Annotated in this window: 48 protein-coding genes, 1 tRNA gene and 4 pseudogenes; 30 read left to right on the top strand and 23 right to left on the bottom strand. The window is 58.3% G+C overall.

The window, feature by feature from the left end; genetic code table 11:
- Positions 1-176: 176 nt before the first annotated feature.
- Complete coding sequence (locus HACJB3_RS15535; protein WP_008413823.1) at positions 177-992, bottom strand: aldo/keto reductase; 816 nt, start codon at positions 990-992, stop codon at positions 177-179.
- On the opposite strand from HACJB3_RS15535, the gene HACJB3_RS21345 reads away from it, so the two are divergent.
- From HACJB3_RS21345 to HACJB3_RS15525, 3 genes are all read left to right on the top strand, one after another.
- Positions 982-1,233 carry a DUF7471 family protein gene (locus tag HACJB3_RS21345; RefSeq protein WP_449267224.1) on the top strand — a complete coding sequence of 84 codons (252 nt, stop codon included), beginning with the start codon at positions 982-984 and terminating at the stop codon, positions 1,231-1,233. The genes HACJB3_RS15535 and HACJB3_RS21345 overlap by 11 nt on opposite strands.
- A gap of 107 nt (positions 1,234-1,340) precedes the next feature.
- Positions 1,341-1,871: a hypothetical protein gene (locus HACJB3_RS20480; protein ID WP_174264867.1), complete on the top strand. Its 531-nt coding sequence runs from the start codon at positions 1,341-1,343 to the stop codon at positions 1,869-1,871.
- Between the two features lie 527 nt (positions 1,872-2,398).
- Positions 2,399-2,611, top strand: coding sequence for a hypothetical protein (locus HACJB3_RS15525; RefSeq protein WP_008413826.1), 213 nt, complete (start codon positions 2,399-2,401; stop codon positions 2,609-2,611).
- 360 nt (positions 2,612-2,971) lie between these two features.
- Here the strand turns inward: HACJB3_RS15525 and HACJB3_RS15520 are convergent.
- A tRNA-Thr gene (locus HACJB3_RS15520) sits at positions 2,972-3,045 on the bottom strand.
- Positions 3,046-3,200: 155 nt separating this feature from the next.
- On the opposite strand from HACJB3_RS15520, the gene HACJB3_RS15515 reads away from it, so the two are divergent.
- The 3 genes from HACJB3_RS15515 (at position 3,201) to HACJB3_RS15505 (ending at position 6,058) form a co-directional block, all read left to right on the top strand.
- Positions 3,201-4,055, top strand: a complete 855-nt coding sequence (locus HACJB3_RS15515) for a polysaccharide deacetylase family protein (RefSeq protein ID WP_049934637.1) — start codon at positions 3,201-3,203, stop codon at positions 4,053-4,055.
- A 397-nt stretch (positions 4,056-4,452) separates the two neighbouring features.
- Positions 4,453-5,292: a YihY/virulence factor BrkB family protein gene (locus tag HACJB3_RS15510; protein ID WP_008413830.1), complete on the top strand. Its 840-nt coding sequence runs from the start codon at positions 4,453-4,455 to the stop codon at positions 5,290-5,292.
- Positions 5,293-5,767: 475 nt separating this feature from the next.
- Complete coding sequence (locus HACJB3_RS15505) at positions 5,768-6,058, top strand: PadR family transcriptional regulator (RefSeq protein WP_008413832.1); 291 nt, start codon at positions 5,768-5,770, stop codon at positions 6,056-6,058.
- A gap of 355 nt (positions 6,059-6,413) precedes the next feature.
- Here the strand turns inward: HACJB3_RS15505 and HACJB3_RS15500 are convergent, their stop codons facing one another.
- The gene (locus HACJB3_RS15500) at positions 6,414-6,986 is read right to left on the bottom strand and encodes a hypothetical protein (RefSeq protein ID WP_008413833.1); all 573 of its coding nucleotides are present in this window, start codon (positions 6,984-6,986) and stop codon (positions 6,414-6,416) included.
- Between the two features lie 671 nt (positions 6,987-7,657).
- Here HACJB3_RS15500 and HACJB3_RS15495 point away from each other — a divergent pair.
- From HACJB3_RS15495 to HACJB3_RS15470, 6 genes are all read left to right on the top strand, one after another.
- The gene (locus HACJB3_RS15495; protein ID WP_238532909.1) at positions 7,658-8,299 is read left to right on the top strand and encodes an RraA family protein; all 642 of its coding nucleotides are present in this window, start codon (positions 7,658-7,660) and stop codon (positions 8,297-8,299) included.
- A 104-nt stretch (positions 8,300-8,403) separates the two neighbouring features.
- Complete coding sequence (locus tag HACJB3_RS15490) at positions 8,404-9,780, top strand: ethanolamine ammonia-lyase subunit EutB (RefSeq protein WP_008413837.1); 1,377 nt, start codon at positions 8,404-8,406, stop codon at positions 9,778-9,780.
- Positions 9,773-10,507 carry an ethanolamine ammonia-lyase subunit EutC gene (eutC, locus tag HACJB3_RS15485; protein WP_008413839.1) on the top strand — a complete coding sequence of 245 codons (735 nt, stop codon included), beginning with the start codon at positions 9,773-9,775 and terminating at the stop codon, positions 10,505-10,507. The genes HACJB3_RS15490 and eutC overlap by 8 nt, the downstream gene beginning before the upstream one ends.
- Positions 10,508-10,521: 14 nt before the next feature.
- Entirely contained in the window at positions 10,522-11,979 is a 1,458-nt protein-coding gene (locus HACJB3_RS15480) for an ethanolamine ammonia-lyase reactivating factor EutA (protein WP_008413840.1), read from the top strand.
- Between the two features lie 550 nt (positions 11,980-12,529).
- A complete protein-coding gene (locus HACJB3_RS15475) occupies positions 12,530-14,038 on the top strand; it encodes a methyl-accepting chemotaxis protein (RefSeq protein WP_008413843.1) in 1,509 nt (502 codons plus the stop codon).
- A 282-nt stretch (positions 14,039-14,320) separates the two neighbouring features.
- Positions 14,321-15,190 carry a hypothetical protein gene (locus HACJB3_RS15470; RefSeq protein ID WP_008413845.1) on the top strand — a complete coding sequence of 290 codons (870 nt, stop codon included), beginning with the start codon at positions 14,321-14,323 and terminating at the stop codon, positions 15,188-15,190.
- 547 nt (positions 15,191-15,737) lie between these two features.
- Here HACJB3_RS15470 and HACJB3_RS15465 read toward each other — a convergent pair.
- Together HACJB3_RS15465 and HACJB3_RS15460 are read right to left on the bottom strand one after the other, a co-directional pair.
- A complete protein-coding gene (locus tag HACJB3_RS15465) occupies positions 15,738-16,088 on the bottom strand; it encodes a hypothetical protein (protein ID WP_008413849.1) in 351 nt (116 codons plus the stop codon).
- A gap of 251 nt (positions 16,089-16,339) precedes the next feature.
- The gene (locus HACJB3_RS15460) at positions 16,340-17,575 is read right to left on the bottom strand and encodes a mandelate racemase/muconate lactonizing enzyme family protein (protein WP_008413851.1); all 1,236 of its coding nucleotides are present in this window, start codon (positions 17,573-17,575) and stop codon (positions 16,340-16,342) included.
- A 378-nt stretch (positions 17,576-17,953) separates the two neighbouring features.
- On the opposite strand from HACJB3_RS15460, the gene HACJB3_RS15455 reads away from it, so the two are divergent.
- The 4 genes and pseudogenes from HACJB3_RS15455 to HACJB3_RS15445 all read left to right on the top strand — a co-directional run bounded on the left by HACJB3_RS15455 (position 17,954) and on the right by HACJB3_RS15445 (position 21,680).
- Complete coding sequence (locus HACJB3_RS15455; protein WP_049934634.1) at positions 17,954-19,237, top strand: TIGR00341 family protein; 1,284 nt, start codon at positions 17,954-17,956, stop codon at positions 19,235-19,237.
- A gap of 603 nt (positions 19,238-19,840) precedes the next feature.
- Positions 19,841-19,978 (top strand): annotated as a pseudogene (locus HACJB3_RS21115) (TspO/MBR family protein); the annotation flags it as partial.
- 46 nt (positions 19,979-20,024) lie between these two features.
- Complete coding sequence (locus tag HACJB3_RS19975; protein ID WP_008413854.1) at positions 20,025-20,309, top strand: TspO/MBR family protein; 285 nt, start codon at positions 20,025-20,027, stop codon at positions 20,307-20,309.
- 384 nt (positions 20,310-20,693) lie between these two features.
- The gene (locus HACJB3_RS15445; RefSeq protein WP_049934688.1) at positions 20,694-21,680 is read left to right on the top strand and encodes an LLM class flavin-dependent oxidoreductase; all 987 of its coding nucleotides are present in this window, start codon (positions 20,694-20,696) and stop codon (positions 21,678-21,680) included.
- Between the two features lie 301 nt (positions 21,681-21,981).
- Here HACJB3_RS15445 and HACJB3_RS15440 read toward each other — a convergent pair whose 3' ends face one another.
- Positions 21,982-22,269 carry an amphi-Trp domain-containing protein gene (locus HACJB3_RS15440; RefSeq protein WP_008413856.1) on the bottom strand — a complete coding sequence of 96 codons (288 nt, stop codon included), beginning with the start codon at positions 22,267-22,269 and terminating at the stop codon, positions 21,982-21,984.
- A 745-nt stretch (positions 22,270-23,014) separates the two neighbouring features.
- On the opposite strand from HACJB3_RS15440, the gene HACJB3_RS15435 reads away from it, so the two are divergent.
- From HACJB3_RS15435 to HACJB3_RS15425, 3 genes are read left to right on the top strand one after another with little or no spacing between them, the layout of a single operon-like run.
- Positions 23,015-23,563, top strand: coding sequence for a (2Fe-2S)-binding protein (locus tag HACJB3_RS15435; protein WP_008413857.1), 549 nt, complete (start codon positions 23,015-23,017; stop codon positions 23,561-23,563).
- Positions 23,560-26,001: a xanthine dehydrogenase family protein molybdopterin-binding subunit gene (locus tag HACJB3_RS15430; protein ID WP_008413858.1), complete on the top strand. Its 2,442-nt coding sequence runs from the start codon at positions 23,560-23,562 to the stop codon at positions 25,999-26,001. Before HACJB3_RS15435 ends, HACJB3_RS15430 begins: the two co-directional genes overlap by 4 nt.
- Before the next feature lie 39 nt (positions 26,002-26,040).
- On the top strand, positions 26,041-27,477 hold the full coding sequence (locus HACJB3_RS15425; RefSeq protein WP_008413859.1) for an amidohydrolase family protein: 1,437 nt from the start codon (positions 26,041-26,043) through the stop codon (positions 27,475-27,477).
- 59 nt (positions 27,478-27,536) lie between these two features.
- Here HACJB3_RS15425 and HACJB3_RS15420 read toward each other — a convergent pair whose 3' ends face one another.
- On the bottom strand, positions 27,537-28,907 hold the full coding sequence (locus HACJB3_RS15420; RefSeq protein ID WP_049934632.1) for a uracil-xanthine permease family protein: 1,371 nt from the start codon (positions 28,905-28,907) through the stop codon (positions 27,537-27,539).
- A gap of 437 nt (positions 28,908-29,344) precedes the next feature.
- Positions 29,345-30,163: an IclR family transcriptional regulator gene (locus HACJB3_RS15415; protein WP_008413863.1), complete on the bottom strand. Its 819-nt coding sequence runs from the start codon at positions 30,161-30,163 to the stop codon at positions 29,345-29,347.
- Positions 30,164-30,434: 271 nt separating this feature from the next.
- Between HACJB3_RS15415 and HACJB3_RS15410 the strand changes: the two genes are divergently transcribed.
- Together HACJB3_RS15410 and HACJB3_RS15405 are read left to right on the top strand one after the other, a co-directional pair.
- A complete protein-coding gene (locus HACJB3_RS15410; protein WP_174264866.1) occupies positions 30,435-31,817 on the top strand; it encodes a dihydroorotase in 1,383 nt (460 codons plus the stop codon).
- A 99-nt stretch (positions 31,818-31,916) separates the two neighbouring features.
- Positions 31,917-32,336, top strand: coding sequence for a DUF3830 family protein (locus tag HACJB3_RS15405; protein WP_008413866.1), 420 nt, complete (start codon positions 31,917-31,919; stop codon positions 32,334-32,336).
- Between the two features lie 50 nt (positions 32,337-32,386).
- Here HACJB3_RS15405 and HACJB3_RS15400 read toward each other — a convergent pair.
- Positions 32,387-33,654, bottom strand: a pseudogene (locus HACJB3_RS15400) (hydantoinase/carbamoylase family amidase).
- A gap of 262 nt (positions 33,655-33,916) precedes the next feature.
- On the opposite strand from HACJB3_RS15400, the gene uraD reads away from it, so the two are divergent.
- The 4 genes from uraD (at position 33,917) to HACJB3_RS15380 (ending at position 38,625) form a co-directional block, all read left to right on the top strand.
- The gene (uraD, locus tag HACJB3_RS15395) at positions 33,917-34,447 is read left to right on the top strand and encodes a 2-oxo-4-hydroxy-4-carboxy-5-ureidoimidazoline decarboxylase (RefSeq protein ID WP_008413871.1); all 531 of its coding nucleotides are present in this window, start codon (positions 33,917-33,919) and stop codon (positions 34,445-34,447) included.
- A 67-nt stretch (positions 34,448-34,514) separates the two neighbouring features.
- A complete protein-coding gene (gene pucL / locus HACJB3_RS15390; protein ID WP_008413873.1) occupies positions 34,515-35,489 on the top strand; it encodes a factor-independent urate hydroxylase in 975 nt (324 codons plus the stop codon).
- Entirely contained in the window at positions 35,486-35,836 is a 351-nt protein-coding gene (uraH, locus tag HACJB3_RS15385) for a hydroxyisourate hydrolase (protein WP_008413875.1), read from the top strand. Before pucL ends, uraH begins: the two co-directional genes overlap by 4 nt.
- A 1,163-nt stretch (positions 35,837-36,999) precedes the next feature.
- Positions 37,000-38,625 (top strand): bacterio-opsin activator domain-containing protein, encoded by a 1,626-nt coding sequence (locus tag HACJB3_RS15380; RefSeq protein ID WP_008413877.1) that lies wholly within the window; start codon positions 37,000-37,002, stop codon positions 38,623-38,625.
- Positions 38,626-39,023: 398 nt separating this feature from the next.
- Here the strand turns inward: HACJB3_RS15380 and HACJB3_RS15375 are convergent, their stop codons facing one another.
- The 8 genes and pseudogenes from HACJB3_RS15375 to HACJB3_RS15340 all read right to left on the bottom strand — a co-directional run bounded on the left by HACJB3_RS15375 (position 39,024) and on the right by HACJB3_RS15340 (position 47,557).
- Entirely contained in the window at positions 39,024-40,133 is a 1,110-nt protein-coding gene (locus HACJB3_RS15375) for a guanosine monophosphate reductase (RefSeq protein WP_008413878.1), read from the bottom strand.
- Positions 40,134-40,192: 59 nt separating this feature from the next.
- Positions 40,193-40,465, bottom strand: coding sequence for a hypothetical protein (locus HACJB3_RS15370; protein ID WP_008413880.1), 273 nt, complete (start codon positions 40,463-40,465; stop codon positions 40,193-40,195).
- 573 nt (positions 40,466-41,038) lie between these two features.
- The gene (locus HACJB3_RS15365) at positions 41,039-42,175 is read right to left on the bottom strand and encodes an XdhC family protein (RefSeq protein WP_008413882.1); all 1,137 of its coding nucleotides are present in this window, start codon (positions 42,173-42,175) and stop codon (positions 41,039-41,041) included.
- Between the two features lie 14 nt (positions 42,176-42,189).
- The gene (locus HACJB3_RS15360; protein ID WP_008413884.1) at positions 42,190-43,485 is read right to left on the bottom strand and encodes a VWA domain-containing protein; all 1,296 of its coding nucleotides are present in this window, start codon (positions 43,483-43,485) and stop codon (positions 42,190-42,192) included.
- Entirely contained in the window at positions 43,482-44,396 is a 915-nt protein-coding gene (locus tag HACJB3_RS15355; RefSeq protein WP_008413886.1) for an AAA family ATPase, read from the bottom strand. The genes HACJB3_RS15360 and HACJB3_RS15355 overlap by 4 nt, the downstream gene beginning before the upstream one ends.
- Before the next feature lie 141 nt (positions 44,397-44,537).
- Positions 44,538-45,428 (bottom strand): annotated as a pseudogene (locus HACJB3_RS15350) (FAD binding domain-containing protein).
- Positions 45,428-46,870 (bottom strand): annotated as a pseudogene (locus HACJB3_RS15345) (xanthine dehydrogenase family protein molybdopterin-binding subunit); the annotation flags it as partial. The pseudogenes HACJB3_RS15345 and HACJB3_RS15350, both read right to left, overlap by 1 nt.
- Before the next feature lie 30 nt (positions 46,871-46,900).
- Positions 46,901-47,557, bottom strand: coding sequence for a CoxG family protein (locus tag HACJB3_RS15340; RefSeq protein ID WP_008413894.1), 657 nt, complete (start codon positions 47,555-47,557; stop codon positions 46,901-46,903).
- A gap of 158 nt (positions 47,558-47,715) precedes the next feature.
- On the opposite strand from HACJB3_RS15340, the gene HACJB3_RS15335 reads away from it, so the two are divergent.
- Both HACJB3_RS15335 and HACJB3_RS15330 read left to right on the top strand, forming a co-directional pair.
- The gene (locus tag HACJB3_RS15335) at positions 47,716-48,936 is read left to right on the top strand and encodes a molybdopterin molybdotransferase MoeA (protein ID WP_008413896.1); all 1,221 of its coding nucleotides are present in this window, start codon (positions 47,716-47,718) and stop codon (positions 48,934-48,936) included.
- Complete coding sequence (locus tag HACJB3_RS15330; protein ID WP_008413897.1) at positions 48,933-49,574, top strand: nucleotidyltransferase family protein; 642 nt, start codon at positions 48,933-48,935, stop codon at positions 49,572-49,574. The genes HACJB3_RS15335 and HACJB3_RS15330 overlap by 4 nt, the downstream gene beginning before the upstream one ends.
- 37 nt (positions 49,575-49,611) lie before the next feature.
- Here HACJB3_RS15330 and HACJB3_RS15325 read toward each other — a convergent pair whose 3' ends face one another.
- Entirely contained in the window at positions 49,612-50,046 is a 435-nt protein-coding gene (locus HACJB3_RS15325) for a Tfx family DNA-binding protein (protein ID WP_008413899.1), read from the bottom strand.
- Positions 50,047-50,118: 72 nt separating this feature from the next.
- Here HACJB3_RS15325 and HACJB3_RS15320 point away from each other — a divergent pair, with 72 nt between their 5' ends.
- The 3 genes from HACJB3_RS15320 to HACJB3_RS15310 are packed head-to-tail and all read left to right on the top strand — an operon-like array spanning position 50,119 to position 52,867.
- The gene (locus tag HACJB3_RS15320; RefSeq protein ID WP_008413901.1) at positions 50,119-51,030 is read left to right on the top strand and encodes an extracellular solute-binding protein; all 912 of its coding nucleotides are present in this window, start codon (positions 50,119-50,121) and stop codon (positions 51,028-51,030) included.
- Complete coding sequence (locus tag HACJB3_RS15315; protein WP_008413903.1) at positions 51,005-51,814, top strand: ABC transporter permease; 810 nt, start codon at positions 51,005-51,007, stop codon at positions 51,812-51,814. Before HACJB3_RS15320 ends, HACJB3_RS15315 begins: the two co-directional genes overlap by 26 nt.
- 3 nt (positions 51,815-51,817) lie before the next feature.
- Positions 51,818-52,867 carry an ABC transporter ATP-binding protein gene (locus tag HACJB3_RS15310; protein ID WP_008413905.1) on the top strand — a complete coding sequence of 350 codons (1,050 nt, stop codon included), beginning with the start codon at positions 51,818-51,820 and terminating at the stop codon, positions 52,865-52,867.
- A 33-nt stretch (positions 52,868-52,900) separates the two neighbouring features.
- Here HACJB3_RS15310 and HACJB3_RS15305 read toward each other — a convergent pair whose 3' ends face one another.
- The 5 genes from HACJB3_RS15305 to HACJB3_RS15285 all read right to left on the bottom strand — a co-directional run bounded on the left by HACJB3_RS15305 (position 52,901) and on the right by HACJB3_RS15285 (position 57,311).
- Positions 52,901-53,467, bottom strand: coding sequence for a phosphatase PAP2 family protein (locus tag HACJB3_RS15305; RefSeq protein WP_008413906.1), 567 nt, complete (start codon positions 53,465-53,467; stop codon positions 52,901-52,903).
- A 105-nt stretch (positions 53,468-53,572) separates the two neighbouring features.
- Positions 53,573-54,736: an NAD(P)/FAD-dependent oxidoreductase gene (locus tag HACJB3_RS15300; RefSeq protein WP_008413908.1), complete on the bottom strand. Its 1,164-nt coding sequence runs from the start codon at positions 54,734-54,736 to the stop codon at positions 53,573-53,575.
- A gap of 248 nt (positions 54,737-54,984) precedes the next feature.
- The gene (locus HACJB3_RS15295; RefSeq protein WP_241430818.1) at positions 54,985-55,356 is read right to left on the bottom strand and encodes a DoxX family protein; all 372 of its coding nucleotides are present in this window, start codon (positions 55,354-55,356) and stop codon (positions 54,985-54,987) included.
- Positions 55,357-55,614: 258 nt separating this feature from the next.
- Positions 55,615-56,484: a hypothetical protein gene (locus HACJB3_RS15290; protein ID WP_008413911.1), complete on the bottom strand. Its 870-nt coding sequence runs from the start codon at positions 56,482-56,484 to the stop codon at positions 55,615-55,617.
- Positions 56,485-56,537: 53 nt separating this feature from the next.
- Positions 56,538-57,311, bottom strand: a complete 774-nt coding sequence (locus HACJB3_RS15285) for an SDR family NAD(P)-dependent oxidoreductase (protein ID WP_008413912.1) — start codon at positions 57,309-57,311, stop codon at positions 56,538-56,540.
- Positions 57,312-57,671 lie beyond the last annotated feature (360 nt).

The following is a 57,671-nucleotide window of genomic DNA, read 5'->3' as shown; positions in this document are numbered from 1 at the left end:
AAAAGCCCTACATATTGACTGGTCAACAATTAGCGTGAAGCAGCACATCAAGCATCGAGAGTAGTGATTCGTCCTTACTGTCGAAATAGTAGTGTAGCATGGATAGATTTTGACCGAGATACTCACCGATATCTTTGAGTAACCCTCAGAAGTGCTCGCGATCGATCAGCGAGCCGTTATATATCAAGCCGGTCTGCAAGATCATCTGGAAGTCCGTCCTGAAGGTCGAATATGGCACGGACGTCCTCGTCGTTGAGTTCGAAGTCGAACACGTCGAAGTTCTCCCGGATATGTTCAGCCGAGGAGGACATCGGGATCGCCGAAACCATCGGCTGTTGAACCAGCCATCGGAGTGCGACCTGTGCTGCGCTTTTGTTGTACCGTTGCCCGATTGCTGTCAGCGTTTCGTCGTCACTGACGTCCCCAACTGCAAGCGGGCTGTAGGCGGTCAGCATAACGTTCTCATCGATACAGAACGCCAGAAGGTCAGCCTGGGACTTGTAGGGGTGGTACTTGACTTGGTTCGTCACGATCGGCGTCTCCGAGTACTTCATCGCCTCCGCGGTCTGTTGGACTGAAAAGTTGCTGACGCCGATGTGTCGGACACTGCCCTCCTCCTGGAGGTCGTTCATCGCCCGGATCGTCTCCTCGTGGTCGATCCCGTCGTTGGGCGAATGGATCAACAGTAGATCGACGTACTCCATCCCTAACCGTTCGAGGCTCGCTGCTGTGGAGTCGTGGACGGCCTCAGTATCGCGGTTCCCGGGCGCGAGTTTGGTGGTGACGAAGAGTTCCTCTCGGTCGAGATCAGTGTCCGCGATCGCGCTGCCAACCGCCTCCTCGCTCCCATACATCTGTGCGGTGTCGAGGTGTCGATACCCGATTTCCAAGGCCGTGGAGACGGCACGGTACTGCTCGTCATACCCGTTCATTCGGGCCGTTCCGAATCCAAGTGCCGGAACTTCGATTCCATCGACAGTGATGTACTCCATGTTCGAATGTAGCTCCGTCCAAGGGCAAAAGCAGCGGGCAAACGGCAATGGTGCCAGTACGGTCTGTAGTGCTCTGGCAGTGCAGTCGGTTGTTAATGCAGGAACCGTCTTCGGCTTTGTCCCGATGATCGCCCATCATCTAATCAAGCATACCCTCGATCTTCTCATTGCTGCTCTTGCCTTATATGCTGTCTACCGGAGCGGTCCTACTCAACCGCAGCAGGTATCCCGTTCCGAGTGATGAATGGGATACAGCAGCCCCGATAGGTAATCGTTCGTTTCTCACTGGTGTTTCGATATATGAACCAGAACCTATAGACTAGCGTGGGAGCGACCTTTCATTGCGATATGGAGCCACACTCACAACGGTCAGGCGAGCAGACTACTAGGACGACACCGACGAGACGCCGCGTCCTCAAAACCGGACTGGGAGCGATCGCAGCGGCTGGTACCGTGCCACTTATCAGTGGTACAGCGGCTGCCCACTTTCCCGATCAACTCGAAATCGATATCAGGCCGAATTGCGACATCAATAGACTCAACACGAAGAGTAATAGTGTTGTCCCGGTCGCTGTCCTACCGACAGAATTCACCAACGAAGATGGAGAGACCGAGCAGTTCGACCCGACGGAGAACGATGTACGCTATCGATTTGGTGCGCCCAGTGTAGTTGACGAGGGTGATGGCGCTCGGCCCGCCCACGACGGACATACACAGGACAACGACGAACACGAAGACACAGCGCTTGTACTCCATTTCCCGTTGGAAGAGACGGGCTTTGACAGCGATACAACCGAGGGAAAGCTCGTCTGGGAGCGTGATGAGTCCGGTGAGCACGGCTATTCCGGAACGGATACGGTAACGGTTACGAACGGGTAACGACTCCAAAGGGGAGTAAAATTGGACTAGACTGATCTAGTCGGTGAATAGTAAACGTCAAGGGCGGATTTCGTACCACCCGATCGCTCTCCTGTGATGAGAGGGGGACCCTCCCGACGTTGAATCGCCGAGCCGACGAGTTCGCCTGACAGTATATTTCTCGCGTCGATTGTATCAAAACTCATTTTTATCATATCCGAGGGTCTATCCTGACAAAACGATACCTCGGTAGTCGCTACTGACCGTTTGCTAGTCGTGAATAAGGTCCCTCGCGGCTAACCGCTTATCCACGCAGTGCTTTAGGGAACGGGGATCGTTCCGACACCGCGGATCGCCTGTGACTACGCCCGAAACAGTCCGAGGAGGTGGCGGGAATGCTGCTTACCGTAATCGGCTCCCATCGAAGCAGGGATAACAGCCCGTACGTCGTCCAGTTGACGACACTCGTAGGGGGAGTAGCGTCATCACACGCGTCAGGTCAAAAGACACACGAAATGATTGATCTGCCTTGAGGGACTAGCCCCTCTATGATCGAGGTCACATTTGAAGACGAAAACGACGAGATAACGACGGTTCATGCCGATGAGGCGAACATAACTCCTCGAGAGCGCTATCTCCAGATACGGATTGCAGCGGATGAACACCAGATCGATATTCCGACACGGAGGGTGATTACCGTCGAGCGTGATCTCGATGGGGTAGGTGAGGACGAACGGACAGCAAGCGCCCAGTATCTCTAAGTTATACCCCTTACGACGGTAGCTATCGAACCGACCGCTGAACACTGGCCACTTCGGACCCAGTGGCCGAGTATAGACACTGTAGAGACGCCCCGAGGACGACGCGAACTGCCCGCTACCCATCTCTAGAACGGTTCTGTTCATCCTCAGCGTTCCAGAACTATCGGTAGTTACGTTAGACGCCCTTGCTATGAGCGTTGCACAGTAACTCGCGTATCCAATCGCTTGCAGATCAGTTGTCTCATCGGCTCGATCCCGTTTCAACTCGATACCAAGAAGATCCCGCCCATAGCGAACTGCCTGTCCCCGAGCATCCTTCGTTTGCGTTTAGCCCTTGTCCTGACAAGCTTTGATCCGCAAAGCCGGGGAAGAGATTTGAACTCTTGACCAACTCCTTACAAAGGAGTTGCTCTGCCAAGCTGAGCTACTCCGGCGCTATGGTAGCGTTTCGATTAGTGCCGTAAAAAACGTTCTATTGGCTCTACGAACACCATTTGAGTAACAAGAACAGTGTGCTGCATAGAGAGCATTTACTTGTCAGACCATACCATGTCAACTTCTATCTCGGGGGGCGTCGTAGCACTCTGCTATGACAAAATCAACCGTGTGTCTCTCGATCCACTTCGACGCCGTATCAACGTGGCTCTGGTCGTACGATTCGTGGAACAGCCCAACGAGACACTCCCGTGGCGTGTACGGTGCGGAGGTGGGGGCTCCCCGGTTGCTTGAACTCTTCGAGCAGTACACTCTCCCATCCACGTGGTGCATCCCAGGTCATACAATCGAGAGCTTTCCAGAGATCTGTGAGGAAGTCTATGCACAAGGACACGGCGTTCAGCACCATGGATGGACACACAAGGGGCCCTCGACATACGAGAGCAAGGACGCAGAACGGTCGGACATCGAACGAGGTATCGAGTCCATTCGTGACCTCACCGGCGTGAAACCGGTCGGGTACGCCTCACCAGCTTGGGATTTCTCCGAGCACACGCTCGACATCCTACAGGAGCTGGGTTTCGAGTGGGATTCGAGTGTCATGGCAGCAGATTTTCGACCGCACTATCTTTACGGAAGGTGGGCCGCCCCCGAAGACGGCCCGTACCAGCGTGGTGAGCCGACGGACATCGTCGAACTACCAGTGTCGTGGGAACGTGACGATTTCCCCCCGTTCACTTATACGTGGTCCCGGCCCCACCGAATGGGGTACGTATCAGAGGACACCATCTTCCAGAAGTGGTACGATCAATTCGATTGGATGTACGACCACGTCGAGGACGGCGTGTTCGTATTGACGTTGCATCCGCAGGTAATCGGTCAATCGCATCGACTGATGCGACTCGAAGCGTTCATTCAACATGTTCGTTCGAAGCCCGGAACGAGGTTCGAGAAGATGTCTCACGTCGCAACCGAATTTCGCAACGCGAACCCTCGGAAAACCGGTTGAGTGCCTCTCCGGCAACCATGCATAGAGACAGGAACAACGACAAAAAGTCTCTGTGGCGGTTTTTCGAGGGCGCTGGATTCAGCACGTCACTTCTCTCACCCGCCAAGAGTTCCACCAAGACCAACCGTCACACTACCTCTGATCTATGTCACTTTCTTGTGCAACACTGGAACATGGGTGAAAGGCGGGTGTTGCACAAGGTGAGAGAACTCAGACGTTTTTGGCGACTACGTCCATGTTGCCTCTGACCGCCCACGTTACGTTAAAGTGATTGTGAGGCCATAGCCGAAGTAGCCAGCCATAAATGACGATTTTTCAATATAATCAACACCGTGAGACCGCGAAGATGAACCGCGTCAAGCCTACTGATTAACTATGTGGACCGAGACACCGACTCATGGATAGTCAGTCGATTGTCTCGCAAGCGAAGTTAATAAAAGCCATATTCAGCGAAAAGAACATCACTTTCTTGGCCGGGAGCATCGCCTATAGTGCGTTCGTTTCGCTCGTTCCACTTCTCATGTTCGTCCTCCTTGCAGTCTCGTTCGTTGATCCCCAACTGCAGCAGCAAGTCATCGACGTCGCGACTAACAACATCTCTCCGTCAGTTGGTGGCGTCATCGAGGTTATGATCGAACAGCAGTCAGGCGCCGGCGCCGGTTCGACGATTACCGCGTCGATAATCGGGATACTCACTCTCGTTTGGGGTTCACTCAAAGTGTTTCGTGGGATAGACACTGCTTTCTCAGAGATCTACGAGACGACCGCTCGGGAGTCGTTTACCGGCCAAATCAAAAACGGTCTGCTAATGCTCGTTACACTCACGCTGGGGATCGTTGCGGTGGTCGTTGCCACCAATATTGTCGCGTTTTTTTCGTTCGTTCCGTTCATCGAGTTCGTGGTGCCACTCGTACTTGTCGTAGGCCTCGTTATCGCGTTCTTCCCGATGTACTACCTCTTCCCGGAAATCGACGTCGAACCCCGAGATGTGCTTCCAGGGACACTCTTTGGGGCCATCGGGTGGGCGATTTTGCAGGTCCTGTTTCAGGTATACGCCTCTCTGGGTGGGGGCGACAGCAATCTCATCGCGAGCATCCTCTTGTTAGTCACCTGGCTGTACTTCAGCGCCGTCATTCTGCTGTTGGGTGCAGTGATTAACGCAGTCCTCATCGGTCGCGCGAGCGGGATCGTCGAGACAGAGACTGACCCCTCGACGCGCGAGGTAGATCGAACGTGATCGAGAGACTGCAAGCCATGAGTTGAGACGACTCTCCGTGAGCCCCTCCCGATCACATCCGATGAACGAGCCGCCGACCTCGAAACCCCAACTCGAGGCCAGCGGCGGCGGTCGTGGCCGTCCCCCTTTCAGATGAACCCTATGTGGGGTCGAAGCATAGCGAGGGTCCGAGTGGTATCAACGACGAAGTGTACCGACGTCTGTACGGAGTTGGCTGCCAACTCGAAGACCGAGACGAGCCGTTAGTCATTGATAACGTTGAAGACGGTCCCATCACCGAACGCTAGAACTCCCCGAGGGTGTCCGCCTATCGCTGCTGGAGAGCCAAACCCTGTTCGGGGACGGTCAACGCCATCGCCAAGAGGTCGCCCGTCGCCAATTATGAGTCGACCTGAGCCAGTCTGGTGTTATATCAGACACACTCACCGCGTATACCATGCAATAAGTTGACAAGCCTACTGACCAATATAACACTATGCATGACCTCACTGGCTTCCAGCGGGATCTGCTCTACGTCATCAACGGGTTAGACGATCCGCATGGCCTCGCACTCAAAGCCGAGCTCGAAAGCTACTACGAGACAGAGGTTCATCACGGGCGACTCTATCCAAACCTCGATACGCTCGTCGACAAAGGGCTCGTCGAGAAATCGTCGATGGATCGCCGAACGAACCTCTACAAGCTTTCGGCACGTGGCCATCGAGAACTCGACGCTCGTCGGGAATGGGAACAGCAGTACCTCCGTGAGACCATCAGTGCTGCCTGACAGCGCTGCTCACCCGATCACACGGCGGCTGATCGGCACGCATCTCTTGTCTCGGCTGTAACGACGGCTACGAGGTGTTGCATACGAGCCGGATCGTACGCCGTACGGTCGTATCGATTCCGGTTGCTTCGATGAGTATGCACTCGAAGTACATTCGTCGTGATCGTCTCGGATGCCACGCCGAACGATGAGGTAAGGGCCGAGATCAATGCTGTTCGATCGGACATCACTTTTGCGAGGATCCTCAAGCGAGAGGAATAGACGCGATAGAATTCAACCGACACAAGCACACAGGATCGCCAGACAGCCAGCGCGGACTACTCAGCACTGAAGGCGATATTTGTTGTTCTGATCCCTATCGGTAGAGGATAGCTTCCCGGAACCGCACGAGATGGCTATCGCGACTCGCCGCTGGAACAGCATCACTGTCGACGAATCCATACTGGTCGTCCGATAGCGCGTTCAGACAACTCGCAAGTGCGTCGATGTTCTGTTGTGCAATGAGACCGCTTTTCCCGGGATCGTGCTCAGCAATCCGAATATTCTCTTCAATACGGGCCGCGTTGAGAACGACGACGTTTGTGTTATATCGTCGAAAGACGTGTGCAAACCGGTCGAGAACGGACAGAATATCCTGCAGGCGGCTCGTAGAACCATCCGTATCGAAGAGACTCGCGCCTGGTGGGAAGAGCGACGGATACCCCTCGGAGTCTGTCAGTTCCGTGGTGAGCCCGTTTCGATGTGTTTCCGTCAGCAGTGTCGTTACAGCTCCCTCAGCAGCCGAGGACAGATCTTCAGGGATCTCGATCAGGAGGTACTCCGCAGTCAGGTCATCGGGTGAGATCGGAGTAGTGTACTGTTTCGACCGCTGGTGGGAAATCGGAAGGCGCCGCAAAGCGTCTATAAAGACTGACTTGAGGGCAGGCATACGTACAAGACTCTACACCGGATTCATCGGTAAATGCTTCTATCGAATGATACAAACAAAATAACACCGAAAATAAGAGTGCTCCAATCGATTACGCGACCGACAGCAGACTAGCACACATCGGTCGGTTGTTGACCAGTTCGGGAGCCCTCTCATCGGTGAGTAGGCGCTTGTCACTGAAACGGTCACACACTACGTATTCCGGTTGCTCGGCCTATCACCACCGGGATTCACACTATCTCTATGGAGTAGTGAACGCAACGACTAGAACGAGCAAAACGAACGAAACGATTAAAATGAATTCGATGATACCGTCTCGGAAGTCGATGGGTCCCGTCTCTGCGAGCGATCGGTCGAAGGAAGCGGTGCTTGTACTCCCGACGAACTCACGATGGTCCTGCCCTGTTCCGTTGTCCGTCCCGTTGCCAGTGGTTATGATTCGTCGACCTCGTGTAACGTACCCTTTACTGGAGAGTTGCTATGGAACAAAACAAATCCCCGACATGAGACAGGGAGTGTTACCAAGGACTACTACGCCGAATACGAAAGTGGGCAGTAAGGATAGACGATCAATACAGATCCGAAGTCAACAGCCGAGACGGTCCCCGGTTCCATAGAACCGGCCAGGATCCTGCACTGGTGTTTTATGCGATGCACGCATCCGAGAGGGTATGTCAATGGATAGCGATCCAGTCGAGCGTTCGATACTCGATCGATTAGCGCAGTGCTCTACGTCCGCAGTAGCGGACACGAAACACGAGAGCGTGGAAACGCTGGCCTCCGACATCGAGCCGGTCCATTCCGACTGCACGTTCGCCGGGACGGTCCGGACAGTCGTGCTTGATCCGTCGGCGCTCTGGGCGCCCGTCCAGACCCTCGATACTGCTCACGAAGACGAGGTTCTCGTGGTCGATACGAACGACAACGTTGAGGAGGCCGTCTGGGGCGAATTGCTCTCGACGTACGCAACGGCCATCGGCGTGAGAGGGATGGTCACAAACGGAGCCGTCCGGGATATCGCCGGGGTTCGAGACCTCGGCTTTCCCGTCTTTGCACGGGCAGTCACGCCTCATGGGCCGAGCGGACGTGACGAAGTCGAGCGGAACGTTCCGGTCACGGTCGGTGGTACCTCGATCGACTCGGGAGACGTGCTTGTCGGTGACGAATCCGGAGTGGTCGCAATCAACCGCGATGCCGTCGAGGAGGTCACCACGGCCGCCGAGACGGTCGCTCGGACGGAACGGGAGGTAGACCGGTTGATCGACGAGGGCCAATCGCTCGAAGGGGCATTTGACGACGCTGGGATGGACTAGTTCGTACCTCGACACCGGATCGTCATAAGACCTCATATAGTTCCACAACCGACAGTACCGTGCATACCTTTACCAAACACTCCGACCAATTATGACGATAGCATATGAGTTACACATCGACCATCACGGGAGGATCACAGGCTTTCGAGTCGATTCCGGAAGTCCTCGCGAAGGCCAACGAGGAGAAAACCGGCGACCAGCTCGCAGGGATCGCCGCGGACTCCGAGGCCGAGCGGGTTGCCGCAAAGGATGCGCTCAGCCGACTCTCGCTCGAAATCCTTCGGGAGTCCCCCGCGGTACCGTACGAAGACGACGAAGTGACTCGAGTGATCCAGGACGCGGTCGACGAGGCAGTGTACGACCGGATCAAGGACTGGACGGTCGCCGACCTCAGGGAGTTCCTCCTCGACGATCGGACCCGCGAGGACGATATCGATCAAATTCGCCCAGGGCTGACCAGCGAGATGATCGCCGCCGCCGCGAAGGTCATGTCCAACCTCGATCTGATCCAGGCGACGTCGAAGATGCGGGTCACCGCTCGCTGCAACAACACCATCGGAATGGACGGAACGCTCTCGTTTCGCCTTCAGCCGAACGACCCCGCCGACGACGTCGAGAACATCCGCCACTCGATCCGAGAGGGGCTCTCTTATGGGGTCGGCGACGCCGTCATCGGACTGAATCCGGTCGAAGACACCGCCGAGCAGACAAAACGGCTGCTCGAGGTAACTAAAGAGTTCATCGAGGCGTGGGAGGTTCCGACACAGAACTGTGTCCTCTCACATCTCACAACCCAACTCACAGCCGTCGAGAACGGCGCGCCCGCGGACCTCCTGTTCCAGAGCCTTGCGGGCACCGAAGCGGGCAACGAGAGCTTCGGCATCGACGTCGACCTCCTCGAGGAGGCATACGAGTTCGGACAGGACCACTGTACGGCCTCGGGTCCAAACGTCATGTACTTTGAGACCGGGCAGGGGTCCGAACTGTCGGCCGACGCGCACGCCGGCATCGACCAAGTCACGCTTGAAGCGCGTTGTTATGGCCTCGCGAAGCAGTACGACCCGTTCATCGTGAATACGGTGGTGGGGTTCATCGGGCCCGAGTACCTCTACGACGGGAAGCAAGTCATCAGAGCCGGACTCGAGGACGTCTTCATGGGCCAACTTACCGGCCTCTCGATGGGGATCGACGCCTGCTACACGAACCACATCCAAGCCGACCAGAACGACATCGAGAACCTGGCCGTCCTGCTGACGGCGGCCGGGTCGAACTATTTCATCACCGTTCCGATGGGCGACGACACGATGCTCAACTACCAGTCGAACAGCTACCACGACGCCGCGGCGCTCTGGGACGTCTTCGATCTCCGACCGGCCCCCGAGTTCGAAACGTGGCTCGAAGAGATGGGGATCATGGAGGACGGGCGGCTGACGGCGAACGCCGGCGACCCGACGCGCTTCTTGGAGCACACAGATGAGTGACCCCCATCCCCACCACGTCGACGACCCCGCCGACGAAACGGCGCTCGAGCGTATCGTCGGTCGGAGTCCCTCCCGTCTCGGCGTGGGGCGGCGCGGAACGCGCCCTCGAACCTCGTCCGTGCTCTCGTTTCGGGCGGACCACGCCCGGGCTCGTGATGCGGTCCTCACGAAGGTCCCGAACGAGGTCATCGAGGAGAACGGTCTGTTGGCGATTCGGAGCCGGATCTCAGACCAAGACGAGTATCTCGCACGACCCGATCTGGGGCGACAACTGAGCGAGGGGACGCGGTCGACTATCCGCGAGGAGTGCACGCTCGATCCCGACGTACAGGTCGTCGTCTGTGACGGGTTGAGCTCGACGGCGGTCGAGGCGAACGTGCCCGATCTGCTGCCGACGCTCGTTCAGGGTCTCGAAGACCGGGGATTCGAGGTCGGAACGCCCCTCTTCGTGCGGTTCGGACGTGTCGACGTGATGGACGTGATCGGAGAGACCCTCGGCGCGAATGTCGTCGTGAACCTCATCGGCGAACGACCGGGGTTGAACACCGCAGAGAGCCTGAGTGCGTACCTCGTCTACGATCCACAACCGGGCGAGCCGACGGCGAAGAAATCGGTGATCTCGAACATCCACGCCGACGGGATCCCGGCGGTCGAAGCAGGGGCACAGATCGTCGACCTCGTCGAGACGATCTACGAGACACAGGCGAGCGGGGTCGACCTCGCGTGATCGCCGGAGGGTCCATGGCCGACGGTGATGCGCCGACCCTGACAAGCGTCGGCATCGACATTGGTACCACGACGACGCAAGTCGTCGTGAGCGAACTGACGATCGGGGGAGCGGCCCTCGGCGATCTCGGCGTCGAAATCGTCGACACTCGGATCGTCTACCGTGGCGAAATCCACGAAACCCCGCTCCTGGATCAACGCACGCTCGACGTCGAGGCGATCAGTGAACTGGTCGCCTCGGAGCTGGCGTGTGCAGACTGTCCCATAGAATCGATCGACAGCGGTGCCGTCATCGTCACGGGCGAGTCTTCCTACAAGGAGAACGCCGAGGAACTGGTGACGCGGATCGCCGACGACACGGGCGATTTCGTCGTCGCGGCGGCGGGTCCCGAACTGGAGGCGATTCTGGCGGGCAGGGGATCCGGTGCCGCGGCGCGCGCCGTGGCGACGGGCCGGGCACTACTCAACGTCGATATCGGTGGCGGGACCACCAACATGTGTCTGTTCGACGGCGAGGACGCCGTCGAAACGCGGTGTCTGGATATCGGCGGCCGCCTCCTCCGGTTCGACGATGACGGTCTCCTAACGCACATCTCGGAACCAGCAGCGCGGTTGCTCGCCGACGCGAACCTCACGATATCAATCGGGACTCGACCCGCGGATGACCAACTGTCCGAGATCGCGACAACGATGGCGGAGGCGATCGTTGATACCATCGACGGCAATCCCATTAGCCCGATGACGGAGTCGGTGACGATCGGTTCCTCGGACTACATGGACCATGACGTCGACGAGATCACGTTCAGCGGCGGGGTCGGCCGGTTGCTCGCCGATCCCGCCGATCGAGTCGGCGAGTCGCCGTTCGAGTTCGGTGATCTCGGGGTCATCCTCGCGACCACGCTCAAAGAGCGGATCGAGAGACGGTCGTTTCGGGTCATAGTCCCGGACGAGGATATCAGGGCGACCGTCATCGGTGCTGGTACGAAGGCGACGTCGTTCAGCGGGACGACAACCGATATCGACGCATCGCTTCTACCGGTGAAGAACCTCCCCGTCATCGAGGGACCCGTCGTCGACGCTGAACAGACTTTAGATGCTATCACGGACCGGCTGGCAGCATGTGTAACCCACGGAACGCAGGTATACGAGATCGCTGACGGAGCGCCGTTCGTGCTCTACTTGCCATCGATCTCTCCGTTGAGTTACGAGCGCATAGCAACCCTTGCCGAGGCGCTTGCTCAAGTGTATTCGCGACCGCTCAATGGCCAGCCGTGCATCATCTTGGCTCGACAGAACTGTGCCAAAGCTCTTGGGCAGCGACTCGAAACCGCCATCGAGACATCGATACCCCACGTTCTCATCGACGAGGTCGTCGTCACCGAAGGGGAGTATCTCGATATTGGTGAACCGGTCAGTGCTGGTGGACCCGTTCCCGTGATTATCAAATCTCTCGCATTCAACCAGCGTTCTTAGACGTGACCACTACTAGGAGTTCGTTCGGGTTTTCGTGAGGTGTGAAGGCGCGTAGTGAAGACCCCATGGACTGCGCTGAATTCGCTTCCAAGTCCGAGCGGTGGGTCTCCATCCCATCGGTCTCTCGCTATCGGGAGAAATATATTAGCTCTTTGATATATTTTACACTGAGTGCTCGGACCTCATTTATTCGTTTATCGATCCCCTGTTGTTTATTTTGGATACTGGAAGACTGTTCCCTTAAAGATCGTAGGCCTGAACGGTCCTTTGATCCTCGTTCGTATCTGTAGTGAGTCGTCAGTTCACCGTTTGAGCGGAGCGTTCACTATCCCCGTCGGGGACGCAGATAACGAACTCGGTCGCGTATGTACCTGCGTAAACATCGGCAACCGGGTAGTCCGGTCCAAATGAAACGAATCTGGGTATTAAATTTCGGATGTGGAGGTGCATCAATCGAGTCGCCAGTACTTTCATCACTCTCATTTTTCCTAATATTATTTATGGATATTTCAAATAAAACTATTTATTTGAAATAAGTATAATATAAATAATGGATTCCGATAGCACATCGGACGCGGTCGAGTCGGTGCCAGAGGGAACGAATATCGAAGAGTTAGGCGTGTCCGACCAGGTCTTGCTCAGCGGGATACCACAAGCCGTCTTCATGATCGACGTCGAAGGGAAGGTCAGAGCGTGGAATCACGGGATGGAAGAGCTCACTGGCATCCCCGCCGATCGTGCACTCGACCGTGCAGACATCGGTATGATGCTCTACGACATCCCTGAAGACACGATGATCGAGCAGGTACTCGCCGCACCCAAGCGTGCCGACGAAGTCTACGGACTGCGGCTCGAAGATCGGTCACGTCACCTGTACGTCAAGGAAGACCGTGTCAGCGATCATAGCGGTGACGTTGCGCGGTACGCCCGCATTACCGTGATGCCGCTCTACGAGGACGACGAACTGGTCGGTGCTATCGAAATGGCACAAGACCTGACCGAGGAGCGCCAGCGCCAGGAAGCGACCGAGGCGCTGGTCGATGAAGTATCGACGACGCTCCAAGCGCTGACAGCCGGTCACCTCGACGCGCGTGCGTCGTTTACTGACAGCGACACTATCGACTCCCATCTGCTCGGTGTCGTCGACGAGGTGAACAAGATGGCCGACAACCTCCAGGACGTCGTGGTCCGCGTTGACCAGCAGGCAGCCGTCCTTGATGAGTCCGTTAAGCGAGCAGTCGCTGCCTCGAGCAATATTGCCAGTAACGTCGATAACCAGAACGACCTACTGATCGAGAGTGTCAACGATATGCAGTCGTTCTCGGCGAGTATGGAGGAAGTCGCCGCTACCGCCGAACAGGTCGACACCGCCGCCGAGACTGCTCGTAAGGCAGCCAACGAGGGGCTCGACGCCTCCGAAGACGCTCGAACCGCAACCGAGGAGGTCACCGACCTCGGTGAGGAACTCGTCGAGAGCGTCACCGACCTCGGCGAACGGATGGACGACATCGAGAACGTAGTCGAGGTCATCTCCGACGTGGCCGAACAGACCAATCTGCTGGCCCTGAACGCCAACATCGAGGCGGCCCGTGCAGGCAAGGAGGGAGAGGGGTTCACCGTCGTTGCAAACGAGGTAAAGTCGCTGGCCAACGAGACGCGCCAGCACACGGAGCAGATCACGACGAACATCAACGAATTACAAGCACAGACCGATTCTACCGTCGGCGCGGCCAAGCAGTCTCACCACCAGATAGAGGCCGCAAGCGACCAAATATCGGATGTATTGGCGGCGCTCGGAGATATTGCGACGGCCATCGACCAGTCCGCGGACGGTATTGCAGGGGTTTCGCAGGCGACCGAAGACCAAGCGGCGACAGTCGAGGAGCTGACCGCGACGTTAGAAGAGGCGCGCGAACACGCATCAGAGACGGAGGGGGCTGCGGACAACATCGTAGCGGCGACGGACGACCAGACCGAGGCCATCGCCGAATTGAAAGCCCGCGTTCGGCGCCTCCGTGACGACCAGTCGGACACCGAGGGAGGGACCGAAGCGGTCTGACGGCAGCACCGACGCCAGTTCGAGTCCGAACCATGATCCCACCCACAGCGTCAGTTCGTTGCGCTCTGTGTTCTCTCCGCCGTTCGTTTCTCGGCCATAGTCGATACGAACGTTCGGGCTGTAGTGATGCGGGCTATGACGGTGGAAGAAGCCGTGATGATGGACGGAGCAGCTACCAGTGGTGTCGTTCTACAGAAAGAATATGTCCTAGCTGAACGTTAAGACCTTCCATCCCCTCGGAGGGTGACAGGCATGAGAGGAGGAATATTTAACAGACGATACGTGCTGGGAAGGGTCGGAGCGCTACTCGGCAGCAGCGTCTTCGCTGGAGCCGTCACCGGTGACGAACACGGGACTGAAAGGACCAAGAGTGCCGATAGAACGGGGACGAAGACGACATACGAGGGGATCCTCGAAGGGGATACGCAACGCGATACGTACACCGTTGAGGTGACTGCAGGGGAGGGAATCGAGATCGAGATGACGGTTCAAAACCTCCAACCGGGTCAGGATGCAAGGATGACACTCGTTGCTCCCGACGGGACTGAGGTCGGCGAACTCCCCACCGACAACCCGAACCGAGGTGCATACGCAACCAACGCAGAGGAGTTCCCCGATCTCGATTCGGTCGTGGGCGGCGATGTCGCCGAACAGACGGGCCACTACTGCGTTCGCGTGACTGGCATCGATGCTTCAGCTACTGAATCTATCGAGTACACACTGTCGATCGAGACGGTCGCACTCGATCGATTTGATCCGAACGAGCGCCGAGAGGACGCCACTCCGTTCGAAGCAAGCGAAACTGTCGAGGGCGTTATCACCGGCTACGACCACGATTGGTTCGCCGTCGAGGTGGACGAGAACGACGAACTCACGATCGATTACGAGATCGTTCAAGAGGCAGACTTGTTCGATCAGGCGCTCGTCCTGTATACGCCCGACGATGAAACCGTCGAGGTCGATGGTTCACAGGCAACCGTGAGGACAACAACTGGAACGTATTACTTGCATATCGGTCCTGACGACGAGACGACTGCCGCGGATCTGCTCGCGAAGGAAACCTATCGACTGACGATTAATACCGGTGGCGAGGAATCCGAACCCTCGGAAAGCACACAGACGACGAACGAGGACTGCAAAACCGATAGCTAATCCAAGCGCCTCGTCCGTGTCCATAACCAACGCTTCTAGTCGAAAAGCGTTTGTCACTGGCTTCAACGAGACGTAGTTGCGCTGGTCCGCTGTACCGAGTACGCTATCCGCTGGCTCAGAGGTGCTACAGTCCTCGTCTCCGATTGGCACTTTCCGTTGATCGGACTGCAAGAGGATGACCTGGATCGTTTACTAGACCATGACAGCGCCACGCTCCTCTCACGCAACCACTACTCTCTCAAATCGCCATAGAGGGATCCATGGGTTTTCGATCCAGACACTTCATCGTCGGTTTCGTCGCCCTTACCGCGTTCATCTTCGCCGTCGTCGTCGTACCGATCGGCTTCGAGCGGTTCATGCTGTGGGCAGACCCCCTCGATACCCCCGAATCGCTAACGGAACGTCCCGATACGGAAACGAATTTTTGTACGACGGTAACAGAGACCGTGACAACTGGAATCCAGTTACTCGTTCAGGCACCTTCTCGGCGTAATCGACCACGGATAGTTCCTAAAACTACGTCAGGAGTCCACGACCTGGATGGGGCTCACGTAGTAGTATCCGAGTCGGTATCTTGGTCTACGCTCTCGGCTTCGTCTTCGGCATCGGACTGGACGTCATCCATATCGAGATCGGTCCCGAGTTGGTCTTCGTCAACGGCGGATTCCAGCGTCTCCTTGTCGGTCACTGCACCGACTCCTTTCTCATCAACAGCTGATTTGATCTGATCAGTATCGATTGCCGTATCGACGTTACTTCCGTTCGTATTCGACTTGAGGGCGCGTTTGATGACGACATAACCGACGGCGGCAGCGCTGCCAGTTGCAATCGCACCGGGGATACCAGCACGTTTGTACCCGAACGTTAGCGCTTTCTTACCGAGCGTCAGTCCAATCATTGTATCTAGGCTCTCTAGCTGAAGGGACTAAAGAGCAAGGCAATCAGTCGCAAGTCGACTACCTCACGGAGAAACGGGCACGGAGTACGATCCCGTCGCAAACGAGTGCCTCCTCGTAGAGAACTGATCCCGTAATCGGCCATGCCGTTCTTAATAAACGGCGTCGGACGGATCGAAGAGGCGCCATATTCCAGTATGAGTTACGCTTCGCCGATCGGCGCAAACCAACGATATACCGACTCGACGAGGTCTCAGGCCTCGTCGAACAACTCCTCGCCTGAAACCATATGCTCCTCGACGGCATCCAGGTCGAGCGTCAGCCCGAGACCCGGCTTCTCGGGGACCGCCATCCGGCCGTCCTCGATGAGGTCGTCTTCCTCGACGAGGTCTTCCCACCAGCCCAGCTCGTAGGAGTGGTACTCCAGTGCCAGCGAGTTGGGGATGGCGGCAGCGACCTGCGCGCTCGCCATCGTTCCGATCGGTGAGGAAACGTTGTGCATCGCAATTGGTACGTAGTAGAGATCGGCAAGGATCGCGATCTTCATCGTTTCGCGCATCCCCCCGACCCGCGGCAGGTCGGGTGCGAGGATGTCGACCGCTTGCTCCTCGAGCAGTCGGCGCTGGCCGTGGGTTCGGTAGACGTTTTCCCCGACCGTGATCGGCGTCGCAGTGAACTGGGTGATCTCACGCTGGACGTCGTGGTTCTCCGGCGGAACGGGGTCTTCGAGCCACCAGACGTCGTAGTCCTCGAGCGCGGTCACGAGACGTTTGGCCGAACCAGCCGAAAAGGACCAGTGACAGTCGAAGGCGACGTCGGCCCGATCGCCGACACGTTCGGTGACTGCCTCGACGATCTCGACCTTGTGGTCGACCTCCGGACCGCGCAGGTGGCGGTTCGCGCGGTCCTTTTCGTGGCCAGAGGGGACGTCGAGGTCGAACTTGATCGCGTCGTACCCGAGTTCCTCGACGACGCGCTCGCCCTCGTCGGCACAGGCCTGCGGGTCGGCCTCGTTTTCGGTGTGAAGGTCACAGTAGACGCGCACCTCATCGCGGTACTTCCCGCCGACGAGCTGGTAGGCGGGGACGTCGAGGAGCTTGCCCGTAATGTCGTGGAGCGCGATCTCGATCCCGGAGATCGCCGAGATGGTCTTACCTGAGATCGAGCCCTCGCCGGACATCTTCTGAATGAGGTGTTCGTACAGGCGGTCGATGTCCATCGGGTTCTCACCGATGATGAAGGGAGCCATCCGCTCGATAATCTCGGCGTCGCCGCCACCCCAATAGCACTCGCCGTTACCGATGATGCCCGCGTCAGTGTAGACGCGCACGAGGATCCACGGGTAGTTCCCGTCGACCATCGTCGTCTGGACGTCGGTGATCTCGACGTCCCGCTGGCCGCGGTCGGCAGTTAACCCCATCGTCTCGCCTGAAAGGTCCCGCATCGTATACTCTGCGTTGGGATCGTGGAGGTCCCGATAGTTAGGCATGCACTCGTGACATCTACAGTGGGATATTTCAGGGTTGTTATCGAAGGCTTCCCTATTGGGTTCCGTCGATACGTTGTCTGCACCCTGCGACCGGTTCCTCGAGTCTCCCTCTTACCCCACTATTGTTCGTCGCTATCGGCTTTGTGAATGAATCAGCCTGCCATATATTCATAAAGATAAATGTATTTCTTTCATGGGAATCACCGTAGCTAGCAATCCGTGACGAGAACAACCAGACGAGTCCTCAGAATTTATGTAAGAATTCACTCAAATAAAACCGGATTGTATCAAGTGTTTTGAATAGCATCGATACTGATCCAGGAAAAGGTAACGGAAAGTAAAAACATTCTTTATATTCTATTGACACTTACTGAGTCTATGCGTCTCGTACAAGTGCTTATCCCCGACGGAGATCGAATGAACGTTCTTGCGGCACTTGATGACGAACGGATCGATTATGCGATCTATGAAGAGACTGGCCGCGGGGAGTTCGAAGCGTTGGTTTCCTTCCCACTCCCCGATGCCGGAGTTGAACCCGTACTTGAAAAGCTGTATGCTGCAGGCATCAAGGAACAGTCCTATACGATTGTTCTGCCGACGGAAACAGTCGTCTCCGAGCGAATAGACTCCCTCAAAGACCGCTATCAGGGCCATCGTATTGCACGCGACGAACTCATCGCACATACCGAAGACCTTGCCCCTGCAGCCTCGACGTTCTTCATTTTCCTCATCGTGAGTACGCTCATCGCTACGACAGGGCTGCTTCTCGACTCGGCGGCAACTATCATCGGCGCAATGGTCATCGCCCCGTTGATGGGGCCCGCTATCTCGGCCAGTGTCGGAGCAGTGTTGGCCGACTCCGATATAACATCTCGTGGTGTGACACTGCAGATAACCGGTTTGCTCACTGCAGTCCTAACGGCTGCCGGCCTTGGAATACTGTTGAAAGAGACTGCCCTGTTACCGCCGGTAGACATCCGAACGATTCCACAGGTGCTTGAACGGACTTCCCCGAACTTTCTCTCGCTGTTTCTCGCACTCGGATCCGGAGTTGCCGGCGCTGTAAGCATTATCCGAGGGTCGGGATCGGCACTCGTGGGAGTCGCCATCGCGGTGGCACTGATCCCGCCTGCTGCCACGGCAGGTCTCGGTCTCGCATGGGGCAATCCAGGGGTCGTCCTCACTGCTGGCGTTCTTGTCCTAGTGAACCTGCTTGCGATCAATCTCTCGGCACTCATTCTCTTATGGGTCGCCGGCTACCGTCCTGAAAAGGCCGAGCAGACGATTCAGGCACGTCACGATGTCCGTGTTCGGATCGGAACTATCGTTCTTAGCCTGCTTCTCCTCTCCGCTGTCCTCGGTGCGGTCACTTGGGCATCCTTCGAAGTTGGAACTGTCGAGACTAGCGCCAATATCGAAGCCGAAGCGATGTTCGATAGCAGCCAGTTTGGTGACTTGCAGTTCGAGTCAACGACGGTCGACTATGATATCGACGATGTCCTCCTCGGAAATCCAGCTGAAGTGACCGTTGTCGTCTCACACGGTCCGAACACACAACTACCACCTGACGTAGCTCAGCGTCTCGACGACCGCCTAACGAATGAGACAGGAGAGGAAGTCGCTGTTGACGTTGAATTCGTTCGGGGTCAGAGTTCAACCTAATCAGGTATCTGTTTCTATCCCTCGAAAGTAGCTTGATTGATTTTGACTATACGGACAGACCCCAGTACAGAATCCTCTATCACACATCACCGTCCCACGGCTGACTCGTCGCATATGGATGCTTTTCAAACGGACTATCTAATGGATCACCGTCGAGATCGGTCTATACTGTACTACTTGAACGCCTGCATCCGGATATTCTTAGTCGCCGCAGCGTCGCTGCCATGTTCAATTCAGGGTCGGGATCGGAGAGGAGCTCACACGTGATTGGTTGAGCGACCGTTGGAAGAATCGTGGTGGGCCATCCTCAAACGAAGGAACAGATCGGAAACGGTTGACCACAACGTATCGATTCAGGATGCTGGGTGCTCCCATCCGCGGGTGGTCAAAACAGCGTACTAATCGGGCGGGCGCTGGCTCGACCGACCGTGCAAGCCCATACTGATGTGGAACTGAGGCTATGCGGAGAGCAAAGCAAATAGCGTCAGCGAACCAATGAACGCCATGTTTTCGAACAAGAATAAAGACGATACGCAAATAGAGCACTCTCACTGTGGCGTTCGGGAGGGATCCCTCTCGCGTGACGACTAGCCGGGACTCGCTTTGGCTATCGGATTCTGCGAGTTGGCGGGAATCGTTCCAGGAGCTCTCACTGCGGAAGACATCGCTGTCCTCACTGAGAGTGATGCTGTTGAGCCGTCGCTTTCTCCCCCCGGATGGGTTGTTCCGTTGGTATGGAACGTTCTCTATGCACTGATGGGTGTTGCGCTCTATCTCGTGTGGCGGGATGCCCGCAGGACACCTGCTGGTAAAATCGGACGCCGGGTTTTTCGTCGCTCAGCTCGGCCTCAACAGCGCGTGGTCGTTCGTCGTCTTCGGCTCTCGGGCAACCGGTGGACGAGGGTATCTCGTTGGTTTCGTGATGTTCGTTCCCTTGGTGATCGCGGTCGTTATGACACTACTCGCGTTCGCCCGCGTCAGTCTCCGCGCAGCAGTCCTCCTCGTGCCCTACCTCGCGTGGATCTCGTTCGCTACTGTTCTTAACTACCAAGGCTGGCGGCTTAACTCCTGAGTGTCGATGCGTGTCCGTACAGACTCGTCACGGATCGACTCCGCTCGCGATAATCCACTCGGTAAGACGAGTATCACACCTAGTGTGTCGTCGACGGGATCTACGCATACCCCCGAAGCCGATCCTGAATCGCTCGGTCGTCTGTGCCCGACACCGATCGACTCACTTCTCTGTCAACGAAGTCCTCACCGGTGATGCTCGCTACTTCCAGTGATGGATACTGCGAGCGCATACTCGCGTCTTCAGGCGCGAAAGGAGGTCGATTCGTATGTGAACTGCCGAACGGACATCGATCGAACGTCGGCAGTGAGCGAGTTAGACGTGTGCTACTGTGACGGACGCACAGTTATCACGATCGCCTTCATCAACCACGGTAGGATTATCGTGACCACGTTCGGATATTTACTACCGACACGAGGAATCGTCTTTTCAAGCACGTCGACAACGGAACTCACTGCCCGCGCCGACGCCGACATCGTCGGGCTCGCCCAGCGTGCCGAATCGCTCGGCTACGATTCGGCGTGGGTCGGCGACAGCGTCCTCGCGAAACCACGCCTCGAGCCACTTGTTACGCTCGGCGCGATTTCGGCGGCGACCGAGTCGATCGGGGTAGGAACTGCGGTGTACCTGCCGGTGCTCCGCCATCCGGTCCACGTCGCTCACATGACGGCAACGCTTGACCAGTTGAGCGGTGGTCGCCTGTCGTTGGGCGTCAGACCACCCGAACGTGAAGAGATGCGACAACTCGGTATCGACGACGAGCGCCGCGGGGCGACCCTCAACGAAGCGCTTGCCGTCGTGTCCGAGCTCTGGAAGGGGGCTACAATCGATTACGACGGCGATCACTACTCCCTTGAGGACGCGGCAATCGGATTCGAACCGGCACGAAAGCCACCAATCTACGTTGCATCGGCGGCCTTCGATCCGAGTAGCGGGTTTCCAGGGACGATACGGCGTCGCCTCACAAATCATGGAGACGGGTGGCTTCCGATCGCGATGGCGCCCGAGACGTATGCTGGAGGCTTAGATCACATTCGAGAGTTGCTCGTCGAGGCCGGCCGACCTGCCGAGGCGATAACGCCGGGGTATTATCTCGACGTAATCGTCGCTGACTCCGAGTCGGAGGCTCTCGATGACGCACGTGAGTTCTACCACAATTACTACGGAGAGCAGATCACCTATCAGTCCGACCGGTCACTCTCCGATGCGAAGATCCGGAAACGCGGTGCGTTCGGGACGCCAGCGGCGGTCGAATCGCTATTGGCCGACTACATAGAGGCAGGTGTCGAACAGTTCGTCGTCAGGTTCCCCACCACCGATCAGCGTCGTCAGCTGGGAGTATTCTCGTCGATCGCCAGTACAATACAATAACAGGACCGGTAATATCTCCCAGTAAACGCCGATCAAACACGGTCGAAACGATCTATCTAGAGTGATCTGGTCACTGTTTCCCTTCGAGTATCCTAACGTGATTTAGCGCACCAAGAGCAACCTCACTACCGTCGATGGAGGCGACAATGACTCTATAGGGGTCCACCATTGTTCAGTAGTGGTATACCGTTGGTTCCGTTGAAGCTCTACTTCACATCTATTCCCGAAGGATAGCTGCTCACGGCAGGCATGGGCCGTCAACTACGTTCAGGAGTTGTCATATATTAACAGCGGTCGCTGCTCATTCGATTTCTAAGGTTCCGGTACTTTCCCCATCGTCGTCACTAGTCTCGTCCCATTCGAGTTCAAATTCGATGCTTAACTCTCCGGGACCGTTCGTTGGGCCTTCGCGTTCGGCTTTGACTTCGAACGTCGGTTGGGCGGGTGGCTCCATCGTGACGGATTCGGATCCCGCTTTCAACGTAATGGCGCTCCCCTCTTCGAGTTTCTCAGCAACGCTTCGGAAGTATGAGGCGATCTCATCTCGGCTTTGAGTACTCTCGGACTTGAACAGGACTTCTTCGGGCATACGCTCTTCTTTACACGCCCATTGGGATAAGTGTGTTCGCTGTAGTGATCACTAGGTGTACGAAGTATTTATCTACGATTATTTATAGAACGGATGAGAAAGCATACGGTGCCTCAATCAGCAGCAGAATGGATCCCTCACAGATCTTTCGCCACGAGTGTAGGTGGTTCTCTACTCACGAACTCTCTCGATCGCCTCCCGTGTCGATTATCGGGTGTGTCCACCACCGAAACCGATCTCTAAAGCGCAAGGTGTTCTGATACGCATCTCGTTCGTTGCATTCGTTTTGGTCGTTTGTATCGTTTAGTTCGTTGCAGGCGTTTCTATTAGTAGTACCTTGAGAGTGTTAGTGTTCTGATGGGGTCGGCTGACGTTGATGAATAGGATCTGCTTGGTCTATAAGCCGGCCACCGTTGTGACGGGTATTGATCACAGCGATTACCGGGACAATGCTCGATGCGACTGTGGCCGGCGTATCGGCACCCGGATAGAGTCCAACCGGGGTCACAATCCGTTCCCGATCACGTCGGGAACGGTCGATTCCCGCTTTTCCGACCGTACACGCTTTGTGGTTCGACGTTGACGACCGTCGTGACCCCGAGAGAGGATTGTATTCGAGGGACTGTCTGATACGCTCTCCAATCCTGGATGTGGTGATACTCCACGAATCCACCGCCGTATACATGGATTGGCTATTCGACCGGCACATATATGTGTTACCGTCACACATGAACGATCCATACCCATGGAAATAGACATTACCTTGAATGGGGCTAAACGAACGTTCGAAGCCGAACGCTCGGACTCGCTCCTCGATGTCCTCCGATGCAATGGCTATACCGGCGCGAAACGCGGCTGTGATACGGGTAACTGTGGATTCTGTACCGTAGTCGTCGACGGCGAACCCGAACGTTCCTGTATCAAACCGGTTGCTACCATCGACGGGGCAACAGTCGAGACGATCGAGAGTCTGGGCACCCAGGACGACCTCCATCCCATCCAAGCCGCATTCGTGGACAACGCTGCCCTCCAGTGTGGGTTCTGTATTCCCGGGATGATCATGCAGACACGGAGCTTACTCGCAGACACTCCCGATCCCACCGAAGCGGAGATCCGTGATGGACTCTCGGGCAACCTCTGTCGGTGTACCGGCTACGAGAAGATCATCGATGCCGTACAGGACGCCGCCGGACGGATGAACGACGAGCAAACCGTCGCTACCGACGGTGGCGACACAGTCGTAGCTCCGAACGCGTGTTCGAACGACGGGTGTCCCCGCGGTGAACGCAGATGAGCAGAACCGACGAGCCAACCGAAAGCGACGACCAACAACAGTCCTCGTCGGCCGAAACCGACCATCCACTCGAATGGGACGAGAGCCCGAACAACCGAAAGACGGCGGGCGAGCGACAGGCCGTCTCCAAACGGGAGGAGAAAACCGATGCTCGAAAGATCGTCACGGGTGAATCGAAGTACACCGCCGACTACGCGCGGAACTTCCCTACTCTCGCCGAGGCGGCCGTTTTGCGGTCGGATATCGCACACGGATACGCAACCGAGATCGATACGAGCGCCGCCGAGGGGATGGACGGCGTTTATGCGGTTATCACACCGGACTCCGAGGAGGTGCCTGATACGACGTACACCTCCGCAGGACAGTCCTATCCCGAGCCGAGCCCGTGGGATCTGACCGTCCTCCGACGAAAGGTGCGCTTCGTCGGCGATCCGATCGCCGCGGTAGCGGCCACGGACGCCAGCACTGCGGATAAGGCTATCAGAGCGATCGACGTCACGTACGAGAAACTGGACGCCGTCTTCGACACGGAAGCGGCGATGGAGCCCGACGCGCCGCAGATACACGACGCCGACCGGGTGGAGAACAGCCAGCCGGGCGCGGACTACGAACGGAACATTGAGGCCCACACCGATGGCGAGATCGGTGACGTGGATGGCGCGTTCGAGGAGGCGGCGACTAGGGACGACTGGATCGTCACCGAAACCGAGTGGGAGACGCCGTATCAGTCCCACTGTGTCCCCGAGCCGCATACGACGATCGCCCATCGCGACGAGGACAACCGGTTTCACCTCATTACGAGCACGCAGGTCCCGTACCATACGCGCCGACAACTCGCACATCTGTTCGACGTTCCGATCCGGGATATTCGGGTGAGCAAACCGCGGATCGGTGCCGGGTTCGGCTCCAAGCAGTCGATGCTGATCGAGCCCATCACGATGGCGTTGATGCTGGCCGCCGACCGGCCGGTGAAACTGGAGGCCACGCGCCGCGAGGAGTTCTACGCGATGCGATCGCGACGTCCCGCCCGCGTTCGGCTCCGAAGCGTCGTCACCAAGGAGGGCGATATCGAGGCACTCGACATGTCGGCGATCACAAACTCGGGTGCGTACGGCCCACACGGGCTGACGGTCACCGGCTCCATCGCGACCAAGCCCCTGCCCTTGTACACGCATACGCCGAACATCCGCTTCGAGATGAAGGCCGTCCACACGAACCTCCCGATCGGCGGTGCGATACGCGGCTACGGAGCGCCACAAGGCCACTTCGCGCTCGAGGGCCACATGGACGAGGTCGCCGACGAACTGGGAATCGACTCCCTCGAACTCCGCTCGCGGAACCTCATCGGACATGGCGATCTCGACACCGCGTCGGGCGTCACGACGAACGGCGAGCACGTCCGTCGGATCCGCTCGTGCGGTATCGACGACTGTATCGCCGCGGGGAAGGCGGCCATCGGCTGGGACGACATCGAACAGCCCGACGAGGACCATCTCCACCGCGCCTGTGGCGTCGCCCTCACCGCACAGAAAAGCGGCGTCGCTGGCGACGAACTCGGCGCCGCACACATCAAGATGAACGAGGATGGCTCGTTCATCCTGCAGACCGGGGCCGTCGATATCGGTCCCGGAGCCGACACCGCGATGGCCCAGATCGCCGCTGAAGTGCTCGGCGTCGAGCCGGCGGACGTCCTCGTCCAGCCCTCGGATACGGACGTTTCGCCGTTCGACTACGGTGCGTACGCCTCCTCGACGACGTACGTCACCGGGAGTGCGGTAAAAGAGGCCGCCGAGGACGCGAGAACACAGCTCTTCGAGTTCGCCTCGCGAATGCTTGCGGAGCCGGCCGAGGTCCTCGAAGCTCGCGACGGAGCGGTGTACTCCGAGCAGACGGGCGAGTCGGTGCTAATAGAAGAGATCGGCTACGAGTCGATCTACGGCGACGAACTGCGCGCACAGGTGATGGGACAAGCGAGTTTCTCGACCGACGAGTCGCCGCCACCCTTCGGCGCGCAGTTCGCCGACGTGACCGTAAACGAGGAGACCGGCGAGTTCGAAGTCCACAAACTCGTCTTCGCGGTCGACTGTGGCGTCGCGATCAACCCCGACCTCGCAGAGGGGCAGGTCGACGGGGCGATGCACATGAGCTACGAGCTGGCTACCTCCGCGGGGCTCTCGTTCGACGAGGACGGCAGGCCCGAGACGCTCGGCTTTCGTGAGTACGGGATGCCGACGACAGCCGATCAGCCGCCGCTCGAATCGATCCTCGTCGAGACGCACGAACCGACGGGGCCGTTCGGCGCGAAGTCCGTCGCCGAGATCCCCGTCAACGGCGTTCCGCCGGCGTTGAGTAACGCGATCCGTCGTGCGGTCGGGGTTCGAGTCAACGAGCTTCCGATCACGGCCGAGAAGATACGGGCACAACTCGACGAGAGCTGATCGAACTCGAAACGGGTTCAGGGGATCGACTGAATCGATATGACGGTCACTAATACTATGACAGATATACTGATAACCAACGGAACGATTATTACCCAGAACGAGGACAGGCAGATCATTACTGAGGGTGCGGTCGCAGTGACTGACGGCCGGATTACCGCTGTTGGTTCGGCCGATCGTCTCGGGGCCGAAACGTCGCCGGCTCGGATTATTGACGCCGAGAGAGGGGCAGTGATACCGGGATTAATCAATGCACATACACACGTTTCCGATATCTTTCTACGAGGAACATTCGCAGAGGGTCGGGGTCTGTACGATTGGCTGTTCAATGTCAAACAACCAGCGCTGTTCGAGATGCAGCCCGAAGAGCACGCACTCGCAGCGCGGTTGTACTGTATCGAAGCGTTACGGTCGGGAACCACGACGTTCGTCGAGAACGATACGGCACTCGACTGGACGGATCTCGACCCGACCCGGCGCAAGCTCGACGTGTACGCGGAGATGGGAGTACGGAACATCTACGGTGCCGGAATCAGGGACCTTCCGCCGGACGAGGGGTTCGAGCAGTTGTTCGCTGACATTACAGCGCACGATCCCGATTCGGTTCATCCTGGCCCCGGTGCGCTGATCGTGGAAACCGAAGACGCCCTCGATAACACCACAGCCCTCATTGAGGAGTTCCACAGCGAAGGCGGGAGGCAATCGGTTTGGCCGGCGCCCGCAACGCTCGCGACGACCACGGCCGACGCCCTCCGAGGTGCGTATCGTCTCGCCGAGGAGTACGACGTGATGACGACCACTCACGTCGCGGAAGCGAAAGCCGAAGTCAGAGAGCGGGGTGCGCTCTCGAGCATCGAATATCTCCGTAACATCGGGTGTCTGGGCGAGCGTGCGCTGCTCGGTCACTGCGTGCAGACGAACGCACGCGATATCCGATTACTCGCGCGGACCGGCACCGCAGTCGTGCACAACTACCGGGCGAATATGCGACTCGCGACCGGGTTCGCGCCGGTCGCTTCGATGCTCGATACTGGCGTGCTGACAGCGATCGGGACGGATAACTCGATTCTGAACGACACTAGTAACGTCCTGTCCGATGCGCGTGCTGTCGCGACCGCACACAAAGGATATCATCAGGACCCCAGCATTGTTCCGGCACAAAAGGCGTTCGATATGGTGACCTGCGATGCTGCTGCAGCCATCGGCCACGCCGATACCCTCGGCTCGATAGAGACGGGAAAGCAGGCCGATATCGCCATTATCGATCTCGAACAGCCACATCTCACACCAGCACCGGATCCCGTACACGCACTCGTCTACGGTTCACAGGGGTCGGAGGTAGAGACCGTTCTTTGCGCAGGGACGGTCGTGATGAATGGTCGAGAGATAGTCCGTATGAAGACGCCGCTTCCCGAACTTCTCACGGACGCTACAGCTACCGCCGAACGGATCCTCAAGAGAGCTGGGATCGAGTAACGCTACTCACGACGATCAGTAGTTATCAGCTGAGTTGTTGTTATATCCGACTTTTCGATTTAATCGTCGTTAACGGGCTCGGAAACTGGAGGGACCGTATCGGTCGTATCGAACAGGGGACTAGAGTCGCCCGGAACGAACGTATTCAGTAGCAACCCGATGAGACCGGTGACGATCACTGGTTCCCCGAAGAAGGTTTGTGCTCCGAGGGGGAGTCCGGCAAGCGCATCAGGAACGGTCTCAACACCGAGTCCGAGCCCGAGCGCGGTCGCGATGATAACCATGTTCCGCCGGTTCATTTCGATGTTTAAAAACAGCAACCGCATACCGCTTGCGGCTACCATTCCCACCATAACGAGCACCGCACCGCCAAAAACGGCCGAGGGAATCGTCGTGACGATCGCTCCGATCTTTGGGACGAGTCCGAGAACGATCAGAATGATTCCGCCGATGCCGACGATGTGTCGACTCATAATGCCGGTAAAGTTGATGATACCGACGTTTTGTGAGAAGGACGTTTGCGGAAACGATCCGAAGACGGCACCAATGGCACTGATAAACCCATCAGCGAAAATCCCACCCCGGAACTCGTCCCCCGTTGGGTTTCGTCCCTCTGCAGCAGTAATACCGGACATATCGCCGATCGTTTCCATTCCCGAGACGAGAAAGAGGAAGGCGAACGTAAGGAGTGGCACTGGCTCGAAACTAAAGCCGAACTCGCCAGGGGTAGGTACGGCGAACCAGGCTGCATCGGAGACTGGACCGAAGTCAACGACACCCAGACCGATTGCGAGAGCGTAGCCAACACTAATACCGATCAGGATGCTCATCATCCGCCAGACGCCCTTGAGAAGGAGGTTGAACAGGACAGTAATTCCCAGAACTATCGCGGCAAGGGCGAGGTTCTGGACCGATCCGAAATCAGCCGCACCGACACCACCTGCGGAGTATTCCATTCCAACGGGGATGAGATATAACCCGATAATGATAACGATGAGTCCGGTAACGAGCGGCGGGAAAAACGACTGTAGTCGTTTGAACTGCCATCCAAGCAGGAACGGAACCACAACTGCAGCGACAACGATCGAGCCGAACACGACATCGAGACCGGAATTGACGCCGATCGTCGTCATCGCTCCGACGAAGGCGAAACTCGTTCCCATGACGATCGGTAATCTCGCGCCGACTGGACCAACGGTGTATGCCTGAACGACAGTTGCTACACCAGCAAATAGGATTACCATCTGGACTAAGTACGTAGTGCTAGCAGCGTCCAATCCTACGGCTCCTGCGACGATGAACGCGACTGCAGTTGATGGGACGATCATCACAGACACATGTTGTAGTGCAAGGAGAATCGATTTCGGTAACGGTGGTTTTTCGTCGAGACCGTATGCTAAATCAATCCCTTCGCCGCTTTCACTGGACATTTTCCAATCAGGTGATAACCGTGTACCATGTTAAACCTTTGCATTGATTGGTTCCGTGACTATCCAAAGGGTGACTAGACGAGCCAACAGTATCGATCCAACTGGAGCAGTGTTCACTATACACAAACCCGGTTGTCCAACTCGGGGTCGTTCCCTACTTCCACCCGGTTCTCTGGTCTAATGGGCGCTAGTAAGTTACGCTCGTACGTTTGTAATCATTGTTGACCAAATTAATCGAGTGTATGTCTACAAGGCACCGTCTAGAATGTACAAACAAATCCTCTATAGCAGTAGAAAAGAAAAATTATGGAGGAAATTGACTCCATTGTTCGTTCTGAGCATCCAAGAGAAAAACTACCACAATTTCGCCTAACCTATCAAATCATCACACGCCGAATACCATATTAGGAACGCACAAGAGGTGGTGACAACAGCCGTTAGTTCTTTTCCTGGATGATTTCAGAGCTCCGCTTAGACATGTTGACGTTTACCTCGACAACGTTCGCTGTTCGTACTACCAGATCGACGAGTTCTTGATAGTCGGATTCGCTGCTAAACACACTCTTCGGACCCGAAACACTTATTGAGCCCAATACGGACCCATCCCGAGATCTGATCGGAGCACCGATCGCCCGGAATCCCTCGATCTCTTCTTCGTCGTTCTGTGAATAGCCCTGCTCACGAACGTCCGCCAGTTCCTCGAATAACCGTTCCCTGCTGGTTATCGTTCGTTCAGTGCGGGCAGGTAGCCCATGACAGTCAACGATCTCCTCGACTCGTTCTCGGGGCAGATACGCGAGGATCGCTTTTCCTGAAGCGGTGATATGGAGATAATCTCGTTGCTGGAATTTGGCCATCTGATAGTCGTCCCCAACCGCCTGTTTCCCTTTCGATTTATACAGATTGTGTCCACGCCCGTTCTCCTCGACGACCAGATGCGCATACTGCCCCGTTTCTGTGGCTACACCGTCTATCTCATCTCGTCCGATCGTATACAGCGGGCTTTGATTTCGGACATACTCACCGAAGATCAGCATAGCATACGATAGCCGGTAGTCAGTACCAGCCTTCGTAACGAGACCGCCCTTTTCGAGGGATTTGAGATAGGTATACGTGGTGCTCTTCGACTCATCGAGATGATCGGCGAGTTCCGTAACTCCCGCCCCATTTAAGTACATTAGAGCGTGCATGATGTCAATTGCGTTGAGTACGGTTGTCAACGTCCGTGGTTCGGAATCCGTGTTGTTCGTTGCCATAGTACGGTATCTATAGCAAACTCTCTTCAACGTTTTGCCAATGTTCAAAATATACGAACGTTATGGTTGTTGTCGAGATCTCGGTAGTGAAAGCTGCTAAACGGCGGGATCGAACTCTCGATCGTCCAGCATGAAAGGGGACGTGTGCTACGAATGGATAGCCCGGACAATCCGTAGCGACGGACACGGACATGCATTGCTCGATGATGCGTCCGATACGACGGAGCAACGAGCACGACCAATTATATAGCCATACACAGAAAAGCGAGTTATGGCCATTGATACGGTGATCGCCGGTGGCACACTCGTTACCAGTCAGAATACGTTGGCTGCTGATCTTGCGATAGATAACGGAACTATCGTCGGGATCGGCGACGAATATACTATGCCGGACGCCGAGGAAACGGTTGACGCCTCGGGCCTTCTAGTAATGCCAGGTGTGATCGACCCACACGTTCATATTGACGACCACGTCTCGCTCGATACGTACGAAACAGCCACTAGCGCCGCCGCACTAGGTGGGGTGACGACGCTTATCGACTTCGCGTGGCAATCGTACGTCAGCGAAGATAGCCCCTGGGAAGAAGAAAGATCGTTGCACGATGGCGTCGAACGCAAACGTGAAAACAGTACCGAGGCGCTTATCGACTTCGGGTTGCACGGCGGGATCCTCCGCGAAGACCCCGATCTGTTCGACGAGTTAGCGAACCTCGTCGATGCAGGGATCACCTCGTTCAAGATGTATACTACGTACGAGTTCGGGCTTTCAAACGGGTTCATTCGCGAGGTCTTCGAACGACTCCGAGATCTGGACGCAGTTGGCGTCGCCCACACGGAGGACGACAGCGTCTGTGAGTCGTTAATCGCTAAGTTCCGGGCCGCAGGCCGAACCGACCCGACGTGGCTTCCTGCTGCTCGTCCGGATTATGCGGAGGCAATGGCAGCGGACGACATCGCCAGACTCGCACAGGAAACCGGAACGAAATACTACGGAATCCATACCTCCTGTCGGAAAGCAGCAGAAGCGCTTGCACGATACCAGGACGATGGTAGTCTCATCCGCGGGGAAACTTGCACACACTATACGACCCTCACGGGAGAGGTCTATCGAAAATTGGGGACCCTTCCGAAGATCGCGCCGCCGATCCGCACCGGTGATGACAACGATGCGATGTTCGAGTACCTCCGCGATGGAACGCTGAGTGTCGTTTCGACCGACCACGTGGCACAAACCCGTGAACGAAAAGAAAACAGTGAATGGTGGGAAGACCCGTTCGGTGCGAATGGCTTACAGACGAGTCTGCCGGTATTTCACGACGAGGCGGTAAACGAGCGCGGATCGTCGTACCCGTTTCTCGTCCGAGTATTGTGTGCGAATCCGGCCCAAACCTTCGGCCTTCCGAACAAGGGAACGCTCGAACCGGGCACTGACGCGGATATCGTCCTGTTTGATCCGAACGAGACGTACACGATCTCGGCCCGAGACAATGCGTCAGTCGCCGATTACACGATCTACGAGGGTCGTGAGGTTACTGGAAAAGTAACACGAACGTATCTCAGGGGCGAACTCGTCGCGACTGACGGGGAGGTCGTCGGCAAACCCGGGTATGGAGAGTTCGTTCGCCGTGAACGTCCCGTCTGGGGCGAGGACTAACTACCGCTCCACGACCAATTCGCGACCTGTCGCGCTCATATAGCCGAAAAAAATAATTACGAGGGGTCTCGACAGGGAGACGGCGACACACAACTACCGATGAACTCACTAGAATTTGAAATCGAAGACCGGACGTTTACCGCGGAACTGCACGAGGACAAAGCGCCCGAATCGGTTGCCGCGATGCGGGAGTTCCTTCCCCTACAGTCGGAGTTGATGCACGTCCGCTGGAGCGGTCACGCAACGTGGATCAATATCGATGAGATCAAACTTCCGGAGCTTCCACGGGAGAACCACACGGTGTACCCCTCCTATGGAGATATTCTGCTGTACCCTGGGTACCGGAACGAACAGGAGATTCTCGTCCCGTGCGGGTCCACCTGTTTTAAAAGTCCGGCTGGAGAACTCGCTGGCAACCACGTCGCGACGCTGGATGCACCGCGTGAGGAACTTCGCGAGATGGAACAGGAAACGCTCCGCACGGGAATGAAGGACGTGACGATTCGTCTGACCGAGTAAGCTAACGGGAAACTTTTCACCAGTACTCACACGAGTTCGTCGTTCGGGAGCTATTCGCTCGCCAGATCATAGAGCGCTCCTGCAAGCAGGCGCGTCGTCGTTGCACAGTCACTCCACTCAGTCCACTCGGCTGCACTGTGTGAATACCCGCCTTTGGATGGGGCAAAAAAAGTCCCGCATCGGTTGCTTTCGCGATATGCATCGTATCGTGTCCGGCACCGGAATGCAATTCCGTGATCTCGATACCCGCCTGCGCAGCTGCGCTGTGAAGGGCGGTCGTACAGCGGTCACTCATCGAGACGGGTTCGATATCGTATGGACGATCAAAAGCGGTCTCCACGTCACGCTCGTCCTCCAACCGGCTCAAGCAGCGCCGGATAGTTGAGACGACTCGTTCCATCGACTCGTATTCGACGTCGCGGATGTCGACTCCGAGATGAACCGCGCCGGGGATGACGTTGATCGAACCGGGTTCGACATCGAACTGCCCGACGGTTCCGACGGCAGTCTCGCTGTGTGTGTCGACGATTTCAGTGGTTGTCGATTCGATTTCGAGCGCCAATTCACTCGCTGCAGTCAACGCATCGACTCGCGATCCCATCGAAGTGGTCCCGGCGTGATTAGCCTCGCCGAGAATATCAATATGACAACGTATCGTGCCAATGATATGATTTACAATACCGGCAGAAACGGAGGCGTCCTCCAATCGAGTACCCTGTTCAACGTGGAGTTCGAGCCATGAATCCCACGCAGTTGCATCCAAGCGTCCCTCCCCTCTGAAGCCGATGTCTTCTAACGCTTCACCGAGCGTCACGCCAGCATCATCGGTCGTTGCGAGCGCATCAACTACTGTGGACGCACCGATTGCAACTGAAGAGCCAAGTACGCCATCGGAAAATCGGCCACCCTCTTCTTCCGTAAACGCGACAACTTCGATAGGGCGATCCGGAGAGAGTGGTGCGTCCTGTATAGCACGGATCGACTCGAGACCAGCATATACCCCTAGTACACCATCGAAGATGCCACCAGCAATAACCGAATCGAGATGGCTCCCGGTTGCAACCGGCCGAGTGGCCGGATCAGCGTTGTCCGGTACCCATCGACCGGTGATGTTGCCAACGGCGTCGATAGAGACGTCTAGTTCGCGTTCGTCGAGTTTTTTGACGAAGTATTCTCGGGCTTGCTTATCGGCTTCCGTTCCGGTCAAAACCGTTCGAGAGTTCCCCTCTTCGACCGGTATCGTCCCGAACTCAGCCGTTTGCACGATATCAGCCCGAAGCCTGTCCTCGTCGATATACTCGCGGAGATGCTGATTCATTCGTCTGTGCTTGATATGGTAAAACACGGCTCGTTTTGAAGGTATCGGAAATATCCCTTCATCGAACGGTCCGAGATCGCCCACCGGGGGCTGGAAAGGGAGAATGGACCCAACTGATTGGAGGGGAGAGGCGTGCCACGGCAGAGTGGTGTTACTGTCGGTTCTAGAGTCGTTTGGGACTGTGGTGTTATTATGTGTAGTTCCCAACATATCGTGTCTAAAGAAAAGATTTAAGTAACGAGTGATCCCCATTTGAGACGCGATGACGAGACTCACGGTTGAAGACCTGAACCAAGCCGACAAAGAACGATTCGTGGATGCCGTAGGTGACGTATACGAGGAATCACCATGGGTAGCTAAACGAACGTGGTCGGAACAGCCGTTCTCTTCCATCGATGGCTTACAGCAGGCCATGGCGAACACTGTGCAGGATGCATCACAGCAAAAACAGTTGGAACTGTTACGAGCGCATCCCGATCTCGGTGAGCGCACTGAAATGACCGACGAGTCACAAGAAGAGCAAGCATCCGCCGGGCTCGATCGACTACCTCCTGCGCAGTACGAAACGTTTCAGACCCTGAACGATACCTATCGGGACAAGTTCGGGTTTCCGTTTATCATGGCAGTAAAAGACGAATCCGTCGGTACGATCCAGCAGGCGATGGAGGATCGTATCGATCATTCTCGATCGAAGGAGTTCCAGACTGCTTTGAACGAGGTCAACGTCATCGCAGCACTTCGACTCGAGGAGCTAACAGTACCACGTGACGGGACACAGGAACAACACGCCTGATGGCCACTAAAGGACCGAGAATGACCCTCAATAAGAAACTGAGACACAGACCACTACAGGACCACGCATGAGTTATAACAACGAAACCGACACCGGACGTGGAGGGACCGATCGACGAACGATGAACTACGGGAAAGAACAGGTCGCAGTCTACCGAACCTACGCGAATCCGCTAGAAGGCGTTCGAACCATTCCCGAATCGTCCTTCGACGGTCGTGACAACATCCTCTTCGGTCTGGAGGTGCGCGTCCAGTTCGAAGGGGAGGAGTTCTTACCGTCATTTAGTGAGGCGGACAACACTACCGTGGTGGCGACGGATTCGATGAAGAACTTCGTTCTTCACCAAGCAGGGGAGTATGAAGGAGCGACAGCGGAGGGTTTTCTTCACTTCGTCGGAACGGAATTCCTCGAAACGTACCCGCACGTCGAAGCAGTAACGATGTCAGCGACCGAGTATCCGTTCGATGAACGCCCGGTGCCGGGTGATGACGGGTTCGATCCGAGCGATCTCGTGTTCCGCGTCTCCGATGACGAGTCAGCGTTCGGTGAGATCTACCTTGAGCGGGAAGGCGACGAACTGCGGTTCGAAGAGCAAACAAGCGGTGTTACCGAAATCGAACTCGTCAAAGTAAAAGAGAACTCGTTCACGGGGTACGTTCAGGACGAATATACGACACTTCCAGAGCGGGAAGATCGTGCACTCTACATCTCGCTGGATGTCTTCTGGACCTATAGTGATCCCGAAGACGCATTGGGAGACGAACCCCAGCGCTACGTTCCGGCCGAGCAGGTTCGTGACATCGCTCAAGTCGTGTTCCACGAGGTGAATTCGAACTCTATTCAGGACTTGATCTATCAGATCGGCCTCCGGGTTCTGGAGCGCTATCCGCAACTCGAATCCGTTAATTTCGAAGCGAACAACCGAACGTGGATCGAGGTGCGCGACGACCTAGATGGGGACGCGAAAGTTCTCAGAGAGCCACCACGTCCGACCGGCTATCAGCAGTTCTCGATGGATCGCAGCGATCTAGAGGAACAATGAGCGCGGGACTAACAACACACGTTCTCGATACCAGCCGTGAAGGCCCTGCGTCCGGTGTCGACGTGACGCTCCAGCGACTGGATCGCTCGGGCAGTGTAGAAACGATCAACCAGGGAACGACTAACGACGATGGGCGACTCGATGAACCGCTACTGACCGCGGATCAAATGGAGACTGGCACGTACCAACTCTTGTTCGATGTCGGGGTCTACTATCGCCAAGCACAGTCGGAATCGTCGTTCTTGGGGACGGTTCCTGTCCGATTCATCATCGACGACGTTGACGAGCATTACCATGTACCCCTTCTACTATCCCCTGGAGGATACACGACTTACCGAGGAAGTTGATCCCCTTGATTCCGTGAATACCGCCGTTTCCGGTCGTTCAAAACGAGGCTCGTCATTTCGTCCATCAAGGGCAACGCCTTTGGTTGGACGACCGGTAGTTCGTCGAACAGCGCGTCTCGAGTAGCCATCGTGTTTCGCTTATTCGAAGGCTGGTATTGATGGCTTGGATAGTGTTGTTCTCACTGAGCGCCATATGGTAGTATCAACACGGTATTGCAGCGATTAGCGTGTGGTTGCTCCAAGAGAGAACGGACGATAACAGCGGAGTATCTCTACAAGAATTGAAAAGAGTGGTTCTCCTGAACAATAGGCGTGGTAATCGGATAGCGACACGCGGAGGATTGAAGTACTATTCATCATATACGAACAGGAGAGCTAGTGATCCGGGCCCTGTAATCCACTGGAAATCAGAATCGACCGATAGGAATTACAAGCATATGATCGTATTACAGCGATAAAGAAGCGAGCGCATCCTATCTTTGGCTAGTATAGATCGGTGTTCACTATCTACAAACAAGGTTGATAGCATGCGACCTACAGGGACAAGTATGTATCAAGATACTATTGTAAGTAGCTATTTCATTCTTGTGCAATATCATAGTTCGTTAATAGGGGTCTGTTGAACAGGGCAAGAAGTCGGACGAAACTCCACTACGCGTTCTCGACCGAAATCCCACCGCTACACTGTTCACAAATACCGTTGGGTTGCTTTACCGAATAACTCACCACCCTCGGCTAAATGTATCGCTCACAGTGTCCATCGGTTTCTACGGGTGAACGGCTGGCCCATAATCGGCCTCATCGTACTCGTGATACTGCCAGAAACGAATTATCGACTGCTCAGTTACGAATCAAAGTAATATTAGTACCAATAGCGATTCCTCTGTTTATCGTATTTTAGACGTAGTAACATTAGTATTGCGATTCAATAGATGTTCCGTGACGCAAGAATTTCAGTAGGGAGTTGAAGCAATTACTCAAGCGAATATAACGCGAGATATTGTTGACGATCGTGACCTAGTAGTGATCTGATCTTCGACGCCAGCGGTATACCGACCGCGCTAAACGAACGTCCGCCGAACGAACCTGTATATAGGAGCAACATGAACGCCACTGGATCAAACTGACCGAATCTTTTTGCTCGTCCATCGGTAGTTAGTACCATGAAACTCGATGTCGAGTACACCGCCCTCTGGCGCTACGATGAGACCACCGGTGAGTTCCACCACCAGACTCGCTCCGTTGCCTCAGAGATGGAACCCGATACTGTTCAACTCCCCACTGAATTCTCAGAACAGGTATGGCAGGCGTTCATCAGCAACGAAACGGCCGTCAAAACCACTCCTCGGACGCCCGAAGACGAACGTGAAATCGAGGAGGAACACACATCAAGGACGTCTCTACTCCAAAATTACATACTGGTCCCGCTCGGGAGACACGGCGTTATCTGTGCGGGTACCACTCACGCGGAAGCGCTCAACGAACGAACGATCGATCTGGCAAACACGCTTGCGACAACCCTCGAAACGGCGTGGAATCGTGCGGTGGGCGAAGAGCAACTAGCACGACAAAACGAGGAGCTAGCGCGTCTCGATCGACTCAACGGCCTCATCCGAGAGATCGACAAAGCGCTAGTAGAGGCCGACAGTCGCGCTGCAATCGATCGGGCCGTCTGTGACCGACTGGCGGCCTCCGATCAGTACGAATTCGCCTGGATCGGCAAGCAAGACCCGGTTACCGAAACGATCTCTCCACGCGAATGGGCGGGCGTCGATGACAGGTACGTAAATGAACTCGAGATACGAACCGACGGCACAGCAGCCGGTCGAAACCCCATCGCGACCGCAGCGGCTACAGGAACCCTGCAGGTGGTTTCGGACATTGCAACTGAGACTCGATTCGAACCGTTACGAGAGAGGACTCTCGAACGGGGTGCGCGCTCGTGTATCAGCGTTCCGTTGATTTACAAACAGTCGCTGTACGGTGTTTTGACGGTCTATGCCGACCATCCCCGACCCGACGAGCGTGACCACGTCGTGTTAGCGGAACTCGGCCAGATGATCGCACATGCGATTACTGCTGTCGAGACACGGGAGACCCGCCATACAAACCAGGTTGTCGAACTCACACTGCAGTGTCGAGAGCCAAACACACCGCTGTGCCACCTCACACAACACGCAGAGTGTGCCATCGAGTTCGAGGGACTCGTTCACCACGCGGATGGTGAACCGGATGTCTTCTTTACTGTAAGCGACATCCGACCGGAGGAAATCATCACAGCCGGTGAACAGATAACCGCGATTACGGAGCTACACTGTCTCTCCGACCAGACCAATGAGGCCCTGTTTAGAGCACGGGTATCTAAGCCGACACTCCCATCACGAGTCGTCGAACAGGATGGAATCGTGCGTACCCTTACGATCGAGGATGGAGCGGTAACGGCTACCGTCGATATCTCCCATACAGCTACTGTCCGCAAGTTCATCGAACAGTTACGACACGATGGTCCCAGCATAGAGTTACTGTCCCGACGGACCCAAGAACGGACGCTCAAGACACACGGCACGTTTCAGACGATCTGTGAAGAGCGTCTAACGGCTAAGCAACTGGCAACACTCCAAACAGCGTACTTCAGTGGGTTTTTCCAATCACCGCGTACGAATACCGGCCGAGAAGTCGCAGCATCGTTGAACGTATCACAGCCGACGTTTACCACCCACCTACGAGCTGCAGAGCGGAGAGTCTGTGAACTCCTGTTTGCCCCGAAGGAGACGACTGCTATCCTCTGAGGAGCGTACAGGCTCAGTATTGAAGCGGTGGTACTGAGCGGTTTGTATAGTTTAGGGCCAATCACTATCCACACTCGCGCTCAGAGTACGGTGGTGGCTGTGTAGCGGAGATAGGGTGATTCGTCTTCGATTACGGCCACCAACACGGGAACAGGAGCAAAGGGTGCCTCTGACAGCCTTGATTTGCTCCATTCGCCACAATGGGAAACAAGCGTCGTCCTTCGCTAGTCCCTTTTGTGAGACCGTTCGTGTAGACGGTCCAACGGTTATACGAGGTCACCACGTATAGTCTAATTCATATTTATTTAGTATTATATCATTTATCATCAAAGTATTCGACTCTGTGGAGTCGGTTATTCGCGGAGGTTCATGAATGCTCAATGGGAGAAACTGCCGGTTCAGCCGTCGTTTTCAGCGGTTACGTCGGAACCGAGATCACGTCTCGGTTTTGCTTCACTATCCACGGTGATGCCTTCCCAGTCTTGGTCGGTGTGGAACCCTTCACGTTCTTTTGCACTCTGGGCAACACGGATGAATTCAGCCGTTTTGCGGGCTTTCGGTATCGTATGACCACCACAATAGGAAAGTCCCGAGCGAATGCCGGCAGAGAACTCCTCGGCTACAGCAGCCATCGGCCCCTTATAGGGCGTTAGAGCCTCGACTCCTTCGTCGGCACTGACGTTGTCCGGCTTGTCCTCACGATCCTCGGCCGCAGCCGTGGTTGCCATCCCTCGGGATCGCTTGTACCGTGCTCCATCGACTTCGATAACCGCCCCAGGTGCCTCTTCGGTGCCGGCAAAGAGGCTTCCAAGCATCACGGTATCTGCCCCAGCCATCAGTGCCTTTACCGCATCACCCGATGTGCGAATTCCCCCATCCGCGCAGACCGTGACATCCAGGTCGGCAGCCGCCGTCGCACAGTCATCAACGGCGGTCAGCTGGGGAACGCCGGCACCGGCGACCTTTCGGGTGGTACAGTGAGAGCCGGGTCCGATACCGACTTTCACGCAGTCGGCACCGGCAGTGGCGAGGTCTTCGACGCCTGCAGGCGTCGCGACGTTGCCAGCAACGAGGTCCGTATCGGGGAACTCCTCGGAGAGGGTCTCGACGGCGGTGAGCGTCCGTTCGAGGTGCCCGTGTGCGACGTCGACGACGAGTGCGTCGACGCCAGCATCGACCACGACAGCGCCGCGTGCAACGTAATCCTCGTTGATACCGACGGCAGCGCCGACGTGTTCGCCTGCAGCCGTCACCTGGGTGACCTGTGTGGCCTGTTCATCGGGGGTGAGGAACCGATGGAGAACTCCGAAGCCTCCGGCACGGGCGAGTTCGACCGCTAGATCGGCTTCCGTAACGGTGTCCATCGCGGCCGAGACGAGCGGTATATCCAGTTCGACAGCCGGGGTGAGTGTCGTTGAGAGATCGACGTCGTTTCGACTGTCGACGGGTGATCGGTTCGGGATCAGGAGGACATCGCCGTAACTCAAGCCGGTACGCAACTCGTTCATTATCCCCAGTATGGGAACCGTCCCTGTCTCATAAGTCCGTCCTTATCCGACGAACGCGATCAGACCGGATCCGCCGGTTCGTATTTCTCTTTCATTCGCTCGACTTCACTAGCGTATCGTTTCTGAACCGCCGATTCATCAACGGATGCGAGATCGCCAGGAGCAACGGTTTTGGCGGCGGTCACTGTGTCTAGGGCCTGTGAGGAGACTTCTCTCCGGAAGACTCGCTCTCCGCTGGGCGTCGCGTATTTGAGGATGATGAGATCCCGATCGTTGTAGCCTCGCTCAACGAGCCATACCTCAATCCCGTCCTTGTCTGATTTCGATCCCATAAGTTATCACACGCGGTACACGAAGTTAGAATTTGAGGCCGGCAGGCCTGGTCCAGTTCCTCACGAAGATCGTAGGATAGTCAATAATCCGTTGAGTCGGATGTGGTCTAGATCATATTTCAACACTGGCGGTTGATTTTCGTACTGGACGTGCAGACGATATCGCCTCTACTATCGAATCGAGGGGGTGTATCGAGCAGAGATGAAAGTTCGATGGCGTGCAGTATTCAGTGTAGTTTGGATGGAGATCGTACGAGATACTCCCTGTGAGACTGGTATGGCTACGGGCCAGTAGAGCGGAAGGGCGTGTCTCTCGAGGCGCTCCGTGAACACACGATCGAGCGGGGTAAACGAATTATCGCCGGACGCGACTGGCTCGTTTCGCCGTGAGGACTGTTTTACCACTGTTGGATGCTACCAGTACGAGAGTACCGTCATCACAATAGTTCGCTTCGAATACGGGAGCGGTCGGAATCCCGTACTCAGCAGGCGTCCGGAAGTTCGCGGCCAGACTCCAGGTCTGGGCGAGTATTCGTCCTGCATCGTCACCGTGTTCGTTGCTAGTGACCATACTCAGTCGGGCGTGATATCGATGCGGTCGTGGATCGGTCCTATTCGCTGCGTGAGATGCTGTGGCGTCCGATCGTGTGCAACTGCAAGCAACTCGGCGACGATGCTGAATGCGATCTGAAACGGGGCATCGCCGCCGAGACTCAGTCCGATAGGGGTATACACCCGTTCGAGTTCGGCTTCGGTAAACGTCCGACCTTCCTCAGTGAACTCCTCACGCATCTCATCGAACCGTTTGCGTGGCCCCATTAGTCCGATATACGGAACGGGAGTTTCCAACAACTGTTCGAGCGCAAATCGGTCATCGAGGAAGTTGTGACTCATCACCACCGCATACGTATCCCTATCCCATTGCCGGAGCTCCCCGACCTCGCGCGGCGATGCTGACATAACGGCATCCGCGCGCGGAACTCGATCGGCATCGGCTTGCCCGCCGCGAAACGAAACGACGGTCACGCGGAAATCGACGAGTTTCGCCAGTTTGACGACCGGATCGATGTCGTGTCCGGAGCCGAAGACGACGAGTTCGGGCGGCGGTCTGACACCCTCTACGTACACCTCGATGTTCCCGTCGCTGGAATCGATGGATACCGTCTCGGCATCGCCGGCATCGATCACCTCTCCGAGTGGGGCTTCGAGTTCGTCCTGTATCGCCTCCGGAAACGTCTCGTCCTCGAACCCGTCGTTCGGACGGTAGTACGTGCGATCCCCGATCGCCGCATCGGCTTCGCCCCCGACTACGGTCAGGACACCGATCGTCTCGCCGGCGCGGTACGCGTCTACGACGGGACGGTACGATTCGCCGAGCGGTTCTAAGAGGACCGTTATAACGCCGTTACAGCCCACGCCGAGGCCCCAGACGTCGTCGTCACCGGTCAAGTCCCACGTTTCGACGCGGGGTGCGCCGTCGGCCAGTACGTCGGCGGCCAGTGCACGAACCTCGTCCTCCAAACAGCCGGCGGTAATGCTCCCCACTTCGGGTCCATCCGGCGACAGCAGCATCTTCGCACCCGGGCGGCGGTACGCACTGCCCTCGACCGCGATCACCGTCGCTAAGACTGCTTCCGACTCCGCTTCGAGCGTGGTTCGTATCCGGTCGAATACGTCCGTTTCCGGCAGACTCCAGTCGCTTGTACTCATGGGTTAATCGTTGGTCACGTGATCGGTTGGTTTCGATGCGATTCGGCGGCTTGGGAGTCGAACTCGTAGCCGATTCGTCTGCCGGGCCCCCACTCTCGGAGCTGGCGCGCCAGTTCGGCGACGTCGCTCGGGCCTTCGAACGCGAACAGACCGTCGAGATACGGAAGCGAAGCGGCCATTCCGCGGGCGGTCGGTTCGTACGCCTCGGCCGTAGCCAGCGGATTCAACCAGAACATCCGTTTCGATCTGCACGCGAGCCACGAGAGTTCGCGTTCGAGCGTACTCACATCGCCCATCTCCAGGCCATCACTGATAACGAACACGATCGTCCGTCGGTCGAGGGCGTCGGGTGCCGTCTGGTGAAGACGCCTGAAGGATTCGCCGATGCGCGTCCCGCCACCCCACACCGTTTCGGCGGCTTCGAGGGCTTCCATCGCTGCGGTCGCCGACGACGCACCGACGGCGTCCGTCGTTTCTCGAAGGCTCTCGTCGAAGAAGAACACGCGGACGTCCCGCCACTCGTCAACGGCTCGCCGGAGGAACTCGATCAGGAACCCCCGATCGACCGTATCGAGAACCGATCGGCTGACATCGACCAGCAAGAGTGCACGAACCGCGGTTCGGCGGCGTTCCCGCCTCGGCACGGACAGGACGGTGCCGCCGGTACTCACGCTCGCCCGAAGCGCCCGTCGCACGTCGGCGTCGTCGGTTCCTGACTGAAACCGACGTCCTTGGAGCCCATCCAGCGTCCGGGTCAGATCGTGGAACGCTGACGCGAGGGTTCCGGTGTCGGCCGGCAGAGAGCTCTCGACGGAACTGGCCGTTCCCGACGGACTGTACAGGGCTGTCGTCGTCGCTTCGTTCCCGACAGTGGACTCGGAGGTCGCCCCAGCAACCGATTGGCCGACTGTCCGATCGGCTTGGGGGTCGGTGTCGTCGTCCGCAGTAGTGCGGTCGGTGGACGCTTCGTGGCTGGTCGGGGCATCGAGCGGGGCGAGACCACCGTCCGGGCCATCAGTGTTCGACGTCACGGGGGACTCGGTATCGAGTCCGTCCAGAAGTCGACGCCAGAACGCCTCGAACAGGCGATCGAACGTCTCGAAGTCGTCACTATCGGTGAGGAGACTGGCCCGTAACGCCGTTCGAACGCGGGCTTGCTCTCGGAAACCGATTTCAGCGAGCGACCGAGCGCCGGTCGTCGCGGCGTTGGCCGGTACCGACGCCCCGCTATGACGGAGCGCTCGGACGAACCGGACGAGCTCCGCACGAACGTGCTCGCTGAGAGCAGTGTCGGGGATCGGATCGTTCATGATTCGCCTTTCGCTTCGTCAGCGGCCTCGATCAGTTCCGCGAGCAGGTCGTCATCGACTTGATGGGCGTCTTCGGTTTCCTTCAGTACGCATCCGAGCGTGTTCCTGATCGTTTCAGGGGAGGGTGTTTCGCCGTCGCCGTCGTGAAGTGTGGCGATGGCTCGGGCCCAGTCGATGGTTTCGGCCGCGCCGGGTGGTTTCCGGAGCGGTTCCTCGCGGAGCCGTGCGGCCATCGCACAGAGCTGTGCCGCAACGACGCCGTCTAACTCGGGGACTTTCCGTCGAAGGATGGCGCGCTCCTTTTCGAACGACGGCGGTGTGACATGGAGGTAGAGACAGCGCCGCTTGAGCGCGTCGCTCAAGGCTCTCGTTCGATTGGACGTGATGATCACTACCGGCGGTCGATCGGTCGAGACGGTTCCGAGTTCCGGAATCGACACCTGGAACTCCGAGAGTACCTCCAGCAACAGCGCCTCGAACTCGTCGTCGGCGCGGTCGATCTCGTCGATCAGCAACACTGGCGGTCGGTCATCACCCCCGCGGAGTGCCTGTACCAACGGCCGTTCCAGCAGGTACTCCTCGTCGAACACCGATGTCTCGGGGTCTTCACCCGTCTGGACCGCGAGCAGCTGTTTCGTGTAGTTCCACTCGTACAGTGCGTGCTCGGCGGTGAGACCTTCGTAACACTGGAGTCGAATGAGCTCGGAATCGAACCCCGACGCCAGCACCTTGGCGAGTTCGGTCTTCCCCGCACCGGGCTCTCCTTCGACTAGCAGCGGCTTGCCGAGACGCAGCGCTAGGAGGACCGTCGTCACAATTTCGTCCTCGGCGACGTAGTCCTGTTCTTCGAACCCGGCACGGAGATCCGCCTCCTGCATGTCTGAGAACGGCGTCTTTGAATCGTCGTTCATGGTTGTTCTGTTATTGGTTGCTCCGTTCGATACTGCCGCCGCGGTCCGTCACGCCGCGCGCTTTTCGACGCGCCATGGTACCATATAGCTCTCCGTCCGCAGAAAGCCCTCGGTTTCCGGTAGAGCACGACGCCGGCCGATTCAGTCGGCCGCCGCAGGCGCCGTATTCCGGTCGATCACCTCCTCGAGCGCCCGCTCGGTGTAGACCTCCAAGAGCTGTGCTCGGAACTCGCCCGACGCCTGCAGATCATCCATCATCATCGTCGGACCGAGGTCGTCGGACGCACGGCTGGCCGCCGCTTCGATGGTCTCTTCGTCGAGTTCCTCGCCGACAAGGGCGTCCTCGACGGGGTCGAGTTACACCCCATGATCCATGATGCCGTTCGCACCGACCCGAACCGAAGAAACGGTATCGCCGTCCATCGTCAGGAGCGTCGCGACGCCGACCATCGCGTACCCTGATGAGGGGCTCGGTTTCTTCACGTAGCTCCCGACGGCGTCGGCCGCCGAGGGCACCTCGATCCCCGTGAGGATCTCGCTCGGACCGAGGTCGGTGGCGTACATCCCGAAGTAGAACTCCTCGGCGGGGACCCTCCGCTCGCTGTCCGGCCCGTGGACGACCAGCGAGGCGTCCGACACCAGTGCGGGACCGGGGAGATCGGAGGCCGGGTCCGCGTGCGCGAGGTTGCCCCCGAGCGTCCCTCGATTGCGCACCTGCTGGTCGCCGACCCACTCGACGGCGGCGGTCAGCGCCGGCGCGTGCTCGTGGGCCGTCTCGGCATCGAGGAGGTCGCTGTAGCGTGTCATCGCGCCGATGACGAGCGTATCGTCCTCGACGGGGATATCACGCAGTTCGTCGATCTGGCTGATGTCAATCAACACTTCCGGGCTCGAAAGGCCGGTCTTCATCGCGGGAAGGAGGCTGTGTCCACCCGCCAACAGCTCCGTTTCGGCCATCGAATGCTCTTCGAGCAGGTCGATCGCGTCCTCGATCGTTTCCGCCTCGTAGTAGTCGAACTCGTCGGGATACATCAGACGTCACCTCCGTCGTCAGTCGTCTCGTGGGCGTCGGGCCCGCCGTCCGCCGTGGTCCGTCCATCGACGGCGTTCCAGACCCGTTCGGCCGTCATCGGCATCTCGATGGCGTCGACCCCGAACGGCTCCAGCGCGTCCGCGACGGCGTTTACAACTGCTTGTGGCGCCGCGATGGTCCCGGCCTCGCCGACGCCTTTCACCCCCAGCGGGTTGTGGGGACTTTCCGTAACTGTTGCCCCCGTCTCCACCTCCGGGATATGCATCGATTTCGGGACGGCATAATCCTGCATCGATCCGGTCATCAACTGTGCGTTGTCGTCGTACTCGGCACCCTCGTAGAGCGCCTGGCCGACGCCCTGTGCGACGCCACCGTGGACCTGTCCCTCGACGATCTTCGGGTTGATCTGGTTCCCGACGTCGTCGACGGCTGCATACTCCTCGAAGTCGATCTCGCCCGAGCGCGGGTCGACTTCCACGACCGCGACGTGGGTTCCGAAGGGGAACACGAAGTTGTCCGGATCGTAGAACGACGTCGCCTCCAACCCCGGCTCCATGTCGTCGGGCATGTCGTGGGCGAGATACGACTGTTCGGCGACGGCCTTGATTCCAATTGAGCGATCGGGCGCTCCCGCCACCTGAAACTCGCCGCCCTCGAACTCAATGTCGGCGGGGTCGGCTTCCAGTTGGTGGGCCGCAATCTCCCGCGCCTTGTCGACGAGCTTCTGGGAGCTCTTGACCAGCGCGCTCCCGCCGACCGCCGCCGACCGGGAGCCGTAGGTCCCCATTCCCTGTGGGATCTCGTCGGTGTCGCCCTCGACGACCTCGACGTCTTCGTAGGGGATCCCGAGTTCGTTCGCGACGATCTGTGCGTACGTCGTCGAGTGGCCCTGTCCGTGACCGGACGTGCCACAGAACGCCGTTACCGTGCCCGAGGGGTGGAACCGGACGAGGCTCGACTCCCAGAGCCCGGCCTGGGCGCCCAGTTCGCCCGCGAGTTCCGACGGAGCGAGTCCACAGGCTTCGATGTAACACGAAAAGCCGATGCCGAGATACCGACCCTCCTCACGGGCCTCGGCCTGTCGGTCGCGGAACGACTCGTAATCGACCATCTCCAGGGCCTTATCGAGGGGTTTCTCGTAGTCGCCGCTGTCGTAGGTGACGGCGACCTGCGTCCGATAGGGAAAGGCATCGTCGGGAACGAAGTTCTGCCGGCGGAACTCGGCGGGGTCCATTCCCGTCTCCTTGGCACCGAGATAGACCAACCGCTCGATGACGAACGACGCCTCGGGCCGACCGGCCCCCCGGTAGGCGTCGACCGGCGGGACGTTCGTGAACGCACCCGTCACCGTACAGTGGATCGCCGGGATGTCGTACTGTCCTGAGAGCAACGTCCCGTAGAGATACGTCGGGACCGCAGGCGCGAACGTCGAGAGGTACGACTCAGCGTGATGTCGTGTTCCGTCATGGTGTTATGAACTGCTGGAGTCGCTGTCCGAACGGCCGAGAACCCTGTCGACGAGTCCCCGATCGCTCTCGTCCGTGTCCGGTTCGTCCGCCGGTATCTCGCCCTCATCGTCGGCGATCTGTCGGTCGTGGAGCTCGTCCTCGACCGAGGAGAAAAAGCGTTTGACGACCCGATTGGCAACGGGATTGACGACGCGCTGGCCCATCTGGGCGACCTTCCCGAACACGTCGGCTTCCGTCTCCCACTCGACGCCGACGCCGTTGTCCGTCTCCGAGAGGACCATTCCGGACGCCATCTCGAAGGAGCTGTTACTGGAAGACCCCTCGCCGACGGCCGACATCTCGGGATACTCGCGGTTTTCGATGGTGACGACCGTCTCGAAGGTCGGGTTCACCGGGCCGACACTTATCTGCATCAATGCTGCGTAGTGATTGCCCTCTTCGAAGGCCCGTTGGGCGATCACCTCCGGATCACCGGTCGGTTCGACCTCCCGGTCGGCGGTCGCTTCGCGTAACTCGTCGAAGTCGACGTCGGTGTCCTCGACCTCGACGAGGAACTGACAGCCGGGGAGCGACTGCTCGATCAACACCGGATCCGAAAGGGCGAGCCATACTTCGTCGACGGTCGTGTCCTCGAGTTCGAACGTCCCACTGAATTCCATGATATATCTTGCTGGCGTGTGCCAACCTCTACCGTGACACGATCCGGATTCGTAACTATAATCCTTTGCAATCAGGGGCTACTTCCCAGTATGGTGATTATATTCGGTTACTTATTTTTCACAGGATAACTGCCCGTCGATGGTCGCTGCCAAGATATATGTCGGTCGGGAATACTGCGAACGGCATGGATACTCGGGGATCCATCCCACGCTCAGTCGCGCTCGACCGACTGCGGGAACGACGTCCGTTCGAAGCGGACGGGCCAACAGTCCGGATGGAACTCGCGGAAGTCGCGGGTCGGACGACCGCCGAACCGGTCACTGCACCGATCGACGTCCCCCAACACGACCGGGCCACGATGGATGGGTTCGCGTTCGCTGCGAGCGACGAGTACCCGTTGAGGGTCACCGACGCGGTGTTTCCCGAGGACGAACCGCCGACCATCGACCGAGGAGACGCCGTCGCCGTAGCGACCGGCGCGGCGCTACCGGCACGCGCTGACGTCGTGCTGATGCGCGAGGAGGCGACGGTCGAGGACGGGTCCCTCTCGGGCCCCCCGCAGACTCCCGGCACGAACGTCTATCCTGCGGGCGCGACAGCGACGGCCGGCGAACGACTGTTCACGGCCGATCACCGACTCGCACCTCGCCACGCCGCCCTCCTCCGAGACGTCGGCATAGACTCCGTGCTCGTGTATCGGCCGCTTACCGTCGGGATCCTTCCGACAGGGACCGAAATCCACCACGGCCGCCAGCCCGATCGCGATTCGGAGATGCTCTGCAATCTCGTGCGTCGCTGGGGCCATCGTCCCGGTATCGAGGACGCGGTTCCGGACGCGATAGACCGCGTCCGGACGGCGATCGAGACCGCCGCCGCCGAGTACGACGTCGTCCTGACGACGGGCGGGACCAGCGTCGGCGGGGCCGACCACGTCATCACGGTCCTCGAGGAGCACGATGTCCTGTTTCGCGGTGTCGACGTTCGTCCCGGTCGGCCAGTCACCGTCGGGACGGTCGCGGAAACGCCCGTCTGTGCGCTGCCGGGCAAACCGGTGGCCGCCCACACGGCGGCGACGCTTCTCGTCCGTCCGTTCCTCACCGGTTGCGACCGTCTCCCGACGGTGACGGCCGACTGCAGGGTGCGGGTAACCGTCCCCGACGCCGACGTCGAGTTCGCGATCCCGGTCGTCCTCGAGGGGAGAGGGGCGATGCCACTGGGTCATGCCAGTTCGGAACTGGAACTGTACGACGAGCGGTTCGCTCCCGGGCGCGTCGCCTCGAGTACGCGGGTGCTGTGTGCCGACGGGATCGTCCTGACTCGCGAAGCGATCGAGGCCGGCGACCCGGTGACGGTCGTCCCGTACGAGGTGCTCGAATGACTGGCGAGGACCCTCCCTCGTACGATACCGAGGAGCTATCCGACACGCTCGAAACAGATCCCCGGGCCGATCCGGACGTCGTCGGCGTCGTCCTCGCTGGCGGGACGAGTTCCAGGTTCGGCGAGGCGAACAAACTCCTCGCCGACGTCGACGGCGAATCGCTGGTCCGCCACGCGACGCGAACGCTTCTCCGTGCCGACCTCTCTGCGGTCGTCGTCGTCGTCGGATACGAGGCCGAGAGCGTCCGTGCGGTCCTGTCCGACCTCGACGTGCGTGTCGTTACGAACCCGGACTACGAGGATGGCCTCTCGACGACGGTCACGACGGGACTCCGTGCCGTCGGGTCTGCCGACGCCGTCGTGTTCCTCCCTGGCGATATGCCAAGCGTCGACCCGACGACGGTAGAGCATCTGATCGATGCCTATCGGGCCGGTGTCGGGACGGCGATCGCTGCCGCGTACGATGGCCACCGTGGGAACCCGGTCCTGTTCGATCGGACCCATTTCGACGCTCTCCGTGCCGTCGAGGGTGACGTCGGTGGTCGGCCCGTATTCGTTGCAAGCGACGACAGCGCGCTCATCGACGTTCCTGACCCGGGTGTACTGATGGACATCGATACGCTCGAGGACCTGCAATGACAGTGCTGGTGTGGCGCTAAGGGAACTCCTCCGAGTTCTACGAGGGGTCTTCGATATCCTCCGTGAACACCTTCACGTCGCCGTCTTCGGTGAGGCCGATCGTAACCGATGCGTCGAGCCTGTTCGAGTCGGTATACGCTTCGAGCAGTCCGTACAAATGCGCGTAGAGTTCCGGACGGCAGTACGCGATCTTGATCCCGGCTTCGTCTCCCCGAGTGTAGATACGGTCGACAAGGTCATCGAAACACGTCCCGGCCGAGGCGCTAAACTGTGCGGGGGCGCGCAAGGTGCGGACAAGTTCGAGCGTTCGCCGCGCCTTCTCGATGTTTGCTTCCGCAGCGCGTTCGACGGCGCTCACGTTCGAATCGGTCGTCCCCAGTTCGGTAGCGATCTCCTGTTGAGTGTGGCCGCGCTCGCGGTGCTCTAACACCTCCAGTTGGCGATCGGTGAGGTTCGTCGTCCGAGGATCCATCGTACGACATCAAACAGTAGTGTTTGAGATAAGCTTATGGGTCAAATTCCTGAAGTTGGATCAATGGCTGGAATGGTGTCGTCGGTTCGCAGACGGACGCTACTCTCGGGGGGTGCCGTCGCGCTCTGTGGACTCGCTGGCTGTTCACGTGTCCGTAATCGTACCCAGAGTCACTCGGCGACCGTGTCGATGCTCGTCGCCGGGAGTTTGAACAACGCCCTCGAAAACGGGTTGCGCCCGGACGCCGAGACCACCATCGAAATCGAAGCATACGGGTCCGCCGAGGTCGCTCACCTCATCGCTGACGACCGGAAGGACCCCGATATCGTCTCCGTCGCGGATATCGCGCTCTTCGATTCACCCCTCCATCCGGACTGGTTCGCCGAGTTCGCGACCAATTCCATCGTCATCGCGTACAACCCGGATACGGAGGGGGGACAGCGACTCGCCGATGCCGGACCGGACACCTGGTATCGACCGGTTTTGGATAGGGAGGTCGCGATCGGGCGAACGGATCCGGATCTCGATCCGCTCGGGTATCGAGCGCTGTTCATGCTCGAACTCGCGACGGAGTACTACGGGACCGACAGGGACCTCCGGGAAGCGATCCCGCGCCGGGAGCAGATCTACCCCGAAACACAGCTCGTCAGCCAGTTCGAGACGGGGTCGATCGATGCCGCGATCGCATATCGGAACATGGCCGTCGAACGGGGCTACGACTATATCGACCTTCCCGCGGAGATCGATCTCAGCGACCCGTCTTTCACTGATACCTACACAACAGCCACCTACGAGTTGCCGAGCGGGAAGGTCGTTCGCGGCGGACTCATCAGCTACGGATCGACGATTCGCCACCGATCGTCAGCCGCCGTCGACGTATTTGACGACCATATCACGGGACAGTATGTAAGCGAGTTCGGGTTCACGATCCCGGATAATTACCCACGATTCACCGGTAATGTTCCCGACGACATCACGAACTGACGCTGCCGTCGATCGGTTCGACTGGTTGTCGGTTACGTTCCTGCTGGGTGCGGTCCTCCTGTGTTACTACCTCGTGCCGCTCCTCTCGCTGATCGTCAGTCAGCCGCCGGGTGTGGTGCTCGAGCGCCTGCGGGCGCCGGAGGTCGTCTCGGCTGCAACGACGTCGGTCACTGCGGCGGTCACGAGTACGGCCATCGCGACGGTGTTCGGACTGCCGCTCGCCTATTGGCTCGCTCGCGTCGACGGCCGCATGAAGACGGTGGTGACGGCACTCGTGATCCTCCCGCTCGTCCTGCCCCCGATCGTCAGCGGGATGGTGTTGCTCACCGTCGTCGGGCCGAACACACTCCTCGGCGAAGCGGCCGCGGACAGCGGTATTCCGTTGACCCGGTCGCTCGTCGGTGTCGTTCTGGCCCAGACGTTCGTCGCCTCGCCGTTCGTCGTCGTGACGGCGAAGACGGCCTTCGAGGGTGTCGACCGACGCCTCGAGTATGCCTCCCAGTCGCTCGGGAAGAGCCGATTGACGACGTTCCGCCGGGTGACGCTACCGCTCGCCTGGTCCGGTATCCTCGCGGGGATCACCCTCGCGTTCGCCCGTGCGATCGGCGAGTTCGGGGCGACGATCATGCTCGCGTACTATCCCCGCACGATGCCGGTCCAGATCTGGATCTCGTTTTCGACGCTCGGCCTCGAGAACGCGTTTCCCGTCGCGGCCATCCTCGTCGGGATCGCCATCGCGACGCTCGTCGTTCTGAACGCACTCGGTACGAACCCACTGGAGTGACCGATGCTCGAACTGACTGCCCTCTCCAAGACGTACGATGGCTTCGAATTCGGGCCCGTCGACCTCACGGTCGGTGAGGAGGTCCTCTCGGTGCTTGGCCCCTCCGGAAGCGGGAAGACGACGCTGTTGTCGTTGATCACTGGGACGACCGAACCGGACAGCGGATCGATCACACTCGACGGTCGACCCCTCGATCGACGGTCGCTCCAGGAACGACGGGCGGGACTCGTGTTCCAAGACGGAGCGCTGTTCCCGCATATGACGGCCCGCGAGAACATCAGCTATGCGGCAACTGACCCGGATCGAGTGACGGAACTCGCGTCGCTCCTCGAAATCACAGACATCCTCGATCGCCGGCCACCGACGCTCTCCGGAGGGGAACAACAGCGCGTCGCCCTCGCCAGAACGCTGGCGGCGGACCCGGATACCTTGCTGCTCGACGAGCCGCTGTCGAGTCTTGACGCGCCGATCCGTCGTCGATTACGCGGAGAACTGCACACGCTGTTCGAGTCCCTCACCATCCCCATCATTTACGTTACCCACGACCAACGGACAGCGACCGCGCTCGGGGACCGTATGGCCATCTTCCGCGACGGCACGATCGCTCAGCGCGGCCCACCCTCACGTGTCCTCACACGTCCCGAGACGCGATTCGTCGCCCAGTTCACTGGCACCGAGAACCTCTTCGAGGGGACGATCGTCACAGCAAGCGAGGAGGACACCACCGTCCGGATCGGTGATCGGACGGTGCGGGCGAGCGCTACCGACAGTGCTGGTTCAACGGTTACGGTGTGTATTCACCCCTCGCGTGTCTCGCTATCGCTCGAGGACTCCGAAACGAGGCCGGAGTCGGAGAACATACTCCCGGGGACGGTCGATCAGTGGTTGAACGAGGGGGCCGATTATCGAGTCGACGTCGACATCGACGGTGCTCCGATCACGATCATCGCGACGATCCAGCCGGCGGTCTTCGATCGTTTGGCGATCGATACCGGTTCTCCCATCCACGTATCGGTTCCACCGAGTGCGATCCATCTGATTTCACGGCAGTAGACCAACTCGGAGAACGGCGCGTCCCTGGACGAGTCACTGACGGTTTCGATACCGCGTGATAGCGGCCCCGATATCGAGTCGGTCCTGGATCGAGACGGCGAGTGCGAACGCCCCAACGCCGATCAGGGCGCCAACGAGGGTATCCGAGAAGTAGTGCGTTCCGAGATAGATCCGGGAGACGGCTATCGCTACCGCCAGAACGCCGACGGCACCGACGGGTAACACCGAGGAGCGACGAGCGGTCATCGCGTAGATCGTAGCAGCGGCCGTGTGTCCGGACGGTAACGACGAGGTAACTGGTTGGGCCCCGCTAACGAAACAGACCGGGTCTGGGGGAAACGACCGCTGGATCGTCCACATCATCGTTCCGACGACGACGGCGGCGAGTGCAAGCGCGAGTGTGGCCACGCGGAGTTCGTCAGTCCACCCGGCGAGATAGCAGATACCGAGAAACACGAGCGCCGCGGTGGCCGACCCAAGACCCGTGACCGACGTCATCACCTCCGTCAGGAGCGGGGATCGCACCGCCAGCATCAACTCGACGACCCGGTGGTCAAGCCACACCACGAACTCCACCAGTTCGGCAATGGCACTCTCCATGTCCCGACACTACTGGCTGTATCGGATTAGTCCCTCCGAGTGGGACCTCGGCGAACATGGTACTTGAAGCCTCGACGTCCGACTACCGAGTACGCCACGGGGGAACTACGGAACAGCACTGTCGTCCCCAGGCCCCCAGTGGCTCCGATAGTCGAAGTCGGCGGATCGGTCCTCGAAGCGATCGAGTCGGAACTGAGCCATCGGGAACGGTGGCGTCTCGCTAGTGACTAGTGACCGAACAGCACGCCCCGTGACGGGCGAAAGCATGACACCGCGGCCGTGGAGCCCGGTCACGATCACGAGCCCCTCGGGTCCCTCTGTGGGGGCGTCGATAACGGGGAGGCCGTCGGGTGAGGCACAGTCCGCAGTCGGACAACAGTCCTCGCGGCGAATCCGTCCCGCAGCCACACCGCTGAGCAGCGGTGCGACGTCCTCAACGACGCGTTCTCGGAAGGACGGCTGCACACCCATTGGCGTCCCGTCGGGATCGCTGAGGAGGTGTTCGTTCCCGCCGACGAGCACGTTCCCACGGTCGGTCAGTCGCCAGTATACCCGCAGTGTTGGTTCGGATCCCATGGGACAGACAGCAGGAAGCGGTTCGTCGGGTTCGATGACGACCGCGTTCCACCGAAGCGGGCGAGCCGGAATATCGACGTACTCGGCGAGGAGATCGCGCGTCTTCCACCCAGTCGCATAGACGACGTGGTCGGCGTCGAGACACCCGTACTCCGTCTCGACACCGGTCACTGTACCGCCTTCGACCCGGAGATCGGTCACTTCGTGATCGCGGAAAATCGCTGCTCCAGCCTGTTCTGCGGCCCACTTCAACGTCATCGCGTAGTCGAGTGCGTCGAGGGAACCGGTACCGTCGTAGACCAGACCGCCCCCGTACGCGGAGAGATCACCGAACGAGTCGGGAAAGCGCCGCTCCAGTTCGGATCGAGTGAGAAACTCCCCACCGTCGGGTGCCTGATCGGTATATAGATCGACGTTTGCCTCGGGAACGAGACGAACTGTCTCGCGCTCGGTGAACGAGAAGATGCCCTGCCCGTCGAGATCGCGAAACTGCGAGAGAGCGAACGACGCCCACTCGTCGGGAAACGGTTCGAGCGAGAGCGAGATCATCCCGGAGGCTCGAGAGGACGTATCGGCGGCCACCCCGCCTTTGTCCAGAACGATAACGTCGTGATCGGGTGCGAGTTCCCGGGCAACGGCAAGGCCCGAGACGCCGGCTCCGACCACGACGACGCGGTCGTTGACTGTCGACATAGTGCTCTCGGATCCTCGCAGAGCGAACACAAAACGCTACGGATCGCTCGGTGGAGGTACTGTGGACCGAACGGCTCACCGTCATACGAGTGGTCGGTGTCCCGCGAACGAGTCCGAGAGTCGGCGTCGATCGGGAACGGGAGGCCATTCGACAGCGAGCCGTTCCCGCTGAACGACAGTTCGATGTCCGACCCGCCATCGAAACGGGAAGCTCAGCGAGGCCGTCGGGTCGAGCAGGGAAGGGTCGTTCACGCTCCGTTCTCGGGCATCACACGCGTGTACCACCACGCCCAGAGCATGAGAACGCCTTGAAACGGGAGACGCGCCCACAACCCGACTCGAGCAACGGTGGTAGCCCAATCTGGAACCGACTCGGGGACCGTATCACTGGTGGCCATATGGACGTTTGCCGGAAACACGGCGAGTAACAGGGCGATCAATCCCCACGCCGAACGTCGGCGCGTCCGCCGAAACAGCACGCCGATGCCGAGGACGATCTCCGCAACTCCGGAGAGGTAGACGAGAAGAGTCGGCCGAGGGAATCGAGGCGGGGCGATCCGAGCGAAGGTTCTCGGGGTAACGAAATGCATCACGCCTGCGGTGATGTAGATGCCACTCATCACGTAGAGAAGTAGCCGTTCGAATCGGACTGGGGGACGATCGGTACTGGTATTCATACCTCTTGGAGGGTACTCGTTCGGGACCGATAAAGTGCCGGCGAACACGGCCCTATCGTGGACCCGGGTTCGAGTGGCATCTCCGGTCATGAACACTACGAAAACGGGACTGGGATGACGGGTCGAGAGAGACCCCTTGGAACCGAGCAACGGGACGTCGGTGACGCTCATCATCCCTGGCGATCGGTTCCGGAGTACGTTCTATCGTTCTCGCGTAGCAGTGTACCGAACGGTTACGAGCGGCAGTCCGAGCAAGGAGATACGCTGGTCCGCAAGGACAGCAGCCTCGTTTCGCGCGCTATCAGCGACAGATCCTGGGGAATCGTGCGCTGGTGAAACACGAAAGCGCTGGCTGGCCGGGAGCTTGAACGCCATCGTCCGCGTATGGAGATACAGTCCGCCGTCAGGACAGTCAGTCGTCAGTGCGATCCCGTCCCCGTAGTGTTCCATCCTGAGGACGGTCGCGAGGTTCGTGTGGGGGAGCGGCACGGCGATATTGACGAATCGTTCGTCGCCGTCAACGTAGCTGGCGTAAATAGCGACGAACACCCCCTCACCGGTATCGTCGTCCGTTCGGATCCACAATCGTGGATCGTCCCGCGGGTCGGTTTCCGCTGCCGGCTCGGCCAGCGCGAACAGGTCGCTAGAAACGCGCTTCGAATCGCCGCCGGGACCGGGAAGGTTCAGTTGTTCGATCCGACTCGTCCCCCGACTGGCGACGCGTGCCCCGAGCGAGTACGGGAAGTGCCACGTCGCAGCAACCGACATCCCGAAGGTCGCTGTCTCCTCGTAGAGGGCGCGCACGTCGGGGTGAACAGCGTTCGGGTCGAATCCGGAACGGGCGTAGTCTTCGAGCGACTCCGTTTCGCCGTCGACGCGGTCACCACGGACGTCGGTGCGTTCCGGCCACGTTGGACCGATACGACCATCGCCGTGCAGGGCCGAGAGAGGGACGTTACGGGCGCTACGGCGAGCCCGACGGAGAGCACCCCCGACAGCGAGACCGAGACTGCAGAGACCGAACGCTGCGGTGCGTGCCGAAAGTCCGAACACGAGTCCCGTACGATTCACGCCGAGTTAAGCCCAGTGTCTCCGGAACAGTATCGGAACCGATATCGATCAGTTCAGGATTTGCTGCCCCAACCGAAGGCGAGCCATCCACCATCCGGATGCAGTATCTCGCCCGTCATGAAATGGTCGCCGGCTGCGAGGAAGGTCACACAGTTTGCAACCTCGTCGACGGTTCCAAACCGACCGAGCGGGGTTCGATCAACGACGTCCTGTCTATCGAACCCGATCTGGTCCTGCGCATCGTCAACCATCTCGGTCTCGATATACCCCGGCGCGATGGCATTGACGTGGATGTCGTGGTCCGCCCATTCGATAGCCAGACACCGTGTGAGATTGTTCACACCTCCCTTCGACGTATTGTACGGTGTTCTGCCGGTTTGCCCCTGTTCGCCCATCATACTCGAGATGTTGATGATATTTCCGCCCGTTCCCTGGTCGATCATCTGATTCCCAGCCACTTGCGCCCCGTAGAACGTTCCACTCAGGTTGACGTCGATGACCGTTTGCCACTCATCCAGCGATATCTCTTCGGCGGGACCACGAATATTGATCCCGGCGTTATTCACCCAGATGTCTAGCGAGCCGAACTCCGCGACGGTTCGATCGGCAAGCGATCGAAGCGAGTCGCGGTCCGTGACGTCGGCCTCGATCGGGAGGAGGTCGGAGCTGCACTCGATCTCGTCTACAGCAGCGTCCGCTCGCGCCTGTGAGCGGGAATTGACAACGACGTTCGCGCCCTCACTCGCGAGATGTTGAGCGATACCGAACCCGATTCCGCTACTGGAACCGGTGACGACGGCCGTCTGTTCGTCAAGTGAACCGGACATGTTTCAGGAATACCGCCCGCCCTTGTGATTGTTCCGATACCAACTACCGGTTCGGAAAATGAGGCGACCACACCGAGGACCGTATTCGTTTCGGGATATCGGTTGCCTATTCCCCTACAACGGGTAGCCCGCCATGTACGGCAGGGCGGATGTCACTTCCGAGAGGACGGATCCCAGTCTCTCATCTCACCATCGGCTTCGCGGTAACGCCTCAGTAGTTCAAGAAGGGAATATCGAACGGACGAACCTCGGAGCCGATGCGGAGGCGAGTAAAAGTTCACTTGAGCTATTTCAATCAAACGTGTTCTTTTTCACCTTCAATAATTATATTCTTATAAAATTAAATAAAATTATCTTATA

The organism is Halalkalicoccus jeotgali B3, assembly GCF_000196895.1.
GTDB classification, from domain to species: domain Archaea; phylum Halobacteriota; class Halobacteria; order Halobacteriales; family Halalkalicoccaceae; genus Halalkalicoccus; species Halalkalicoccus jeotgali.
Note: the sequence above shows the minus strand (reverse complement) of the source record. Positions and strands in the feature narration are given on the sequence as shown.

Excerpts from the sequence above, each read along its gene's own strand:
- HACJB3_RS15405 (WP_008413866.1), top strand. The coding sequence starts at position 31,917 with ATGAACTCACTAGAATTTGAAATCGAAGACCGGACGTTTACCGCGGAA.
- HACJB3_RS15370 (WP_008413880.1), bottom strand. The coding sequence starts at position 40,465 with ATGGGATCGAAATCAGACAAGGACGGGATTGAGGTATGGCTCGTTGAG.
- HACJB3_RS15425 (WP_008413859.1), top strand. The coding sequence starts at position 26,041 with ATGACGGTCACTAATACTATGACAGATATACTGATAACCAACGGAACG.
- HACJB3_RS15285 (WP_008413912.1), bottom strand. The coding sequence starts at position 57,311 with ATGTCCGGTTCACTTGACGAACAGACGGCCGTCGTCACCGGTTCCAGT.
- HACJB3_RS15495 (WP_238532909.1), top strand. The coding sequence starts at position 7,658 with ATGTCAATGGATAGCGATCCAGTCGAGCGTTCGATACTCGATCGATTA.
- HACJB3_RS15320 (WP_008413901.1), top strand. The coding sequence starts at position 50,119 with ATGGTGTCGTCGGTTCGCAGACGGACGCTACTCTCGGGGGGTGCCGTC.
- HACJB3_RS15300 (WP_008413908.1), bottom strand. The coding sequence starts at position 54,736 with ATGTCGACAGTCAACGACCGCGTCGTCGTGGTCGGAGCCGGCGTCTCG.
- uraD (WP_008413871.1), top strand. The coding sequence starts at position 33,917 with ATGACGAGACTCACGGTTGAAGACCTGAACCAAGCCGACAAAGAACGA.
- HACJB3_RS19975 (WP_008413854.1), top strand. The coding sequence starts at position 20,025 with ATGCCCGCAGGACACCTGCTGGTAAAATCGGACGCCGGGTTTTTCGTC.
- HACJB3_RS15460 (WP_008413851.1), bottom strand. The coding sequence starts at position 17,575 with ATGCCTAACTATCGGGACCTCCACGATCCCAACGCAGAGTATACGATG.
- eutC (WP_008413839.1), top strand. The coding sequence starts at position 9,773 with ATGAGTGACCCCCATCCCCACCACGTCGACGACCCCGCCGACGAAACG.
- HACJB3_RS15325 (WP_008413899.1), bottom strand. The coding sequence starts at position 50,046 with ATGGATCCTCGGACGACGAACCTCACCGATCGCCAACTGGAGGTGTTA.
- HACJB3_RS15465 (WP_008413849.1), bottom strand. The coding sequence starts at position 16,088 with ATGATTGGACTGACGCTCGGTAAGAAAGCGCTAACGTTCGGGTACAAA.
- HACJB3_RS15315 (WP_008413903.1), top strand. The coding sequence starts at position 51,005 with ATGTTCCCGACGACATCACGAACTGACGCTGCCGTCGATCGGTTCGAC.
- HACJB3_RS15525 (WP_008413826.1), top strand. The coding sequence starts at position 2,399 with ATGATCGAGGTCACATTTGAAGACGAAAACGACGAGATAACGACGGTT.
- HACJB3_RS15505 (WP_008413832.1), top strand. The coding sequence starts at position 5,768 with ATGCATGACCTCACTGGCTTCCAGCGGGATCTGCTCTACGTCATCAAC.
- HACJB3_RS15305 (WP_008413906.1), bottom strand. The coding sequence starts at position 53,467 with ATGGAGAGTGCCATTGCCGAACTGGTGGAGTTCGTGGTGTGGCTTGAC.
- HACJB3_RS15490 (WP_008413837.1), top strand. The coding sequence starts at position 8,404 with ATGAGTTACACATCGACCATCACGGGAGGATCACAGGCTTTCGAGTCG.
- HACJB3_RS15535 (WP_008413823.1), bottom strand. The coding sequence starts at position 992 with ATGGAGTACATCACTGTCGATGGAATCGAAGTTCCGGCACTTGGATTC.
- HACJB3_RS21345 (WP_449267224.1), top strand. The coding sequence starts at position 982 with ATGTACTCCATGTTCGAATGTAGCTCCGTCCAAGGGCAAAAGCAGCGG.
- HACJB3_RS15455 (WP_049934634.1), top strand. The coding sequence starts at position 17,954 with ATGCGTCTCGTACAAGTGCTTATCCCCGACGGAGATCGAATGAACGTT.
- HACJB3_RS15380 (WP_008413877.1), top strand. The coding sequence starts at position 37,000 with ATGAAACTCGATGTCGAGTACACCGCCCTCTGGCGCTACGATGAGACC.
- HACJB3_RS15375 (WP_008413878.1), bottom strand. The coding sequence starts at position 40,133 with ATGAACGAGTTGCGTACCGGCTTGAGTTACGGCGATGTCCTCCTGATC.
- HACJB3_RS15355 (WP_008413886.1), bottom strand. The coding sequence starts at position 44,396 with ATGAACGACGATTCAAAGACGCCGTTCTCAGACATGCAGGAGGCGGAT.
- HACJB3_RS15430 (WP_008413858.1), top strand. The coding sequence starts at position 23,560 with ATGAGCAGAACCGACGAGCCAACCGAAAGCGACGACCAACAACAGTCC.
- pucL (WP_008413873.1), top strand. The coding sequence starts at position 34,515 with ATGAGTTATAACAACGAAACCGACACCGGACGTGGAGGGACCGATCGA.
- HACJB3_RS15330 (WP_008413897.1), top strand. The coding sequence starts at position 48,933 with ATGACTGGCGAGGACCCTCCCTCGTACGATACCGAGGAGCTATCCGAC.
- uraH (WP_008413875.1), top strand. The coding sequence starts at position 35,486 with ATGAGCGCGGGACTAACAACACACGTTCTCGATACCAGCCGTGAAGGC.
- HACJB3_RS20480 (WP_174264867.1), top strand. The coding sequence starts at position 1,341 with ATGGAGCCACACTCACAACGGTCAGGCGAGCAGACTACTAGGACGACA.
- HACJB3_RS15500 (WP_008413833.1), bottom strand. The coding sequence starts at position 6,986 with ATGCCTGCCCTCAAGTCAGTCTTTATAGACGCTTTGCGGCGCCTTCCG.
- HACJB3_RS15410 (WP_174264866.1), top strand. The coding sequence starts at position 30,435 with ATGGCCATTGATACGGTGATCGCCGGTGGCACACTCGTTACCAGTCAG.
- HACJB3_RS15475 (WP_008413843.1), top strand. The coding sequence starts at position 12,530 with ATGGATTCCGATAGCACATCGGACGCGGTCGAGTCGGTGCCAGAGGGA.
- HACJB3_RS15295 (WP_241430818.1), bottom strand. The coding sequence starts at position 55,356 with ATGAGTGGCATCTACATCACCGCAGGCGTGATGCATTTCGTTACCCCG.
- HACJB3_RS15440 (WP_008413856.1), bottom strand. The coding sequence starts at position 22,269 with ATGCCCGAAGAAGTCCTGTTCAAGTCCGAGAGTACTCAAAGCCGAGAT.
- HACJB3_RS15420 (WP_049934632.1), bottom strand. The coding sequence starts at position 28,907 with ATGTCCAGTGAAAGCGGCGAAGGGATTGATTTAGCATACGGTCTCGAC.
- HACJB3_RS15515 (WP_049934637.1), top strand. The coding sequence starts at position 3,201 with ATGACAAAATCAACCGTGTGTCTCTCGATCCACTTCGACGCCGTATCA.
- HACJB3_RS15365 (WP_008413882.1), bottom strand. The coding sequence starts at position 42,175 with ATGAGTACAAGCGACTGGAGTCTGCCGGAAACGGACGTATTCGACCGG.
- HACJB3_RS15310 (WP_008413905.1), top strand. The coding sequence starts at position 51,818 with ATGCTCGAACTGACTGCCCTCTCCAAGACGTACGATGGCTTCGAATTC.
- HACJB3_RS15415 (WP_008413863.1), bottom strand. The coding sequence starts at position 30,163 with ATGGCAACGAACAACACGGATTCCGAACCACGGACGTTGACAACCGTA.
- HACJB3_RS15360 (WP_008413884.1), bottom strand. The coding sequence starts at position 43,485 with ATGAACGATCCGATCCCCGACACTGCTCTCAGCGAGCACGTTCGTGCG.
- HACJB3_RS15435 (WP_008413857.1), top strand. The coding sequence starts at position 23,015 with ATGGAAATAGACATTACCTTGAATGGGGCTAAACGAACGTTCGAAGCC.
- HACJB3_RS15335 (WP_008413896.1), top strand. The coding sequence starts at position 47,716 with ATGTCGGTCGGGAATACTGCGAACGGCATGGATACTCGGGGATCCATC.
- HACJB3_RS15510 (WP_008413830.1), top strand. The coding sequence starts at position 4,453 with ATGGATAGTCAGTCGATTGTCTCGCAAGCGAAGTTAATAAAAGCCATA.
- HACJB3_RS15480 (WP_008413840.1), top strand. The coding sequence starts at position 10,522 with ATGGCCGACGGTGATGCGCCGACCCTGACAAGCGTCGGCATCGACATT.
- HACJB3_RS15340 (WP_008413894.1), bottom strand. The coding sequence starts at position 47,557 with ATGGAATTCAGTGGGACGTTCGAACTCGAGGACACGACCGTCGACGAA.